This is a genomic window from Streptomyces sp. NPDC006733 (assembly GCF_040636125.1).
In the GTDB taxonomy this organism is placed as follows: Bacteria; Actinomycetota; Actinomycetes; order Streptomycetales; family Streptomycetaceae; genus Actinacidiphila.
The window spans coordinates 113,779-171,449 of the sequence record NZ_JBEYJD010000013.1 but is presented as its reverse complement, the minus strand read 5'-3'; the positions used below and the strand labels follow the sequence as shown (position 1 = coordinate 171,449).

Here is a 57,671-nt window from a genome sequence, read left to right as displayed (position 1 = left end):
GACATCGTCAGGGCGACCAGCACGGTGCCGGCGCCGCCCACCGCCAGCGCCGCGATCATGACCGGCCGGATGCCGTACCTGGTGGCGAGCCGACCGGCGGTCTGCGCCCCGGCGGCGATGGCGACCATCGGGACGAGGAACGCGAGACCGGTGGTCATCGGGCCGTACCCTTGCACGCTCTGGAAGTAGACGGTGAGGAAGTACAGCAGGGTGCCGAAGGTGCCCATGTAGAGGAAGGTGATGACGCTGCCGGTGGCCAGGTTCCGGTTGCGGAACAGGCCGAGTGGCAGCAGCGGTTGCGTGCTCCGTACCTCGACCGCGACGAACGCGGTGAGCAGCAGGACGCCGGAGAGCGCGGCGCCGAGCACGAGGGGGGAGGTCCAGCCGGATTCGGGACCCTGGACGAGCGTGAAGACCAGCCCGGTGATACCGACCGTGGAGGTGAGCGCGCCCGTCAGGTCGAACGAGGGCCGGTCGCCGGTGCGCGGCGCGTCGGGGGCTATCAGCTGGAAGGACAGCAAGGCGGCCGCTCCGGCGAGGGGGACGTTGACGTAGAAGACCGCCTCCCAGCCGAACGCGTCGGTGAGCACGCCCCCGAGGAGGGAGCCGAGGATCATCCCGCTACCGCCCGCGGTGCCCCACACGGCGAACGCCCGGTTGCGCTCCTTGCCTTCGGTAAAGCTGGTGGACACCAGCGTCAGGGTCGCGGGGAAGAGGAACGCGCCGCCGATGCCCTGCGCGGCGCGCGCCGCGATGAGCGTCCCGGGGTCGGTGGCCATGCCGCCGAGCAACGAGGACCCGGCATAGAGGGCCAGGCCGAGTGCGAACATCCGGCGCGGCCCGAACAGGTCGCTCGCCCGGCCGCCGAGCAGCAGGAACCCGCCGAAGGCGACTGCGTAGGCGCTGATCACCCACTGCAGGCTCTGCGGGGAGAAGCCGAGTCCGGAGCCGATCTCCGGAAGTGCGACGTAGACGATGTTGTAGTCGATGGAGATGATCAGCTGGGCGAACGCCAGCAGGGCCAGGGTCAGCCCCAGACGGCGGCGCGGTGGTCTGGTGGTGCGCTTGGTGCGCTCGGACGTGATGTCGGGCAAAGCGGAAGCAACTCTCTCAGCGTCTGAAGGGCCTGTCGATGTGGGGAATCGGGGCTCGGCTCTTCAGAGTTCGCTGCCGAACGTGGCTGCTTCGGCCAGCGAGGCCTGCCACTCCGGGCTGTCGAAGTAGTGGTTGTCGTAGGTCTGCGAGCTGTCCTTGATCTCCTGGACGGTCGCCTCGCCGCGGTACACACGCTCCAGCAGTCGGTAGTAGTCGAACCGGTGCAGGCCCGGCGTGAAGACGACGAGCAACTCGGCCGTGCTGTCCGGCGCGGGCGCGAAGGCGTGCGGCACTGTGGGGGGCACGGTGAGGAAGTCGCCCTTCTCCAGCGTCAGCACCTCGTTCTCGACGAGGATGCGCATCGTGCCGTCGAGTACGAAGAACAGCTCCGTGGCCTTTGTGTGGAAGTGCGCGGGGGCGCCCGGCGAACCCTTCTCGAAGGTGGCCTTGTTGGCGGTGAGCGCGCCGCCCGTGTCGCCCGCGTCGGCCAGCAGGGTGATCAGGCTGGTGGCGCCGTCCTGCAGGGTCTCGGCCTGCTCGGCGCGGACCAGGACGGGACGCGGCGGCTGGGTGTGAAGGGTCATCGGAGTTCTCCTCAAGGTGTGCTTCTGGCGGGGTTTGTGCGTGGGAGTCAGGCGCCGGTTCTCCGCCACAGGACGGTGGTGTTCCGCATCGCGTGCTCCCTGTGCACGTAACGCCCGGGCCCGAAACCGGTCGCCGCTCACAAGCTCCCCGACACCGCTGACCGCCCACTTACCGGCCGCTGACCAGCCACGCACCGCAGGCCGGCCACGCACCGGATTCGGCAGCAGCCGGCGCACCGGACCGCAGCTCGACGCCGAACCGGTCCGCGAACTGCACGACCTCGACGCTCGATCCCGCGCTCGCGGCGAACAACCCTGCCGCGGCCGCGGGTTGCAGCCGGTTCGCGCTCTACCGCGCGTTCCGCGAGGAGTACGGCCTGCCGCCCAGCGCCTATCAGCGCCTGCTCCGCCTGCGCCACGCTCGCGGACTGCTCACCAGGGGACTGGCACCGGCGGACGCTGCCGCCTCCGCCGGACTCTCGGACCGGCGCACTTCAACCGCTGACGGAACAGGCCCCGCCCCGACCCCGCAGTCTTCACGCCTCCGTCGCGGAATCCGTGCTGCCCGGGGCGCTCGACGGATCCATCCACATGACCTGCCAGCCGTGGCCGTCCAGGTCGAAGAAGCTGCGCGAGTACATGAAGCCATGGTCCTCCGGCCCATCCGCCTCGGTGCCGCCCGCGGCAACCGCGGCCTCGGCGACCGTGTCGACCTCGTCGCGGGTCGACACGCTGAAACAGTAGAGCGCCAGCGTGTGCGTGGTCGGATCGGCCAGCGGCAGCTTGGAGAACTGCGCGAACTTCTCGTGACTGAGCAACATGACGGACGCCTGCTCGCCGACCTGCATGCAGGCCGCGGTCTCGTCGGTGAACATCGGGTTGAACCCGAACCCGAGCCGAGCGAAGAACCCCTTGCTGCGCTCGACGTCCGCCACGGGCAGGTTCACGAACAGCATGCGGCCGGCGTGTGCGGGAGTGGTCATGGTGTGTCTCCAGTTCAAAGGCCCGGGTCTGTACAGCGAGGTAGACCCGCCCTCCCCGCAGAACTCATCGGTGGTCGGCGCAGTTCACGTCGAGTGACGGCCCGAAGCTCCGCCGGTAGCGGCCGTTACCGGACAAAGTTCTCCGACCGCACCGCCGGTGACACCGGAAGGGCGTAGAACTCCGAGGTGGCCGAAACACAGCGGCCGCGTGCAGAGCGGGGGGGGAGAGCAGGAGTGCTGTCCGATGAGGCATGGCGAGAGCTTCGGGGCCAAGGGGCGACCCGCGCCTTCCGCGAACGCAGCGTGATGTTGCGGCAGGGGTCTGCGGGAACGCACCTGCTCGCCCTCACCGCGGGCCTGGCCAAGGTGGTGCGCCGGGAGCCGGACGGTGGGGTGAGCTGGCTGGCCTTCCGGGGACCTGGCGACCTGTTGGGCGAGGTATCGGTCTTTGACGGCACCCCGCGCACGGCGGAGGTGGTGGCCCTCACGCCCTGCACGGCTGTGGTGCTGGAGGCGGACCGGTTTCTGCGTTTCATCGAGGATCGCCGGCTCGTCATGGACCTGATGCGTCAGGCGCTGTCACGGCTGCGGGAGTCCGATACACACCGCACCGAATTGCTGACGCTGCCGTTGGTCGTTCGGCTGGCTCGGGCCCTGCTGCGACTGGCCGAACTCAATGCTTCCGGTCCGGAACGCGGCGACGTACGGCTGACCGGCCTGAGCCAGGAGGAGATCGCCCAAGCGACCGGAGTGACCCGCAACGCGGTCACCATCGGACTGCAGCGGCTGCGGGAGTCCGGCGCGGTGGAGACCGCCCGCAGGGTGATCGTCATCAAGGACATGAATGCGCTGCGGGACTGGGCGGCATCCGTGCAGTAGGTCGCTCGCCAACCCTCCCCACCCTGTGATGTGCGACACACGCCCAGTGCCCTGCGCTGTGCATTCGGACGGACGGGTCCGGCGGAACCTCGAATCAGTCGGTCGGCGACTCCGTCACCGCCCCACCGTCCACGAGGAGATCACGCATGTCCGCACCCGTTCCCACCCCCTACGCCAAGAGCCGGCCGCTTCCTCCCTACCGGGCTCTGTTCGCCGTCGACGCCAAGGACTTCACGGGCCTTCCCGCCGTGCAGCACGGTCCGGTGAGCCAGCTGATCCCGGAACTCGTCGACCAGGCCCTGGAACGAGCGGGGCTGCACGAACTGCGCGACTCCAAAAGGTTTCCGGCCAACACCGGGGACGGGATGGTGTTCGGGTTCGACCCGGCGCTGCTGCCCTTTGTCCTCTGGCCGTTCCTGGGCGTGCTGGACGACATCCTCGGCGCGTACAACAAGCAGTGCGTGGGCCCCCGTATCCGGCTGCGAGCCAGCGTGCACGTCGGACCGCTGCCGGACGGTGACCAGCCCGGCGACGGCAACGGTACGGCCCGCAACGACACGCACCGCCTGCTGGACTCCCGGCCGGTCAAGGCCATCCTGGCCGCGGCGAGCGAAGAGATCACGCATCTGGTGGCGATCATCTCCCAGCGCGTCTACGAGGACGCCGTGCTCGGCGGGTACACCGGACTGCACCCCGACCGCTGCGTGGAGGTCCCGGCCACCGTGGAGGGCAAGAACTTCGCGCAGCGGGCCTGGCTGTACGTCCCGTCGCCTTCCGGGAACCTCCTCCAGGCCGGTGTGCAACCGCGCGAGCAGTTCGCAGAGGAGGACGGCGCGTCGGCCGACCAGGATCAGGACCCGGTGGCTCGGCCTGGTACGCACTACGACGGCAACACCCAGCGCGTGGGGAAGGGAGCCGCTGTGATGGGGAACGTCGGCCATGACATGACGTACACCGACTCGTCGACCTCGTACCGCGGCACCAACCAGCACTGGGGTGGCGGCGACAACGTGGCAGGCGACAAGCGCGTCGGCGAGGCGCGGGACCAGTGATGAGCGCCGGCGCGGATACCGCACATGGCGCCGGTGCCCCGGACACCGGCGCCCGACCGGATCAGGGGAGCGTCTACCGCGACAACCAGCAGCGGGTGGACCAGGGCGTGGCGATCATGGGCGGCATCGGGCGTGACGCCATCGTGTACAACTTCAACGCCGGCCCCGACGACGTGGCGATGGACCGCATCATCAAGCCCCGTCTGCGGGAAGGCCCCTATCTCGTGGACGACATCCAGAATCGCTTGCTGGGATTTGTCGAACCACCCACCCACGCTCAGTGCAGAAAGACTCTGGACGGCCATGTCCTGATGATGAGGGCCGGCAGCGGCACAGGTGTGAGCACCGCTGCTTTCGCCCTGCTGGCGGAGCGGCACGGAGCCGACGGGATCACCGGGCTGGACGTTCGGGACGACCTCGGGCGCTGGCATCCCACGGAGGGACGCGGCTATCTCCTTCAGGGGCTGTCCCCACAGGCCGCCGCGATGCTCGGCGGAGTAATGCTCAGGGAACTGGCCGCGAAGCTGCGCGATCTGGGTGCCCATCTGGTCATCACGGTACGCATGGAGACTGCGCTTCCCAGCGGCACGACACCTTGGCAGGTCGTGCACCTGCCGCCGAACGCGACCGATGTAGCCGCCAAACGCCTGAGCATCATGACCGATGCCGGGGAGCTCACCCCTGACCAGTGCGCCGAAGCACGGGGACACCTCTTCGCCCCGAGCTTCACCGACCATCTGCGGGCTCACGCGCTGCCACAGGACGGTGTCGACGTGGCGGACGGACTGCGTGATCTCGTCGCGTCCGGAAAGCCCATCGCCTCCGTACTCCACGACCTGCAGACCGGCAGCCCTGCCGCAGCCCGCGAGGCGCTGGCGGCATCCTGCCACCAGGTCGACCACATCTCCCTCATGGCGTCGATCTCGCTGCTGGCCGACCAGGACCGCACGGTCATCGAGGAGTTCGGCGCGATCCTGCGCCCCCACCTCGACGAACGCGACGTCCCCGGGTCGAACGTCGAAGGACCGCAGCGGCGCGATGTTCTCGGACCGGCCTTCGAAGACCGGCTGGAGGCGGTGGGCGCACGTCTCCTACCGACCCGTTTCGGGATGGCGCAGCGCTACCCGGTCCAGCCGGTCGTCTTCACCGGTCGTCATCGGTCGGATGCACTGCTCCGGTGCCTGTGGCTGGACTACGAAGGCATGGCGTCGCTGCTGTGGCGAGCCCTGGGCGAAACCCCTCACCGCGCTGGCATCGAACTGGCGGCGGGCCAGGCGATCGGCAAGGTGCTGGCTCATGCGACTGGCCCGAACGCGCTGCTGCAACTGGTGTCCTTCGCCGGGTCGGAGAAGCGCTGGCACCGTCGGCTGGTGGCCTACGCGCTCGGAGAGATGGCCCAATACCCCGCCCTCACCGGCGTCGTACGGGAACAACTCCGGCAGTGGAGCCGGGCCGCCCCCATACCTCTGCGCTGCACTGTTGCCGAGACATGTGCGGGAAGTTTTGGTCTGGCCCGTCCCGTCACCGCACTGAAACTCCTGGACGCCCTGCTCAGCAAGACGGACACGGACCTGGACCAGAAGTTGCGCGCCGCCGTGTCCTTCGCGCTCAGCACGCTGCTCTCCGAGGACACCAACCACCCCCTCGTCCTCGACTGCCTGCGGGAGTGGCAGGGGGCGGGTCCGGGCACGCAGCGCCACGCCATGGCGGTGCACGCCATCGAGTCGATGAGTCTGGCGACCTTCCCGCTGCCCGGCGCGCCGGGCCCGCGCCGTCTGCGCCTCGCGGACCTGCTCGCGCAGTACCCGGAGAGATCCCTCGACCTCGTGGTCGCAGCCCTGGACGACCCCGTCACCCACGAATCGGCCTCCAGGGGCCTGTTGTTGATCGAAAGCGACCCGGAACCACGACAGCGAGCCGCTGTCTCCGACTTCCTTCTCGCACTGTCCGAGGTGGCCCGGAGCCACCGCGGTGTCCTGCGCTTCATCCTGCGCCGCCACCGCGCCCGTACATCCACACCAGCAGAAGGGCCCTTCTCATGACCGGTCCGGTCCTCACGCCTTTGAACTCCTCACCCACCTGGCAGCTGCTTCGACGTTATCTCGGCACCTCGGACGACCGGGCCCTGGTGTTCCTCGCGGCCGATGGAGACGACGCGATGGTGCCACCCGGCGACGACGACTACTGGGGCTATCCGCGCCCGACCCTGCGCGCGGTGCGCCAGGAGGAGTTCACCGACATCATGTGGGTCTCGCTCACGGAGCGGCACATCGCGATCGACATCCCGCGCCGCCCTCCGAAGCCTCCAGCCCGCTACGGAGTGGCATGGAAGGTCAGCGATCCGGTCATCGCTGCAAGGAACCAGATCACTGAGGAGCGGGCCCGGCACCTGGTGGCCGCTCACATCAGCGAGAACGCCACCCTCCCCGGTACCGCAGACCCCTTGCGCAAGCCGCCGCCGCACCTCGGTACGACCGAGGTCGCACCACCCGGGCGGGCACAGGCGGTCGACGGGTCCGGCCTCATCTACTGGTTCCTGGACCCACCGGCCGCGCTCCTGCCCACGCCTGGAACCGGTGCGCAACCCCTCCTGCCGGCGGGCTTCGGCGAGGCCCACCGCGAGGCGTACCGCTTCTACCGGGAGGTGGTTGCGGGCGGTCCCGTCGGCTTGGCGGCCCTCTGGTTGTTGCACCAGCCGGAACAGGCGAAAGAGGTGCTCGACTGGACGGTGACCCACCGTGATCTCCTCGCGGACCGGGACAGCTGGGAACGCACCCTTGCCGCGACTCTGCAGTCCCTCACGCCGGACGACCGGAGCTTCGTCGGTGTCAACCTGGCACGTCTTCTCAGCGACGTGGGAGTACCGCAGGGGGACGAGGTACTGCGCCGGATCACCGGCAACGAAGGCACGGTGAGCGACAACGGGCTATACGAGGACTTCCGATGACGGGAAGCCTGCACGCCCCGCGGAGTCGGCAGGCGGGGGCCGGTGCTGTCTGTCGGGATGTGTGCGCAGCGTTCTATCATCGTCACTCCGCGTGCGAGGGGGGCAGGTATGGCAGCGGGTGGGTCGGCGTCGCGCAGGGCTCAGGAGGCTCGGCGGCAGGAGCGTGAGCTGCGCGAGCAATGGCAGGCCGCGCGGCGGCAGGCCCGTTGTTGGGAGGCGGCGAGCGAAGGGGAGCGGCGGGTCGCCGCTCAGTTGCTGATACTGACCGAGCGTGGCTGGCGCCTGCTGGTGGACCGGCGGTGGCCCGGGACCCGGTCCGGCAACGTCGATATGCTGCTCGTCGGTCCTGGCGGGGTCTTCGTCATCGACGTGAAGAACTGGCGCTCCGCGCCCGAGGTCACGGGCGGTCATCTGGGTGCCGGCGGTGAATCCCGGGACAGCGACGCGGGCAAGCTGCTGGCCGTGACGCGGACGACCGAGAGCGCTGTGGCGCGGCTCGGTCTGTCACCGGTGGCGATACAGCCGCTGATGGTCTTCGCGGGCCATCGAGTCGACAGCACTCTGGGGCGGATCCGGCTGCTGGGTGAGCACGAGGTGGGGTCGGCGCTGCTGTCCGAGCGGCACCGGCTGCGTGCTGAGGTGATTCGCGCTGTCGCTGATTATCTCGAGGGCTATTTTCCCGCCTACGAGGGATCGGCCGTCGAAGCGGCCGCCCGATCCGGAACGGGCGCTGCGGCCGTTTCCCGGCAGTCCGTGCCACAGGGCGCTGCTCCCGACGGGCTGTTCGACGCCGACGGATTGCGTGACGCTGCCATCGAGGCGGCGCGGCGGGGGCCGATCGAGCAGTGGATGACGTTCCTGCACCCCGACCAGATCGCGCTCGTACGCCGCAGGTGGTCCGGGCCCGCCCGGATCAGCGGCCCCGCCGGTACGGGCAAGACGGTGGTGGCGCTGCACCGGGCCGCCTACCTCGCGCAGCGGACCACCGGGCAGATCCTGTACGTCACGTTCGCCAACAACCTGCCCCGGGTGCAGCGCACGTTCCTGAGAACCATGGCCCCGGCGGTGGCCGACCGCGTCCACTTCCACAGCCTCCACGCCTGGGCGCAGGACTTTCTCCACGAGCGGGGTGTCCCGACCCGCCTGCACGGCGACAAGGCGCAGACGGCCTTCAGCCACGCGTGGAAGAACGTCGGCCGCGACAGCTGCCTCACGGAGATCGACCCCGCGCCGCAGTACTGGCGCGAGGAGATCGACTACGTCATCAAAGGGCGGGGCATCACCGACTTCGATCAGTACGCGGTACTGCCCAGGCACCGCCGGCTTGCCGGGCTGCGGCGCGTCCACCGCGAGGCCGTGTGGGCGCTGTTCGAGGCGTACGAGCATCATCGCACCGAGCGCGGGGTCCATGACTTCAACGACATCCTCACCCTCGCCCACGCCGAGGTCCGCGCCCACCCCGACCGCTCACCGTACGCAGCGGTCATCGCCGACGAGGTCCAGGATCTGACCCTTGTCGGGGTACGACTGCTGCACGCCCTTGTCGGTGACGCCCCGAACGGTCTGCTCGTCGTCGGCGACGGCCAGCAGGCCGTCTATCCCGGCGGGTTCCGCCTGTCCGACGCCGGTGTCGACATCCGCGGCGATCGCGGTCAGGTGCTGAGGACCAACTACCGCAACGCCGAGGAGATTCTCGACGCTGCCCTGAGCATCGTCGCTGGGGACGCCTTCGAGGACATCGACGGCACGCGCGTTCCGGGGCGCCGGGATGTCGACCTCACCTACCACGACGGCCGGGTCATCCGCGTCGTGCAGCACACGATCGCCGACCACGACCAGGCCCTCCTCGACGCCCTCCGTCGCCGTGGCGATCCGCAGGATGCCGTGACGGCCGGCGAGTGGGGTGACACGGCACTGCTCTGTCCGTCCCTGCGCGATGTCTCCCACTACCAGCGGCTCCTCGAGCAGGCCGGGATTCCCGTCTGCCCGCTGGAACGCTACGACGGACACACGGTCGACGCCGTGAAGCTCGGAAGCTATCGGCGCGCCAAGGGGCTGGAGTTCAAGGACGTCTATCTCCCGCAACACGACGCCGCACTGCGCGTGTTCGAGGAGAAGAACGAGACCGCGCGCGAACGCGGAGAACTCGCCCGCAGACAGCTCTTCGTCGCGATGACCCGCGCCCGCGACACCCTCTGGCTCGGCAGCGTCTGCCCGGAAACACCGGAGTAGACGGGGTCGGAGACCGACGCGCACCCCTGCTCGCCCCTCCGTTCCCGGCGGGTGGAGGATGTGGCGCAGGGGGTGTGCGATGCCAGCGCAGCGAACGATGGTCACAACACACAGCACGGGGAAGACAGCGCAAGGCACAGTGAGGCGGTCGTCGCCCGGCCGGGCCCGGCTTCTGGGCGGGTTGCTGGTCCTGGGGTCGCTGGTCGCGGCGGCGCTCTGCGTTCTCGCCTTCGCGCGGTGGCTGCCCGCCGACGGGGAGCGCTACCGGGCCTACCAGGCGGCCGGGGCGTGCCCGGCGGCTGCGAGCGCGCAGGTCCGGGCCGAGACGGACTGCCGGAGCAGCTGGCAGTACACGGTCGAGAAGACCGTGGTCAAGGACAGCGGGAGGTCCACCACGTATCGCGCGGACCTGAAGGACGGGACCTCCTGGCGGGGTGCCGTGGAGTTCGGTGATCCGGGGCCGCTGCTGGAGACGCTGCATCAGGGCGACGAGGTGACCGGCACCGTCTGGCGCCGGACCATCGTCGCGCTCGCCAAGGACGGCGTCCGGCAGAACACGTCCGACGCGCCCCGTGACGAGCTCCAGATGAACGCCGCCATCGGGTTGGTCGCCGGGCTCCTCGCCGTCCTGACGTTCGTCTTCGGGGCGGTGCGACTGATCAACGGCCGTGCTGTCGCGCCCCTTACCTGGAACCCGTACGGCAGGCGGATGCTCATCACCATCGCCTCCGTCTGCCTCGGGGTGGGGCTCGTGGCCGTGTGGACGAGGATCCCTTGGATGACCGTGCCGGCCGTGGTCGTGCCCGTCGTGGCGTGCGTGGCGGTGGTGATGTACCGCAGCCTGGGGCGGGGTGGCGTGCGGGGGGCGTGACGGAGGCCGAGGCGGGTGGTCAGTCGCAGAACACCTTGTTCAGGAGCGCGTCGACGGCGTCGTCGGGGTCGCCGCGGAAGTCGGGCGTGAGCGCGATCGTGACCTGGCGGCGCCCGTCCCGCACCTCCATCAGCGCGCCTACGGCACTGGTGGCGGTGATGTCGTCCAGCCCTTCGTGCAACCCGACGCGGCCAGCGCGGCCGTCGGCGCCGCGAGCACCGCCACCGCAGTCGTCACCGTGACCGGCACCTGCCGCATGCGCTGCATCCCGACCTCATGAGGTGTCATTCGGCCGATCCGCAGAGCGGTCCGCCCCGTTGGCAAGAAGCTTGCTGGAGAGGGCGGGTGACGGCGACGGGGCTCATCGCCGTATCCGGCCGGGGGCTGCCCCCACCGTGGCCGTTGTGCGGGCCGCGTCGAGGCCCGACTCGCGCTCGACGCCGTCCCGGGGTCGGCCGACACCGGGGACATGGCCGCCGCCGGGCGGTAGTCCCGGTCAGCGGGGGGTGAGCAGTGGGGTGCAGAGGGCGGCGAGCGACGGTGCCATGTCGAAGCGGTCGCGCAGGTGCGGTGTCCGCACCTGGTTGTTGACCAGGGCGACGACGGCCGCCAGCCGGGCGCGGGCTTCGGACTCGGTGAGGTCGGGGGAGTTGGCGCGGACGACGGCGACCCATTCGGCCAGGTACTCGCGCTGGGCCTGGCGCAGCATGTTCCTGGAGTCCTCGGGGAGGTGGCGCGTCTCGGTCAGGATGAGGCTGACGATCTCCGGGTGGCGCACTCCCAGCCGCACATAGGAGTCGATCATGCCCCGCAGTGCCGTCCGGGTGTCGGGGGAGGAGGCCAGGACGTCGCCGAGGTCCATCTGCAGATAGGCCCAGCCGCGGGTCAGGGCCGTCACCAGGATGTCGGCCTTGGTGGCGAAGTGGTTGTAGACGCTGGGGCCCGCGATGCCGAGCGCGGCCCCGATGTCCTCGATGCCGACGTTGGGATAGCCGCGGGCGGCGAACAGGCGGACGGACTCGGTGAGCAGCCGCTCGCGCCGGGACCGCGGCTGCAGCCCGAGCGACGGGCCGACGGGCCGGTCCTGCGGCACCGGGGCGGGGGAGTGGACGACGGCGGAGACGATGGCGGCCATCAGCGCGGGGTCCACGGTGTCGCGCGAGCGCTGGAACCCGGGGCTCAGCAGGACGGTCAGCGTCCCCCACGCCAGGAAGTCGGCCTCGTCCGGCGACAGCTCCGGGCGGGTGCGCAGGATCAGGTCCGTCGTGAGCTGGCCGGTCGCGCTGATCGTGGTGTGGATCAGTGTGCGCTGCGCCTCGGACAGGTGGCCGGTCTCCCGCTGCCACAGGAGGCCCAGCCGGACGTCGGCGCCGGCGGCGACGAGGTCACGCGTCCAGTCGGGCCGGAAGGGTGAACTCATCGCCTCGAGCCGGGTGGTGATCAGGGCCAGGGACGACTTCATGACCTCGAACAGCAGCTCCTGCTTGCTGCTGAAGTGCCGGTAGAGCGCCGAGGGGCCGATGGCGACCGCCTCGGCGATGTCGCCCATGCTCACCTGGTCGTAGCCGCGGTCGTAGAACAGCTTCCCGGCCGCCGCCAGCACCAGTTCCCGCCGGTTCGCCGGCCGGGTCCCGGGCCGGGGCCTGCCGGCATCGGTCTGCGGTGCCGTCACGCGCGGCCCTCTCGATCGGGTGTGGTGCGTTCAGCCTAGCCGGAACGTCCGGCGTTCCGGCTCCCCAGCAGGCGTCCAGGCTCCCGTCCGGCGTCCCGGCCCCCACCAGGCGTTCCGGCGGCCGCTCAGTTGGTCCAGCCGCCCCCGCACACTAGGGTCTGCCCGCTGACGTAGTCGGACTCGGGCGCGCACAGCAGGTACACCGCCCCGGCCGCCTCGTCGACCGTCCCGGCGCGGCCGAGCGGGATCAGCTGCTCCGCCGCGGCGAGCAGCCCGGGGCTGACGCCGACCGCGATCCGGCGGCCCGAGATGTCGATCACGCTGTTGCCGTCGGCGGCGGCCTCGGTGAGCCGCGTGCTGATCAGGCCGAAGGCGACGGTGTTGACGGTGACGTTGTAGCGGCCCCACTCCTTGGCCAGGGTCTTGGTCAGGCCGGTCACGCCCGCCTTGGCCGCCGCGTAGTTGGCCTGCCCGGCGTTCCCGCCGAGCCCGGCGACGGAGGAGATGTTGACGACCTTGCGGACGGTCGGGGTCCCCGCCTCGGCGTCGCGCCGGGCCTGCTCCCGCAGGATCGGCTGGGCCGCGCGCAGGATGCGGAACGGGGCCTTCAGGTGGACGTCCAGGATGGTGTCCCACTGCTCGTCGTCCATCTTCTGGATGACGTTGTCCCAGGTGTAGCCGGCGTTGTTGACGATGATGTCGATGCCGCCGAACGCGTCCACCGCCGTCTTGACGAAGTCGTCGGCGAAGCCGGGATCCGTGACGCTGCCGACGCAGGCGACCGCGCGGGCGCCCAGCGCCTCGACGGCGGCGACCGTCTCGGCGGCCGGTTCCGCGTCGAGGTCGTTGACCACCACGTTCGCGCCCTCGGACGCGAGCTTGAGGGCGATCGCCCGGCCGATGCCGCGGCCGGAGCCGGTGACCAGCGCGGTCCTGTTGCTGAGCTTGCTCATGGGGATGCTGCCTTTCGACGGGGTGGTCATGCGGGGCGGTCATACGGCGTGCGAGGGAGTTGTCATGCGGCGCTTGCCGCGGTGGTCATGCGGCGCGCAGCGTGGCGGTGCCGGTCAGGGTGGTCGTGCCGTCGGCGAGCCGGACCTGGAGGTCGACGGTGGCGACTCCGTCGGCGACCGAGCGCACCGTTCCGTGGCAGACCGGCCGCGCGTACAGCGGGGTGATCGCCACGAAGCGGACCTTGAGGCTTAGCAGCCGGTCCTGCGGGGCCCAGGCGGTGAGCAGCCGCCCCAGGTAGGCCATCGAGAGCATGCCCTGGGCGAAGACGTCGTCCCGTCCGGCGGCACGGGCCGCGTCGAGGTCGATGTGGACGGGGTTGTGGTCGCCGGAGGCGCCCGCGAACAGGGCGAGCGTGGTGCGGCTGACGGCCGGCAGCTCCAGCGGTTCCAGGACGGTGCCGGATGTGATCACGCGAGGCCTCCCGCTCGGACGATGGTCAGGTTCTCCGCCTCCGCGACGAGTTCCGTGCCGCGCCGGAACGTGCTGCGGCGGACCAGGAAGTCCATCGCCGGGGTCTTCGCGGTGGCGCTCACGATCCGCTGCCGCACGGTGATCGTGTCGCCGGCGTGGACGGGCCGGTGGTAGGTGAACGACTGCTCGCCGTGCAGCACCGTGGCCAGGTCGATCCCGAGGTCCTCGAGGAAGGCGAAGGGCCGCGGGCCGTCGAGCTCCACCGAGAACAGGAAGGTCGGCGGCACCGGCAGGTCCGGGTGCCCGGCCGCGCGGGCGGCCTCGACGTCGGTGCAGGCCGGGTCGCTCTCGCCGATCGAGGCGGCGAACATCCGCAGCCGTCCGCGCTCGATCACCACCTCGAAGGGCGCGAGCTCCAGCTCCAGCGCACGGCGTTCATCGATCGCCATGGTCAGCCCACCTTCTGGAACAGGGTGACCACGGCGGCTCCGCCGAGCCCGATGTTGTGCTGGAGCCCGAGCGAGGCGCCGTCGACCTGGCGGTCGGCGGCCTCGCCGCGCAGCTGCCAGGTCAGCTCGGCGCACTGGGCCAGGCCGGTGGCGCCCAGCGGGTGGCCCTTGGACAGCAGCCCGCCGGAGGGGTTGGTGACCACCCGGCCGCCATAGGTGTGGTCGCCGTCGGACACGAACGTGTCCGCCGTGCCCTCGGGGGTCAGCCGCAGGGCCTCGTAGCTGAGCACCTCGTTGGTGGTGAAGCAGTCGTGCAGTTCCACGACCGGTATGTCCTCGGGGCCCACGCCCGCCCGCTCGTAGACCTGGTCGGCCGCGGCGCGGGTCATGTCGTAGCCGACCAGGCTCATCCGGTCGCCGGAGACGCTCGCGGGGGTGTCGGTGACCAGCGCCTGGGCGGCGATCGCCACGTCGGTCCGCAGCCCGTGCGCTCGGGCGAAGTCCTCGCTGACGAGGATCGCGGCGGCGGCGCCGCAGGTGGGCGGGCAGCACTGGAGCCGGGTGAGCGGATCGAAGATCATCGGGGACTGGAGCACCTCGTCCAGGGTGACCGGCGCGCGGAAGACCGCGTAGGGGTTGTGCGCCGCGTGCTGCCGGGCCTTGACCGCGATCTTCGCGAACAGCTCCGGCCCGGTGCCGTACCGCTCCATGTACTGCGCGCCGGCGCCCCCGAAGAGCTGGGCGGCGGTGGGGACGCCGGGGTGCTCGCCCTGGACGCCGGCCGCGATCGCTTCGAGGCGTCCCAGCGGGCTGGGGCGGTCGTCCCACTGGGAGCCGATCGCGCCGGGCCGCATCTGCTCGAATCCCAGGGCCAGGACGCAGTCGGCGGTGCCGCCGAGGATCGCCTGGCGCGCCAGCCACAGTGCCGACGATCCGGTGGAGCAGTTGTTGTTGACGTTGACCACCGGGATGCCGGACATCCCGACGCCGTACAGGGCGTTCTGCCCGCTCGTCGAGTCGCCGTACACATAGCCGGCGTACGCCTGCTGCACGGCGGCGTAGGTCAGCCCGGCGTCGGTGAGCGCGCGGGTGACCGCCTCTTGCGCCATCTGGTCGTAGGGGTTGCTGGTTCGCGGCGTCGCAAAGGGAATCATCCCGACGCCGGCGACGAACACTCGATCAGCCATGCGGCCCTCCTGAGTCTCGGTTGCTGGCACGGACCGTATCAGAAACATTAGTCAATCTTCACTTAGGGTCTTGTAATGCTGCTGTAACTGAATAACATCGCCGATATGACCCGTGGATCGAACTCATGATGATTCACATCGCTGGAGTGGAGACACCATGTACGTGACGCACTCGCTGCACCGCAGCGTGCAGCGCGACCCCGGCCGCCTCATGACGATCCACGGAGAGCGGTCGGTCACGGTGACGGAGTCCGTCCAGCGGATCGCCCGGCTGGCGGGTGCGCTGCGGGGGCTGGGGCTGGCCGCGGACGACCGGGTCGGCATCCTCGCCCTGAACTCCGACCGCTACCACGAGTACCTGCTGGCCTGCGCCTGGGGCGGCCTGGTCGCGGTGCCGCTCAACACCCGCTGGACGGTGTCCGAGAACGCGTTCGCCATCACCGACGCCGGCCTCGGGGTCCTGCTGGTGGACGACGAGTTCGCCCCGCTCACCGGCCCGCTCATGGAGCGCTGCCCGGCGCTGACGACCCTCGTCCACTGCGGCGAGGGCATGCCCGGACCGGGCCTGCTGTCGTACGAGGAGCTGCTGGCCGCCGCCGAGCCCGTCGAGGACCTGCGGCGCGGTGGCACGGACCTGTTCGGGATCTTCTACACCGGTGGGACGACCGGCCGCGCGAAGGGCGTGATGCTCAGCCACGACAACGTGCTCTGCAGCGCTCTGGGCGTGCTCGCCACCCACCCCGTGGTCACCGACCGGGGCCGGCTGCTGCACGCGGCGCCCATGTTCCACCTCGCGGACATCTTCGCCTGGTTCATGGGCCTGCTGCGGGAGAGCACCCACGTCATGGTGCCGGCGTTCGACCCCGCCGCCGTGATCCGCACCATCGAGCGGCACCGCGTCACCGAGTCCCTGCTCGTGCCCACCATGCTGCAGCTCCTGGCCGACCACCCCGACACGGCCGCCGCCGACCTGAGCAGCGTCCAGCACGTGATCTACGGTGCGTCGCCGATGCCGGACGCGGTCCTGGAGCGCTCCATGCGGCTCTTCCCGCAGGCCGGCTTCGCCCAGGGATACGGGATGACCGAACTGTCCCCCATCGCCACCGTGCTGCTGCCCGAGGACCACGCCGACCCGGTCCGCCGCCGCTCGGCCGGCCGGTCGACCGCGTCCAGCGAGGTCCGCGTGGTGGACCCCGACGACACCGAGGTGGACCGCGGGACCGTCGGCGAGGTCGTCGCCCGCGGCGGGAACGTCATGCTCGGCTACTGGAACCGCCCCGACGAGACCCGGGAGGCGCTGCGCGGCGGCTGGATGCACACCGGGGACATGGGCTACATGGACGACGCCGGGTACGTGTTCATCGTCGACCGCATCAAGGACATGATCGTCACCGGTGGTGAGAACGTGTACTCGGTCGAGGTCGAGAAGGCCGTCGCCCGGCATCCGTCCGTCGCCGCCGTCGCCGTGATCGGCGTCCCGGACCCGACCTACGGGGAGCGCGTGCACGCCGTGGTCGTGCTGCGCCCGGACGCCGCCGTCGCCGCCGGGGAACTGACGGACCTCTGCCGCGAGCACATCGCCAACTACAAGATCCCCCGCAGCTTCGAGTTCGTCGCCGCGCTGCCGGTCTCCGGCGCGGGCAAGGTACTCAAGCGCGACCTGCGCGCCGCGCACTGGGCGAACCAGGAACGCAAGGTCCACTGACATGAACGACCCGCACCGTGCGGGAGCGGGGGAGCCGCCGGTCCTCCTCCACGGTGCGGGACGACGCTCCTCCGGTCACGGCGACGAGACGACCGCGCCGCCACCGCCCGCGCGTGAACGCGGTGCCACTCCTCGAACGAAACGGACACACACCATGGAACGCAAGCACTACGACGACGAGCATCAGGCCTTCGGCAAGGCCTTCCGGGCCTTCACCGACAAGGTCGTCGTCCCGCACTTCGACGCCTGGGAGCGGGAGGGGCTGATGCCGCGTGAGGTGTTCGCCGTAGCCGGGCAGAGCGGCTTCGTCGGCATGGCGGTCCCGGAGGAGTACGGCGGGGGAGGGGTGCCGGACTTCCGCTTCAACCAGGTCATGGGCGAGCAGGTCGCCGCCGCCGGGATCGGCGGGGCCGGCCTGGGCCTGACCCTGCACAACGACGTGTGCCTGCCGTACTTCCTGAGCTACGCGACCGAGGAACAGAAGGGCCGGTGGCTCCCGGGGCTGGCGAGCGGCGAGCTGATCGCGGCGATCGCGATGACCGAGCCGGGCGCGGGATCGGACCTGTCCGGAATCCGCACCAGCGCGCGGCGCGACGGCGGCGACTACGTGGTCAACGGCGCCAAGACCTTCATCACCAACGGCATCAACGCCGATCTGGTGATCACCGCCGTCCGGACGTCCGACGACCGGCATCGGGGGCTGTCGCTGCTGGTCATCGAGCGGGGAATGCCGGGCTTCGAACGGGGCCGCAACCTGGACAAGCTCGGCCTGCACGCCCAGGACACCGCCGAACTGTCGTTCACCGACGTCCGCGTCCCGGCCGCGAACCTGCTCGGCACCGAGAACGAGGCGTTCGCGCACCTGACGGCCAAGCTGGCGCAGGAGCGGATGTCGATCGCCGTCGCCGGGCTGGCCGAAGCGCGGGCGGCGCTCGAGGAGACCATCGGATACGTCAAGGAGCGCCGGGCGTTCGGCACGACGATCAGCGCCTTCCAGAACACCAAGTTCGTCCTCGCCGAGATCGCCACCGAGGTCGACGTGACCCAGTCCTTCGTCGACCAGTGCGTCAACGCCCTCAACGACGGAACGCTGCTCGCCGCGGACGCGGCCAAGGCCAAGTGGTGGGCCACCGAGCTGCAGGGCCGAACCGTCGACCGCTGCCTGCAACTGCACGGCGGCTACGGCTTCATGTCCGAGTACGCCATCTCCCGCCGCTACGCCGACGCCCGCGTCTCCCGCATTTACGGCGGCACCACCGAGATCATGCGCGGGGTCGTGGCGAAGTCGCTGGGCCTGTAGGTTCCAGCGCCGCGCCAGGGGGCGTACAGGGAGCGGGGTAGGCGCACTTGGGTCGAAGATCAATTCGAGTGCGCCTCCGCGGGGTGATAGGACCGGTTTCAAGATCTTTCGGTTGCTAGCGTCCTTGCCGTGACACACCCCCAACCCTCCGGCGCAGAGCCGGACCACCTTGTGCTGCCCACGCCCCGCCAGGCGAGCGAATCGTTTCGTCCGATGGTGCTGGACCCGTCCCGTCCTGCCGAAGCGGCGGTGCTGGCCGAGCTGCGGGCGTCGGACCGGCTGCGTGAGGTCCATGACCGGATCGAGGACCAGGTCGAGGAACTGCTGCGGTGCCTGGCGCCGCAGGACCCGTTCGGGGGGCGTGCTCCGGCGCGCGCCGTCGCCGACGCCCTGGGCGGGCGGCCCGCCGCCTATGGCCGGTGGGTCTGGTACCCGTGGTCGGGGCGGCTGGTCCACCTGCTGCCCGAGGCCGAGTTCCGGCTGGTGCGTACCGACCGCAACCGCGACAAGATCACCCGTGAGCAGCAGCAGGCCCTGCTGGGGCGCCGGGTGGGCGTCATCGGCCTGTCGGTGGGCAGCAGCGCCGCGCTGACGTGCGCGATGGAGGGCGTGGGCGGGTCGTTCCGGCTGGCGGACCACGACCGGCTCGGCCTGTCGAACCTGAACCGGCTGCGGGCGGGCGTCCACGAACTCGGCGTGGAGAAAAGCGTGTTGTGCGCACGCCAGCTGTACGAACTCGACCCGTACCTGGACATCGAGATCCACCGGGGCGGCGTGACCGAGGAGACCATCGAGGACTTCTTCGGCGGGGGCGACCGCGGTCGCGGCCTGGACCTGCTGGTCGAGGAGTGCGACACCCCCTGGGTGAAGGTGGCCGCCCGCGAGGTCGCACGCCGTCGGCGCGTACCGGTCCTCATGGACACCAACGACCGGGGCATGCTCGATATCGAGCGCTTCGACCTCGAACCGGAGCGCCCGCTCTTCCACGGCCGCACCGGCGCGACGACCGCCGACGACGTACGCGGCCTCGACCGGGAGCAGGCCATCCGCCTGCTGCTCACCATCGTCGACGAGCAGCGCCTGAGCCCCGCCATGGCCGACGCCCTCACCCGGGTCGGCCGCTCCCTCTCCAGCTGGCCCCAACTCGCCGAAGGCGTCATGCTCGGCGCGGCGCTGGTCGCCGACGCCGCCCGGCGCATCCTGCTGGGCGAACCACTGCCCTCCGGCCGCCACTTCGTGGACCTGGAGACGCTCATCCCGGCGCTCTCCTCGATCCCGGCCCCGATCCACGCGCCGTCCCTGCCCGCACCGCACGGAGCCGCCCGGTGAACCACGTCCCCGAACTCCGCGGCGAGCATCTGCGGCTGCGCGAGCTGCACGCCGGCGACCACGACGCCTTCGCCCGCATCCTCACCCACCGCGTCCTGACCCGCTACCTCGGCATCGACCGCATGGACGACCGGCAGGCCCACGACGCCTTCGCGAAGAACCTCGCCCAGCCGCACACCCACCCCCGGCGCAAGTACACCCTGGCCGTCTGCTCGCCGGACGACGACACCCTCGTCGGCACCATGGGGCTGCTCGTCGAGGACTACGGCAGCAACGCGATGCTCAGCAGCCTGGTCCTGCTGCCCGGCGCCCCCATGCGCGGGCAGGGGCACGAGGCCGGGCGCCTGCTGATGGCCTACGGCTTCGGCCACCTGGGCCTGCACCGCATCTGGGCCGGCCACCGCAGCGACCACGAGCACATGCCGAAGGTTATGCACGCCGCCGGTCTGCGCCCCGAGGCCACCCTCCGCGAGCTCTTCCGGACCCAGGGCTGCTGGCACGACGTCACGACCTACGCGACCGTCGCCCCCGAGTGGAAACGCCAGGCCACCTCCTGGGAACTCGCCATCCTCGACGGCGCTCCCCGGCTCGACCGGGTCTGAACGCGGGCGGCGGCACCCCGGCCGGAGCAGGGCGGCCGGGGGCCACGCGCGCCGGTCACGTGGGCTGTCGCGCGTCGCCGTTCAGCACGGCCGGTAGGTCGACCCTCCGGCGGATGCCGAGTTTGCGGTAGGTGCTGGTCAGATGGGTCTCCACGGTCCGCAGTGCCAGGTGCAGCAGCTCGGAGATCTCGGCGTTCGTCCGGCCGTCGGCGGCCAGCGCGGCGATGCGGCGCTCACCGGCCGTCAGTGAACTCGGCCCCGTGAGCGCGACGTTCCAGCGGCGGGTGCCGCTGGCGCGCAGAGCCCGCTGCACGGTGCCCGACAGCCGGGCCGCGCCCAGCCGCTCGGCCATCGTCGCGGCCTCCCGGAGCAGCGGACGCGCGGGACGGGGCTGCCCGGCGGCCGTCAGTTGCAGGCCGTGGGCGATGAGCGCGGGGATCAGCTCGACGTCGAGCGAGGTGCCGCGCAGGAGGGCGACGGCCTCGGCGGTGAGTTCGAGCCCCCGCCGGCCGCCGGTGGCCGCGCCCAGGACGCGCAGCGCACGGCCCCGCACCCGGGGGGTGCCCCACACGGCGGCGTACCGGCTCTCCTCCTCGGCGAGCGCGAGCGCCTGCGGCTCCTCCCCCAGCAGCAGGTGGCATTCGGCGGCCGCCGAACGCCACGGGGTGACGACGGGGCTCTCCACGTCGCGGCCGCGCTGGCGCCGGCCGCACTCCAGGAAGTCGGCCAGGGCCCCCGCCGGATCGCCGACGGACGCCCGCAGGACGCCCCGCGCGTACAGGAAGCGGTGCAGCTCCCAACCGGGCTGCGCCTGCTCGGTGTTGATGCCGGCGACGAGCCGCTCGGCCTCGGCGGACCGATCGCATTCGACGAGCGCCATGACGCGCTGGGCCAGGAAGTTGCTCGCACCGGTACGGGCGGCCTCGTCCGGCGTCCGCAGCCGGTCGGCGGTCTCCCGCAGCACCCGCTGAAAGTCGCCGCGGGCAGCGGCGGTGTCCACCCGCACGTTGAGCAGCGCTCGGTGGACGGGGTGCAGCGGCGTCAGCCAGTGCTCGGTCAGCCCGGTCCTGACGAGCCGTTCGGCGTCGTCCGGCGCGTCGGCCCACTGGGTCACGGCGGCGGCCGTGGCCAGCAGGTACGGCACCAGCAGCGGATCCTCCGGGGCGGCCAGCAGCCGCTGGACCTCCCGTACGGCCGACTCCGCGGACAGCAGCCCGGCCGCCGCCCGGTACCGGATCAGCAGCCCGCGCTGGGCCGGGCTGAGCCGCTCCGGGGAGTGCTCGGCCCGCTCGTGGAGCCGGGTGTAGACGGCCCGCCGGATCTCCGGGTCGTGGTCGGAGAAGAACGCCGTCGCCGTCTGGACCGTACGGGCGAGGACGGGTTCCGCGTCCAGCGGGCCCAGATCCCGCATGACGTCGAGAGCGGCGTGCGGCTTGCCCCGGTTGGCCAGGGCGTTGCCCAGGTTGACCGCGGCCAGCACCCGTCCCCGGGGCCGTTCCTGGAGGCGCAGCGCCTCGGCCAGCCGGGGTATCCCTCCGTTCCGCAGGGTGGCGAACTCCAGCTCGCCGAGTTCGGTCAGCACCGCGGACCGCCGCTCGCGCGGCAGCGGTTCGTCCAGCGCGCGGCGCAGGTAGAGCGCGGCGGCGCCGGTCCTGCCGGCCCTGGACGCGTCGGCCGCCGCGTCCAGGAGCGCCTTGTCGACGGCCGCCGCGCCCCCGGCCGTGCCGGCGGGGGTGGTACGCAGCAGGTGCCCGGCCACCGCCTCGGCCCCGTCGCCCCGGCGTTGGCGCAGTTCGGCCGCGCGCTGGTGCAGGGCCTGCCGGTGCGAGCGGGGCCAGCCGTCGAGGACCGCCCCGCGCAGCAGCGGATGCGCGAAGCGCGGGACGCCGGCGCCGGAGGCGCTGCCGGAAACGGTTCCGGACGCGCGGCGCAGCAGCCCGAGCCGGACCATCGCGGTGATCCAGCCGTCGACGCGGTCGGGGTCGGAGCCGGTGAGTTCGGCGAGAAAGTCCCCGAAGTCCCCGAGGTCACCGAAGTCCCCGGAGTCACCGAAGTCCCCGGAGCCGCCGAACCCACCGGGGTCGTGGCCCGGGCCCGGTCCGTCGGGCGCGGCAGGTCCCGGGCGCAGGCCGAGCCCGACCTCGTCGTACCGCTCCGGCGCCGAGTCCTCCAGCTCCGCGAGCGCGCGGGCCACGCCGGTGCCCCCGAGGCCCGCGCCTCTCAGCCACCACGAGACCGCCGCCACGAACGCCCCCGGGTACAGCTCGGCGCAGTCCTCGGGCAGTCGGGGCTCCGGGCCGCCGATGTCCAGGCCACCGCTGCCTGATCCGCCGCTGCCTGATCCGCCGCTACCTGCTCCATCACTGCCCGATCCGCCACCGTCCTGTCCGCCGGCCGGGAAGACCGCCCGCAGGTCGTCGAGCAGCGAGCGCAGCAGCAGGGGGTTGCCGGCGCCCGCTCGTACGCAGCCGTCGACCCAGGTTCCGCTGGTGTCCGCGCCCAGGACGCGGCGCACCAGCTGCTCGGCGGCGGGACGGCTCAGCGGCGCCAGGGCATGGGACCGGACCACGCCGGGGGGCAGCGAGTACGCGAGGCCCGGCGTGGGCGGGGCGATGTCGTACTGCCCCCGCTCGGTGACCACCAGTAGGACCGGCATGCCGGCCAGCCGTCGGGCAGCCTCCGTCAGCCACGTCCGGGAGTCCCGGTCGGCGAGATGGGCGTCGTCCACAGCCACCAGCAGCGGCGATTCGGCCGCCAGCTCGCACAGTAATCGCCACAGCGCCGCGTACTTCAGGTGCAAGTGGTCCGGCTCGTCCGGGACGTTGCTCAGGCTGCGGGGACCGGAGGACGAGTTGAGGAGCTGCCGTATGAGAGCCAGCGGACGACCGGAGCACTCGGCGGAGGCATGGACCCGCAGGACCCGCATGCCGAGCTGCGCGCCCCGCTCCGCGGCGGCCTCCAGCAGCGCGCTGCGGCCCGTACCGGTGGGCCCGCGGAACAGCACCAGCCGCCCGGATCCGCGGACGGCCCGGTCCGCCTCCGTCGCCAGCAGATCGAGTGCGGCATCGCGTTCCAGGAGCTCGGAAGAGCCGGGTCCCGCGGTCGGACGTCCGGCCGACGGCAGGGCCGTGACCAGCCGACGGGCAGGTTGCTGATGCGAGCCCAGAGCCATCAGAAGCCGCCGCCGATCTCGTGGTCGGTCTCGTGGTTAGCCACGGTGGTGGTGGTCCTCACAGCGAGGGAAGGATGGATGGTTAATGCAGGCATAGCTGGTTCCGTCGAACAAGACGCGAGGACGTATGGCATGGTTCATCGAAACTCCCATCGAATTCCGGTCGAAGTCCACGCGTCCGACCCGCTGTCCCTCGACGGAGCGGTCAGCCAACTGCGCCGGCATTCCGAGGTCGAGCTGGTCGAGCTGGTCGAGGAGGGCACGAGCCGGCCGGGCACGGTCGCGGTGCTGCTCGCCGAGACGCTGGACGAACCCACGCTGTCCCGGCTGCGACGGCTGACCCGCGCGGACGGCGCCAAGGCCGTCCTCGTCACGAGCCTGATCCGCGAGGCGGAGCTGCTCCAGGTGATCGAGTACGGGGTCGGCGCGATCGTCTGGCGGCGCGAGGCCACCGGCCACCGCCTCCTCCAGGCGGTGCTCGCCGCCTCCCGGGGTGACGGGGACCTGCCGTCGGACCTGCTGGGACGGCTGATAGCCCAGGTCGGCACGTTGCAGCGCGGCACGACGAGCGTGTCCGCGGCCACGGCGTCCGGGCTGGCGCCACGCGAGGTCGATGTGCTCCGGCTGGTGGCCGAGGGGATGGACACCGGGGAGATCGCGGCCAAGCTCTCGTACTCCGAACGCACGGTCAAGAACGTGATGCACGGCCTGACGACCCGTCTGCACCTGCGCAACCGGGCCCATGCCGTGGCCTACGCGCTGCGCGAGGGCTACATCTGAGGCTACAGCTGACGGTCCGTGCGCTGGTGAGGGCCCCCGGACCGATGTGCAAGGCCCCCGCGGACAGAAGACGGGCGCCGCGGGGGCAGCGGGGTTGCCCCGTGATCGTCCCCCGGGTGCCTCGCGGGACAGGCGTCCCGGCGACCACGATGGACTGGGCTCTCCCATGCCCGGGCGCCGACAGCGAAGGGCAGCACGACCGTGATCCACGAGGTGGACGACATCCTGCGCGGGCTGCTCACCCGCGGCTCCTTCGCGGGGTCCGACGTCGAGGTCACCTTCGACGCCCCGACGCGCGACTGGGCGGCCCGGCGCAACGCCCCGACCATCGACGCGTATCTCTACGACATCCGCGAGGACACCAAGCGACGGCAGCGCGGCAGGGTGGCGCTCCGCGACGAGCAGGGGATCACGCTCAAGGAGCACCAGCCGCCGCGCTGGTTCCGGCTCTCGTACCTCGTCACCGCCTGGACCAAGCGCCCGCAGGACGAGCACCGGATGCTCTCCGCGGTCCTGCACACACTGCTGCCCAAGGAGATCCTCCCGCCGGAGGACCTGACCGGCACCCTCGCCGGACTCGGCCTCTCCATCCCGCTGACCGTCGCGGGCCTGCACACCGAGGCGCGCTCGCTCGCCGACATCTGGTCCGCGCTCGGCGGCGAACTCAAGCCCTCCCTCGACGTGGTCATCACCGCACCCTTCCTGGCGTCCCCCGACTACCGGGTCGGTCCGCCGGTCACGGAGGGGCTCGGCGTCGAGGTGCGGGGGGCGGACGGCGTACCCGGGGACGGACCCGTGCGCTTCCACAGCGCGGAGAGCGTCGACGCCGCCAAGGCGGAGTTCACGACGAAGCACGGCACGGCCGCCACCCTCCAGGAGCGGCGGAAGTGAGCGACTCCTCTTCGCCGCTGCTCGAACGGCTCGCCGAGCTGCGCCGGCGGGTGGCCCTCCTCGTCGATCGCCGCAGCGCCACGGACCCGACGGCCGCCGACCCGATGCGGGGCATGTACCTGACGGAGGACGCGGTACGGCACCTGCTGTCCGGGGCGGCGGAGAGGGCACTTGCGACAGGCGCGGGAGAGCCGGAGGAGGCAGACTCCCCGGCGGAGGCAGGAGGTGCGGACGAGTCCTGGGCGTCCGAGGACGACCGCCTGCACCGGCTCGCCCACTCGCTGCTCCTGAGCCCCCTCGACACCCGGATCCTGCTGATCGCGCTGGCACCCGACCTGGACCGCACCTTCGAGCCGCTGTACGGCTACCTCAACGACGACGTCACCCGCCGCCGGGCGACCGTCGCGCTCGCGCTCGACCTGTGCGGGGTGGCCACGCACTCCGCCGCCGGGCGGTCCCGGTTCCATCCGGGCGCGCGGCTGCTCGCACGGGGGCTGATCGAGGTGGAGGACCCGGAACGCCCCTTCCTCAGCCGCTCCTTGCGCGTTCCCGACCGCGTCGTGGCGCACCTGCTCGGCGACGACACCCCCGACCCGGCGCTCAGGGGAACCGTACGCCCGCTCCCGTACCGGCCCCTCGAAGCGGACGGTGGGAGCGCGCCGGCCCCCGGCACCCCGGACGGCGTCGACCCGCTGACCCGGACGCTGGCCGGGCAGCTTGCGGCGCGCCCGCTCACGGTCTACCTGCGGGAGCACCGCGACGGCGACGGGCTCGCCTGCGCCACCGCCGCCCTGGGCGCGGCCGGTCTCCCGGCCCTGCACTTCGCGCCGGGGGGACGCCCGGCGGACCACCGCCCCGACGAGCACGCCCCGGTGGAACGGGCGCCGGGGGAGCCCACGACGGGGCAGCGCCCCCCGTACCGGGAGCTGCTGCGCGAGGCGCGGCTGACGGGGCGCGCGATCGTGGTGACCTCGCTGCCAGAGAAGCCCGAGGAGCTGATCCGGGCGCTCTCGGTGAACGACATCCCCGTCGTGTTCGCGGACCCGCGCCCCTACGACCCGCAGTGGTGCGACAGCGGACGCGACCCGATCGTGCTGGACGCGCCCCGGCAGCGGGCCGGCGACCTCGACGCCTGGCGGGCGGCGCTCGGCCCCGGGGAGCCGGGGTTCGACCTGGCGCCGGTCGTCGCGGCGTACCGGCTCGGGCCCGGCGGGATCGACCGCGCGTCCCGCGCGGCCCTGAACCTCGCCGCGTTCGAGGGCACGGAGCTGTCCGCCGCGCACCTGCGGTTCGCGGCCCGGCAGCAGTCCGCGTCGGGCCTCGAGCGGCACGCCCGCCGCATCCGGCCCGACGTCGGCTGGAACGATCTCGTGCTGCCCCCGGGCCCGCTGGCGCAGCTGCGGGAACTGGTGCTGCGCGCCCGGCACCGCGACCGGGTGCTCGGCGACTGGCGGCTGAGCGCGGGCGGCGGGCGCGGGCGGGGCGTGGTGGGGCTGTTCGCGGGCGACTCCGGCACCGGCAAGACGCTCTCCGCCGAGGTCGTCGCGGGGGAACTCGGCCTCGACCTCTACGTCGTGCAGCTGCCGTCCGTCGTGGACAAGTACGTCGGCGAGACGGAGAAGAACCTGGAGCGGATCTTCACCGAGGCCGACCGAACGGACGCGGTGCTGCTCTTCGACGAGGCGGACGCCGTCTTCGGCAAGCGCTCCGAGGTCAGCAGCTCCAACGACCGCCACGCGAACATGGAGAGCGCCTACCTCCTGCAGCGTCTGGAATCGTTCGACGGCATCGCCCTGCTGACCACCAACCTGCGCTCCAACATCGACGACGCCTTCACACGGCGGCTGGACCTGGTGGTCGACTTCCCCTTCCCCGACGCGGAGCAGCGCCTGGCGCTCTGGCGGCACGGCCTCGCCCACGTCCCCTGCGCCGACGACGTCGATCCGGCCGCCTGCGCGCGGGACTTCGAGCTGGCGGGCGGCTCGATCCGCAGCGCGGTCGTCACGGCCGCGTACGCGGCGGCGGGCCGGGGCGACGGGGTGTCGACGGCGGACCTGCTGGCGGGCGCCCGGCGCGAGTACCGCAAGGCGGGGCGGCTGGTCCTGGACGGCGCCTCCTGGTAGGAGGCCGCAGAGGGCGCCGTCCAGGATCCGGGTCGACTACCTTTTCGGCGCCGGCTGCTTCACCGATGCCGGCGGCTTCTCAGGTACCGACTACTTCATCGGGGCCGGCAGCCAGCCCTTGGCCGTCACCGTGCCCGGCGTGTCCTGCGTGTGGACCCAGCCCAGCTTCGTCTTCGTGAGGGTCGTCTCGTCGAGCACCCCGGTCTGCTCGGCCCCGAACTGGGCCTGGTACTCCCTGATCCGGTCCGTGTCGGCCTGAGTCGGCTTCTCCTGGAGCTGGATGTGCTTGCGCAGATAGTCGATGTTGGCCTTCGTGTACTTGACGGTCGTGACCAGGTCGCCGTCGTCGAACTCGCCCTGCGTGCCCCAGAGCAGGATGTTCCGCACCCACGGCACCTCCGGGCTGGCCTGGTTCTGGTCCAGCGGTACCGACTTGGCGGCGGCGAAGTGCGAGGCCAGGAGCGCGGTCATCGTGGTGCGGCCCAGGTTTCCGAGCCCGTCGGTCTTCGCCAGCTGGCTGAACTGGCCGAACCGTGAGTCGCTGGACTGCTGGAAGCACGTCAGCGCCAGCGCGGTCGCGGCGTCCAGCTTGCCCACCGTGTAGGGGGCCGTCAGTTTGCAGCCGCCCGCTCCCTCGACCAGCCGTACCTGTGCGAACTGCACGAACAGGTTCGGCTTGTCCTGCGACGTGATGGGCAGCGGTGGCCGCGCGGGCTTCTCCGGCGGGGGCTTCTTCTTCCCGCCCCCGCCACCGCCTCCGGCCGGGGACGCCTTGGGCTGTTCGGTGGGCGAGGCGGCCGGTGTGGGCTGCGCGGTGGGCGGCTGGGGCAGGGTGGTGGCTGCCACCTTCTCCAGTTTCTCCTGCGCGAGCGTGCGGACCGGTGCCTTGTAGGTGAACCAGAGGATGAGTCCCGTGACGGTGAGGGCGAGCAGCAGGCTCAGCGCGGTCATCATCCAGACGGGCAGCAGCGTGCGCTGCACGTAGGTCCCGTTCACCGTCAGGGGTTCGAATCCCGAGCGCCGCACCGACAGCTCGTACGGCCGCTGCTGCTTCTGCCCCACCCAGGTGATCTGCCGGGGCTTGAGCGTCGCCTTCACGAAGGCGGCGCGCCCCGGCTGGATCTGCACGTTGGACGGGACGATCTCGTACGAGAGGTCGTCGCTGTTCTTGTCGCCCCCGCCGATCGACGCCGTGAGCACGGTGTTGCCGAGGTTGTCGACGGCCAGCTTGGGCCGCCCCCTGAAGCGCCCCTTGACGGTCTGCGGGACCAGCTCGGCCCGTACCTCCGTGAACGTGGTGAAGGTGATGTTCCCCTCGGCGACCGTGGCGGCCCCGGGATGCTCGGTGGGCAGGACGCGCACGCCGTACGGGTGCGGCCCGGCGGTCGCGTCCGGGGTGCGGGGCGGGGCGACGGTCAGCTCCACGACGCCGGAGGTACCCGGAAAGAGCCTGATGGACGGCGGTTCCACCGAGACGTACGGGGCGATGTCGCCGACCGCCTCGAAGCGGTACTCGTCGACGACGTCGCTGGTGTTGCGCAGGCGCAGTCGTACGGTCGTGCTGCTGCCCGGGTCGACCGTGGTCGAGGCGGGCTCCAGGGATGTCCAGGTCGTCACCCGATGGACGCTACTGCCCGCGGCGGAGACGGCATCAGAGGCCGCCGGGTAGCGCCGTTGCCCGAAAGGCGGCACCCGTTGCCCTCGAACACCCCTGCGGACAGAGCCTGTTGCCGGTACGGGGTCCGGCCCGGGACAGGACCGGAAGGCGCGCAGCCCGGTACCGCCTCGGTGCGGCCCCGCCGGGCGTTCCCGGCGACGGAACCGGCCTCGCGGCCCCCGCACGTTGCCCTTGGGGGCACAGTCCGTGCCCCGCACGAGGCACCGGAGGACGTATACCCGGTCGCGCACGGGCCGCGAGGGTGAAGGTGGTCTTGTCTTGGTACCCCGAGGAGAGCAGAGCATGCCGTCTTACCTGTCGCCGGGCGTGTACGTGGAAGAGGTGGCCAGCGGCTCTCGTCCGATCGAGGGGGTCGGCACCTCGGTGGCCGCATTCGTCGGGCTGGCGCCCGAAGGCCCACTGAACGAACCGACGCTGGTCACCAACTGGACCCAGTACGTCGCCGCGTTCGGCGAGTTCACCGACGGCTACTTCCTGGCGCACTCGGTGTACGGCTTCTTCAACAACGGCGGGTCCGCGGCCTACGTGGTCCGCGTGGGCGGGACACCCGGCGGAGTGACGGGCGCGCCGGGCGAAGGCGCCGACCCGGTCGGCGGACGGCGCGGCCGGCAGGCCGTCAACGGCGGCGCACCCGCGCCGGCCGCACTCACGGCCGGGGAGCCGCAGGCCCTGGGGACGTTCAAGGTGTCGGCCGTCGCGCCCGGCGAGAGCGGCACGCTCAGCGTCGAGGTCACGGACGCCGAGGGCGAGGGCCCGGCCGAACGGTTCCGGCTGATCGTCAAGGACGGCGCCAAGGCCGCCGAGACCTTCGACGTCTCGGCGAAGAAGGGCGCCCGCAACTACGTGGTCACCCAGGTCAGGGAACACTCCAAGCTGATCTCCGTGCAGGAGGCGGCAGCGGCCTCGCAGCTCGCCCGCCCCGACAACCAGACGGTCGCCCTCGACGCGCCGGTCCCGGCCGCGCAGACCCCCGTGCACACCCCGGCGGTCCCGGACGCGGTGGAGAGTGAGTCGGTCGGCATCGCCGAGTACCTGGGCGACTCCGCGGACCGCACCGGCTTCGGCGGCCTCGAAGCCGTCGACGAGGTGTCCATGGTTGCCGTCCCCGACCTGATGGCCGCCTACCAGCGCGGAGCGATCGACCTGGAGGCCGTCAAGGCCGTCCAGCTCGGTCTGATCGCCCACTGCGAACTGATGGGTGACCGGCTCGCGATCATCGACCCGCCGCCCGGCCTCAACGCCCGGCAGATCCGGGTCTGGCGCCAGGAGACGTCCAACTACGACTCCAAGTACGCCGCGCTCTACTACCCGTGGATCAAGGTCTTCGACCCGGCCGGCGGCCAGACCCGGCTGATCCCGCCCAGCGGCCACATCGCCGGCATCTGGGCCCGCAACGACTCCGAGCGCGGTGTGCACAAGGCCCCCGCCAACGAGGTCGTACGCGGCGCCGTCGACCTGGAGCTGCAGATCACCCGGGGCGAGCAGGACCTGCTCAACCCGGTCGGCATCAACTGCATCCGCACCTTCCCCGGCCGCGGCATCCGCGTCTGGGGTGCGCGCACCCTCTCCTCCGACCCGGCCTGGCGCTACCTCAACGTCCGCAGGTACTTCAACTACCTGGAGGAGTCGATCCTCAACGGCACCCAGTGGGTGGTGTTCGAGCCCAACGACCAGGCGCTGTGGGCCCGGATCCGGCGCAACATCTCCGCGTTCCTCGTGACGGAATGGCGCAGCGGCGCACTGTTCGGCGCCACGCCGGAGGACGCCTACTACGTGAAGTGCGACGCCGAGACGAATCCGGTGGAGTCGGTCGACCTCGGCCGCGTCATCTGCCAGATCGGTGTCTCGCCGGTGAAGCCGGCCGAGTTCGTCATCTTCCGGCTGGCGCAGTTCTCCGGAGGCAGCGGCGAGCTGGAGGAGTGACGCGCCCCACTGGAGGGGTAACTCGCCACGCGCCTCCGGCTTCTCGACTCCGGTTTCCCGACTCCGGTTTCCGACCATCAGTAGTCAGTAGAAGGAACGGCTTTCATGAGTCTCTCTCAGGGTGACGCCCTCACAACCCACAACTTCGGCCTCCAGATCGACGGCGTCATGGTCGAGTACCTGCACGCCGTGGGCGAGGTGGGGATGGAGCAGGACGTCATCGAGTACCAGCAGGTCTCGGCGAACGGCCAGCCGATCACCAAGAAGATGCCCGGCGTGAAGAAGGCCGGCGAGACCACCGTCACGCGCGGCATGGAGCAGTCCACCGCCTTCACCGAGTGGATCGCGGCCTCGCTGCGCGGCGACATGGGCTCCGCCCGCAAGAACGCGAGCATCATCTACATGGACTACCAGTTCAACCCCGTCCGGCGGCAGCACCTGCGCAACGCCTGGTGCAGCAAGGTGGTCGGCGCGGCGGCGACGGCCGGCGAGGCCTCCGTGATGACCGAGACCGTCACGATCGTCTACGAAGAGCTGGTCACCGAGTAATGCGTCGCGGACCCGCAAGGCCCGCCACCGACGCCGCTGCCGCCACCTCCGCTCCCGCGGACGTGGCGGCCCCGGCCGTCGCACCGGCGGAAGCACCGCCCGCACGGCAGCAGTTGCGAACCGAGTTCGCCTTCGAGCTGCCGCGCGGGTACGTGGACGACATGGGAACCGTGCACCGCGAGGGCGTGATGCGACTGGCGACCGCCCGGGACGAACTGATCCCGCTGCGCGACATGCGGGTGCGGGAGAACCCCGCGTATCTCTCGGTGGTTCTGCTCGGCCGGGTCATCACCCAACTGGGCACCGTGGCCCACATGCACGACGGCGTGGTGGAGAACATGTTCGCCTCCGACCTCGCCTTTCTGCAGGACTTCTACCGGCAGGTCAACGCCGAGGGCCACACCAGGGCCGGCGTCTCCTGCCCGCACTGCGAGCAGCCGTTCGAGGTCGAGCTCGGCGGGAGCCGCCTGGGGGAATCGTGACGTACGCGACCGACCGGATCCACGAGGAGATCGCGTACATCGCCTACCACTTCCACTGGCACCTGGACGACATCCTGGACCTCGAACACCGTGAGCGGCGGCGGTACGCCGAGCAGATCGCCACGCTGGTGACGCGCGCTGCGACGGAGCGGTGATGGGCATATTCGACCGTTTCAAGGACCGGGGCCGGGAGGCCGGAGCGGAGCCGGTCTCCGCACCCGAGATTTCCGCCGGTGAGAGTGCTGCTGCCCCTGCTGCCCCTGCTGCTGCGGGTGGACGCGGCTGGGCCGGTCTGCCGCCGATCCAGCGCGCGTTGCTGGCGCCGGGGCGGCAGACGGTCGCGTCCGCGGACTTCAGCGGCTCGCTGACCACCTGGCAGAACCACTCCTTCTCCGGGACGCTCTCGCATGCCGTCCTGGACGGTGCTCCGGGCGGTCTCATCAAGGACACGCTGTCGGTCGCCGGGGGGCCCAGCGAGGGCAGGCTCTTCCCGACGGCCGTTGTCGTCGACGACGGTGGCGGTGAGGGCGGGGACAGGCATACGGCGGAATCTGCTCCGGCGCCGACGGTTCAGCGTGCCCTGGGCCCGCGGGTCACGCCCGTTCCCGTACGGCCCCGGCCTCGGCCGGGGCCCGCGCCTGCGGCGCTGACGCGGGCTGCCGCCCCGAGCACGGGGCACCGCAGGGTGCTTCCGGCGGTGGCGCCGAGCCGGGTGACGCCTGCTGCGGCGGCTGCCGGGACGGGCGCTCGGGCGCCCGAGTCCACGTCCACGACCGCTCCGACGCCTGTCCAGTCGCCTTCGCCCGCGTCCGGGCCTTCCGCTGCCGGGTCACCCCCGGCTGCGTCCCCGACTGTGCTCCCAGCGACCGCGCCCACCGTTGTGCGCGTCCAGCGCTCCGAAGGAGAACAGGACGGCCCGCGCGGCGGCTCGGCGCGGATCGACCCGCCGGGCCCCCGGCGACCGGGTCCGACGGACGGGTCCACGGCAGCGCCCGCCGCAGAGCGGACGCCTCCGGCTCAGTCCTCGTCGCCCCCCGTGCAGCGGCGGGTGGCGAGCGCTCCCGGTCCGACGGCCGGACCGGCGGCGTCCCCGCAACCTCGGCGTTCGCTGCTCGGGCCGCCGCTGTCCAGGCCGGTGGCCGCACCGACCCCGCCGACCTTGCCGACATCACCGACGTCACCGGTGCAGCGGCGTGCCGCCGACCCCGTCGTGCGTTCGTCGCCAGCCGCTCCGCCGCAGGGCGCCCCCGGGGGCAACGTGCCGTCGGACGGCGTGCGGCCGTCTGACAGCACGCCGCCAGTACCGAGGACGTCGACGGCGGGGTGGGACGTTTCGGCGCGCCCTTTCGGGAGTGATGCGTCCAAAACGCCTGCACCTGGAACACCTCCGCCCGGTCCCCGTCCGGCCGTCCGGCCGCGACTGGGCGCTCCGGTGAGCGGTCCGTCCGCGAACCCGGTCGCGCCCCCGCAGACCGCTGCCCCGGCTCCCGGCCGTGCACCCCTCGTGCAGCGTTCACCGGCGGTCGGCGGGCCGCCGAGCACCCCGGCACCGCCGTCCATACGACCGGCCGCCCGACCGGCGCCGGGCCCCGTGGCGCCCGCTCCCGTACCGGCGGTGCCCGTCCAACGACGTGACCAGACCGGCGGCGCGCCCTCGACCGGGCAGCGCCCGGCCGCCCCCGGTACCGGCTCGGCCCGGTCCACCGCCATCCCCGACACCACCCCCACCGCCTCCCTCCCGTCCGGTTCCGGTACGGGGGCAGGCGGCGCGACACCCGTGGCGTCGGGGCCCGGCAGCGTCACCGTGCCCCCCGCCGTTCCGCCGCGTGCGCACGCTGCGGTGCGACCCGACGTGGCTGCGGAGCGGACCGGCGGCCCGCTGCCGGTGCAGCGGCTCGTCGCGCCGAGCAGTCCGGCGGGCGGGGCCGGTCCCGCGGGGCAGCCGCCCCTGGGGCGACTGCCGGCTCCCGCATCCGGTCCCCGGGCGAGCGCCCCTTCGGCGGCGACGTCTCCGGCCGCGATCCGCAGCCCCGGTCCGGCCGCCGTCAGTCCGGCAGCCACCGGCCCGGCAGCCGGTGGTGGCGCGCCGATCCCCGGCGCTCCTGTTCGCCCGTCGAGCGGCTCCGGCGGAGGCGACGCCAGCCCGGCGACGCCGGCGCCACCTGCGGTACGACCCGCTGGGGCGGGTGGTCTTGGAGCCGCCGGGCTGCCCGCCGCGCCTCCGGTGCAGCGGGCCACCCGGCCCACCACGCCCGTACGGCAGTTGGGCACGGTCTCGAACGCCCCGACGGTCTCGAACGTCCCGCCGGTAGGTCAGCCACGATCGGCGCCAGCACCCGTACCCGTACCCCTCGCTTCGAACGTCCCGCCGGTGAGTCGGCCAGGTTCGGTGCCAGCAGCCGAACCCCTACCGCTACCCGTCGCCTCGAACGTTCCTCCGGTCAGTCAGCCACGATTGGCGCCAGGACTCGCACCCCTACCCGAGGGCGGTGCCCGTCCCGCTGCCGCAGAGCCACTACGCCCCGCCGTGAACCACCCACCGGCTTCCGGCCGTTCGGGCGGCGTGCCGCACGTACAGCGGTCGTTGCTCGCCCCCACCTCGCCCCAACTCCCGACCTCGGCCCGGATCCCCGCTTCCGGCGTTGCCCCGGCCACTCCGTCCGCTCCGGCCACCCACCCGCCCGTGACCCGGACCTCCGCCGTACGCCCGGCGTCAGCCGAAGTTCCTCCGGCGCCGCGACCCCTCCCGGTCGCTCCGCTCCTCGGTGCCTCGAAGCCGGTCACGGCCGCCGGGTTCGCGCCGTCGGCGATGGAAGCGCGGTCCGCAGCCCCTGCCGCACTCACGAACAGCGCCCCGGCGGTGACCAGTGCCTCGCCGACTGCCGTGCAGCGAGTGGCGGCTCCCGGAGCGCCCCCGCTCCCCGGCGTCCGCAGTGCCGTAGGACCGTCCTCGCCGTCGCCCGCCCCCGCGCCGACGGTGAACAGCGCTCCGGCCCCCGTTCGGCTGCACCGCGTTGCGCCAGCGGCGCCCGCCCCCTCCGTCTCCCGCCGGACTGCCGTACAGCGATCCGTGGCATCGTCGTCCGCCGCCCTGCCGCCCGCCGCCGTCCGTCCGCTACCGCGGACCGACGCCCCAGCCCCCGCCCCAGCCCCCGCCCTCACCCCCGCATACGCCCCTGCCCCAGCCGCTCCCACCACGGCGCCCGCTCACCCGGTCGTCCAGCGCTCCGCGCCGGCGCCCTCCGTCCCGGGCGGCACCGGGCGCCCCCCGGTGAGGGACGCTCCCGGCGGCTCCGGAACCTCCCCCGTCCACGCCCACGTCCCCGGAGTTGCCGCGGCCCAGCCGTCCCGGAGCTCCGTGGTGTCCTTGGCGCCCGTCCGGTCCGTTCCGGTCGCGGAGCTGCCGGTGCAGCGGGCCGCGGCCGCGGTCCCGGCCGCGCCGCCTTCGCTGCCGCCGGTCGTGGCACGGACGCCGGTCCGCACACCTCCATCCGCCCCCGTGCGGGTCTCCGCCCCGCGCGGCTCCACCTCCGTCGAAGTGCAGCGCAAGAACGGCGGCGGAGGCTCCTCGGACCGGACGGCGTCCGCGCCCGCGCCCTCCGCGACCAGCCAGTTCAGACCGCGCGAGTTGAAGGAGGACCAGGTGGCCGAGCTGGTCCACCGGCTGATCGGGCCGATGACGCGGCTGCTCCGCACCGAGCTGCGGCTCGACCGCGAGCGGATCGGCAGACTGCGCGACCCACGCCACTGACAGCCCGGTGCGCGAGCCGAGCCGCCCGATCCGCCACCGTCGGCCCCGCAGGCCCGACTCCGCCCCTCCTCCCCATCGCCCCACCCCCGTGGAACCGCAGGAAGGCCCCACCCGATGCCCCAGGAACTCGACGCAGGCTCCACCATCTTCTTCAACCTCACCATCGACGGTGAGAGCCTGGGCAACTTCAACGGTTGCGAAGGGCTCTCCTCCCAGGTCGAGATCGAGCAGCGGCAGGAGGGCGGCAACAACGGGTTCGTCTGGCAGCTGCCCTCCCGCGTCACGTTCTCCAACATCACGCTGACCCGGCCCCTCACCCAGGAGACCGCGAAGGTGGCGGAGTGGATCTCCTCCGTGACCACCGGGGTGACCCGGCCCACCGGGCAGATCGCCGCGCTGCGCGCCGACGGCTCGATGGTCGCGCAGTGGGGGCTGATCGACGTGCTTCCGGTCAGCTGGCGCGGTCCGTCCTTCGACCCGGCGAGCCCCGCCGTGGCCACCGAGGTGCTGGAGATCGCCCATCACGGGTTCACGGACGCGGGGGAGGCGTAGCCGATGAAACTCTCCAGCTTCGGCATCGGCGACAGCCTGGTACGGGCCACGCTCGCCATCCATCAGCCGCCGATCGGCAGCAGCACCAGCCCCGGCGCGCTCATGAAGACGTTCCACTTCGACTTCAACCCGTCCCAGCTGTCGCTCACCCGCCGGGCCCAGTGGAAGACGACGCCCACCGCCGCGGTGCGGGACGGCGCGGTACCGGAGTTCATGGGGCCCGAGCCCCGGGAGATGTCGGTGGAGATCTTCCTCGACCGCTCCGACGACCCGGACAGCAACGACGTGCGCAAGAAGGTCGAGGCGCTCTTCTCCTGCTGCGAGACGACGACCGCCAGCATCGCGGCGAAGCAGCCGTCGACCCCGTGGGTGGTCTTCGAGTGGGGCGCCTTCTCCACCGCCCGCTTCAACGCGTACGTCAGCTCCGTGGAGGCCCAGTACACCCTCTTCAACACCAACGGGATGCCGATCCGGGCCGTCTGCCAGGTGAGCCTGCACGAGATCCCCAGCAGCACGCTCGGGCAGAACCCCACCTCGGGCGCGCTCACCACCCGCCGGGTGCACCGGGTCGTGGCCGGTGACTCGCTCCAACTGCTCGCCTGGCGCGAGTACGGGGACGCCACCGTGTGGCGGACGATCGCCGAGGCCAACGACATCGACGACCCGAAGGTGCTGACGCCCGGTGTCGAACTGATGCTGCCCGCGGCGGAAGAGGTCGGTGCCTGATGTCCGACATCGGCTTCTCCAACATCCTCACGGTGCAGATCGCCGGCGCCAAGCTCAAGTCCCCGGAGGACAAGAAGCTGGTCGCGGGCCGGGTCGACTTCGGCGCGGGGGTGCCCGGCGCGTTCCAGCTCACCTTCCGTGACGACAAGAAGGACATCCTCGCCAAGCTGAACGTCGAGATCGGCGTGCCCGTGGTCATCGCGCCCCTCGCCGACGGCAAGGGCACCCCGATGATCACCGGTGAGGTCACGGCGCTGGAGACCGACTACGACCGGACCGGCACCTTCACCGTCATCCGCGGCTACGACAAGGGCCACCGCATGCTGCGCCAGCGCAGGGTCGCGGCGTACCGGAACAAGACCGCCACCGAGATCGCCGTCGAACTGGCGCGCAAGAGCGGCATTCCGGTGGGCCGGACCACCCGGACCAAGGGGCAGTACGAGTTCATCAGCCAGGCCAACGTCACCGACTGGGACTTCGTCCAGCGACTCGCGGACGAGAGCGAGATGGTGATGTCCATCAGCTCCCAGGGCAAGTTCCAGTTCGTCAAGCGGCAGCAGGCCGCGTCGGCACCCTCGGAGAGCCTGCCGGGCCGGCAGAGCGCGCTCCTGCTGACGGGGGGCGAGGACATCCTGCGCTGCCGTGCGGCGGTCACCTCGGCCGACCAGGTGACCGCGGTCGAGGCGCGGGGGTGGAACGTCACCACCAAGCAGCCGCTGGTCTCCAAGGCGCCCGCGGTGGACAACCCGGGCTTCGCCATCGGGACGCGGCCCTCCGCGGCGTCCAAGAAGTTCGGCAAGGCCGAACTCGTCGAGACCGGCACGCCCTACGACAAGCTCGACGAGGTCAAGCACGCCGCCGACGCCCTGGCGGACGACGTGACCTCCGCCTTCGCCGAGGTGGAGATCACGGCGCGCGGCAACACCGAACTGCGTCCGGGCGTCGCCGTCACCCTCAAGGACGTCGGCAAGCCCTTCCAGGGCAAGTACACGATCACGGCCGCCCGCCACACCTTCGGCGACCAGGAGCACTACCAGACGTTCCTGCACGTCAGCGGGCGGCAGTGGCGCTCGCTGTACGGGCTCACCTCCGGTGGCGGCGGGACCGGCCCGGCCCGGCTGCCGAGCGTCGCCAACGCCCTGGTCACCGACATCAAGGACCCGTTGCGGCAGGGCCGGGTCAAGCTGACGTTCCCGTGGCTGGACGACATGTACGTCAGCGACTGGACGCGGACCGTGCAGCTCGGCGGCACCAAGGGCGGCAGCATGATCTCCCCGGACGTCGACGACGAGGTGCTGGTGGCGTTCGACCGCGGCGCCCTGGACCACCCGTACGTCATCGGCGGCCTCTACAACGGCGTCGACAAGCCGGACCCCGTCGACGTGCCGGTCTACGACCCGACGCGCGGCAAGGTCACCCGGCGCACCCTGTCCGACCGCAGCAACAACCGGATCGACCTGCTCGACCAGAGCGTCGGCCTCAAGCGCGGGGTGCGGCTGTCGACCGGGGACGACCGGCTCACCATCAACCTGGACCGGACGAAGACCGAGATCGTCGTGGACAGCAAGGGCAAGGTCTCCATCCGGGGGACCGGTGCCGTGGCCATCAACGCGGGCGGCAACCTCTCGCTGAACGCGGTGGGTTCCCTGACGATCCGCAGCGGCGGGCCGATGAACATCAACGCGGCGTCCGTCCTGTCCGTGAAGGCGGGCGGCGCCGCGTCCGTGACCGCCACCGGGGCGCTGTCGATGACGAGCGTCGCGGCCATGTCGCTGACCGCGGGGGTCTCCCTGCAGATGACCGCCGCCATCAACATCGGGCTGCAGGCGGCCACCATCAAGTCCTCCGGCATCCTCACCTCCAACCTGAAGCCGGTGCTGACCGTGGGAGGCGTCTGATGGCGGAACAGTTCGTCGGCTCCGGCTGGGCGTTCCCGCTGCGCATCAGCCCCACCGGCGGTATCGCGCTGGTCAGCGGGGAGCGCGAGGTGGAGGAAGCCATCAGGCTGGTCCTGTCGACCGCGCCCGGGGAACGGCCGATGCGCCCGGAGTTCGGCTGCGCCATCCACGACATGGTCTTCGCGCCCGTCAACGAGGCGACCGCGGGCCGCATCCAGCACGAGGTGCACAGCTGTCTGGACCGCTGGGAGCCGCGCATCGAGGTGGACGACGTCGCGGTGACGGCCGGCGCGGAGGACGGCGTCCTCTTCATCGACGTCCGCTACTCGATCACGGGCACCAACAACCCGCGCAGCCTGGTCTTCCCGTTCTACGTGATCCCCTCACACGACGGACCCGAGGGGTCCGGCACGCCCGACGAGCACCTTGGAAGCGACCGCTGATGGCCCTGCCCTCCCCGAACCTCGACGACCGGCGCTTCCAGCAGTTCGTGGACGATGCCAAGCGCTACATCCAGCAGCGCGCCCCCGAGTGGACCGACCACAACGTCTCCGACCCGGGGGTGACGCTCGTCGAGACGGTCGCGCACATGGCCGACCAGTTGGTGTACCGGCTCAACCGGGTGCCGGAGAAGAACCACCTCGCGTTCCTGGACCTCATCGGGATCACGCTCTTCCCGCCGTCCGCGGCGCGCGCCGACGTCACGTTCTGGCTGTCGGCGCCGCAGAGGCAGCCCGTCGTGCTGGCGACGGGCACCGAGGTCGCCACGGTCCGTACCCAGACCGAGGACGCGGTGGTGTTCGCCACCGAGCGCGAACTGACCGTGGTGCCGTGCGAGTTGTCGTACCTCGTGGTGCACTGGGCCGACCAGGAGCCGACCGACCGCACCTCGGACCTCGCCGGGTCCAAGGACGTGCACTGCTTCACGGAGGCTCCGCGCCCCGGCGACCGCATGCTGTTCGGGCTCAGCGCCGCCGTGCCGGAGTGCGTGGTCGTGCTGGAACTCGACAGCCAGGTGGACGGTGTCGGGGTCGATCCCCGGCAGCCGCCGCTCGTCTGGGAGGCGTGGACCGCTGACGGGTGGGTGGGCTGCGACGTCGACCGGGACACCACCGGCGGCCTCAACCGCCCCGGCGAGGTCGTGCTGCACGTCCCCGGCGGCCACGCGCTGTCCCGTACCGGGCGGCGCGAGGCGGGCTGGCTGCGCTGCCGGGTCACCGAGCCGGAGCAGGGCCAGCCGTTCTACACCGCCTCGCCCACCATCCGCTCCGCCGAGGCGTTCAGCATCGGCGGCACCACCGGTGTCGTGCACGCCGAGACGGTCCGGGACGAGGCGCTGGGGGAGGCCACCGGGCTGCCCGGCCACCGGCTGCGGCTGGCCAACAGCCCCGTCGTCGGCGACGCGCAGCCGCTGCTCCTCCAGGTCGCCGAGCGCGACGGCTGGGTCGACTGGGAGACCGTCGGCCACTTCGCCGCCTCGGGCCCCGCCGACCGGCACATCACCCTCGACGCGACCACCGGTGAGATCGCCTTCGGCCCGTCCGTCCGCGAACCGGACGGCGCTCTGCGCCAGTACGGGGCCGTCCCGCCCAAGGGCGCGCCCATCCGGGCCCGCCGCTACCGCACCGGCGGCGGAAAGGGCGGCAACGTCGCCCGGGGCGCCATCCAGGTGCTGCGCGACTCCATCCCGTACGTCTCCGACGTCGTCAACCGGGAGGCCGCACGGGGCGGGGTCGACGGCGAGACCGTCGCGGAGGCCAAGCTCAGGGCGCCCATCACGCTCGGTGGGCAGGACCGTGCCGTGACCCTGCGGGACTACGAGGAGCTCGCGCGCCGCGCGGCGCCCGAGACCGCGCGCATCACCTGCCTCGCCGCCGAGCCGGACGAGCACGGCGCGCACGCCGTACGGGTGCTGGTCGTGCCGCAGGCCGTGTCCGACCCGGGCGGCCGGCTGCGCTTCGAGCAACTCGTGCCCGGGGACGCCCTGCTGGGGCGCATCACCGAGTACCTCGACGAGCGACGCCTGATCGGCACCCGGCTGGCGGTCGGGCCGCCCTTCTACCAGGGGGTGACGGTCGTCGCGACGGTGCACGCCTTCCGCGGCACCGACACCGACCGGGTCAGACGGCAGGCCCACGACGCCCTGTACCGCCACCTCGACCCGCTGACCGGGGGAGCACACGGCACGGGCTGGCCCTTCGGCCGCCCGGTGCAGGCGGGCGAGGTGTTCGCGGTGCTGCAGCGGGTGCCCGGCGTCGAGCTGGTGGACGAGGTGCTGCTGCACCCAGCCGACCCGCTCAGCGGCAGGCGCGGCGACCCCACGGACCGGATCGATCTCGAACCGTCCGCGCTCGCCTTCTCGTTCGACCACCGCGTCCGGGTGATCGGAGACGCGTCGTGAGCCCCGGCGGGAGCGCGCGCGGCGCCGTCGACGGGCTCGGCTCCTCGGCGCCGCTGGGCGTGATGCTGCCGGCGGTGTTCGCCGAAGACGACCTCGCCCAGCGGTTCGTCGCGGGTATCGACGAGGCGCTCGCGCCGCTCCACAACGTGCTCGACTGCCTGGACGCCTACTTCACGCCGTCGCTCGCGCCCGTGGACTTCACCCGCTGGCTCGGCAGCTGGGTGGGCGCGGAGATGGACGGGCCGGCGGACGGCGAGCCGGACGAGCCGGACACGGCCGCGTCGTCCACCGCACCCGCCCCCGGCCGCCCGCAGGACACGGAGGCGACGGCCGCGCTGCGCGCCGCGGTGAGCGCCGCCGTCCGGCTGCACCGCGTCCGCGGCACCCGTCGCGGACTGTCCGAGGTGATCCGGCTCGCCTTCGGCGTGGAGCCGGAGATCACCGAGAGCGGCGCGGCCGCCTGGGACGCCCGGCCCCTGGGCCCGGTCCCCGGCGAGCGTCGCCCGCATCTGCACGTCACCGTACGGCTGCCGGAGCCCGGCCCCGCCGCCGAGCACCGGCTGGAGCGGCTCGTAGCGGCCGCCCGCCCCGCCCACATGCCCTACACGGTCCAGGTGACCGCAGCCGAAAGGACTTCCGACCGGTGACCAGTCAGCAGGGTTCCCCGTCCACGCCGACCACGGGGAACGACGCACGCCTCTGTGCCGAATGCGGCACACGGCCGACGCCCGGGCAGTCCTTCTGCGACGGGTGCGGCGCGGTCCTGAGCTGGACCCCGGAGCGGAGGGAGCGGGCCGCGGAGGCCGAGGAGGGCTGTGCGGGCACGGTGCGCGAACCCGTACGGGAGCCTGTGCGCGCCGATCCGCCGGCGGCGGTGCGCGAGGAGGACGAGACCCGGCCGATCGCGGCCACCCCCGCCGCGACGGCAGAGAGCACGACCCCGACCCCGACTCCGACCGTGACCCCGGACCCGACCCCGGACCCGGAACCGATCCCGACGCCTTCCCCGTCCCCGGCCCCGTCCCCAGAGCCTGACGCCAGCGCGCGGGCCCGGGCGCTGCTCGTTCCGGTCGCGGACCAGCGCGCCGCCGCACCGGCCCCGCACGTCGCGCCGGTCCTGCCGGGCGTGCCCGCCGCGGCCCGCCCCCTGGTCCAGGGCCCCACCGGCGAACCGGCCGACGAGACCGGGCCCCCGTGCCCCTGGTGCGAGGTCGGCAACCGACCCGACCGGCACTTCTGCCGGCGCTGCGGCATGTCCCTCGCGGAGCGCCCCGGCGTCCCGGACGCCAGGCGCCCCTGGTGGCGGCGGATGGGGAACTTCGGCAACCGGCCGGCGCCGTGGGCGGGCGAGCGCCCGCGGCTGCGCCGGGGCTTCGGCCGTGTCTTCCCCTGGATCGCGTACGGCCTGGTGCTCGCGCTGGTGATCTACGCGGCGCTCAACGTGGGTACGGCGTGGAACGCGGCACGCGACCACTTCTCCAAGCGCGCCCAGGTCTCCCCGGACTCCGTCGCGGCGTCCCGCTCCTTCAGCGGCCATCCGCCGAAGGCCGTCTTCGACAAGCTCAACAACACGTGGTGGGGCCCCGGCATCTCGCAGTCGGCCGAGGGCGAGTGGATCGAGGCGCGCTTCCAGGAGCCCACCCGGCTGCTGGACATCCTGATCACGTCCGGCATCTCCGTCAAGGCGTCCGACCTCTCCGCGGCCGCGCTGCCGCGCCGGATGGACGCGATCATCACCACGGCCGACGGGAAGACGTCCACACTCGCCGTCAACCTCGACCAGGTGAGCGGCCCCCAGCGGCGCAAGTTCCGGGCGGAGAACGTCGTCAGCGTCCGGTTCGTCATCCGGTCCGCGTTCAACGCGGCCGCGGACAAGCAGGTCTCGATAGCCGAGATCGAGTTCTTCACCCGCGCCACCACCAGCGGCACCTAGGCCCGGCCCCGACGCTCCCGCCCCCGACCCTCCCGCCCCGACCGATCCATGCCCGGCCACCCCGGCCGGGCATCGGCTTTGCCGACAGCCAATCGGACTCCGCGATGGTTCGGGGATGAGCGACACACTGATCCAAGCCGCGCCTGCGGACCGCACGGCGCGGGCCCGCCTCCTCGACCTCCTCAACTACCACAGCGCCCGTTTCCGACAGATCGAGCACGCACCCGAGGGCAGGACCGACCTGGCCAGCGCGCTGCGCGGCCACCCGGTGGGGCAGGCCGCGAAGTGCATCGTCGTGCGGGTCAAGGTGACCAAGAAGAGCTCCCGTTACGTCCTGGCCGTGGTGCCCGGCGACCGCCGGGTCGACCTGGGCAGGATCCGGGAGCTCTGGGAGGCGCGGGACGCGTCCTTCGCCGACCGCGCCACCGCCGAGCGGCTGTCCGGCTGCGTCAGCGGCGCCATCGTGCCCTTCGCCTTCGACCCGGCGCTGGAACTCGTCGTCGACCCCGACCTGCTGGAACACGACGAGATCTTCTTCAACGCAGCCGACCTGAACCTGTCCGTGGCCCTGGACGTGCGCGACTACCTGCGCATCGCGGACCCCCGCACCGAGTCCATCGCGGAGAAGGCCGCCGCTCTGGCCGGCTGAACCCCCCTGCCGTTGTGCCCCGCCCACCGGGGCACAACGGCAGGCCCCGTACCGGCCGCGGGACCCTCAGCGCCGTCCGGGCTTGTAGTGGAACTCGATCCCGCACAGCAGCACCCTGCTGTCGGGCTGGCAGGTGGCCTCGCGGGGAGGACGGCCCTGCACCTCGCAGAGCAGCCGCAGCGGCGGGTGCGAGCCGCGCTGGCCGGGGAGGCTCTTCACCCGGACCTTGGCGCTGCCTTCGGGGAAGAGCCGCGACAGGTCACCGCCGGTCTCGCGACGCCCGCGCAGCGGGATGCTGACCTCGCTGTCCACGGCCTCCGCGACGAGCACCCCCTCCACGTACCGGTGGGCGCGCAGCCAGGCCCCGATGCCGAGGGTCAGTGCCAGCACGATCGCGCCGAACAGCAGCGCCCATGAGGCGACGTCGACGGTCGTCCGAACGCTGCCGGCGACGGGGAGCGAGTCCCCGGTCGGCCCGGCGGCCAGCTGGGTGGCCTGGCCGGCGAGGTACGTCCTGACGTCATCGGCCAGCGGCGAGGTGACGGTGCCGTCGAGCCGGAGGCGCCAGGTCGCGGCGTCGTGGGAGGACAGGAAGCCGTACCGGTGGCTCTCCGCCGTGGTGAAGCGGATGACGTAGTCCCGGTACTCGCCCGCCTTCAGGTCCGCCTGCTCGGGCAGGTTGTGCGTCGCGATCACGTCGTCGGGCAGGCCGCGCAGCAGGATCCCGGTGATGTGCACCGGGAGTGAGGTGGTGGTCGCCGTCAGGCGCACGTGCACCTCGCTGCCCTGGCTCAGCGCGACGCCGGGGCCTGCGCCGGGCCACGTGACGGCCACCCCCTTGCCGTCGTCGGCCGTCACCGCCGTCCTGGCCTCCCGGATCCGGGTGTCGTCGCGGGCCTCGTCCAGCGCCGCGCTCAGGTCCTTGCCGACCGGGTCGAGCATGCGGACATGCGGGAGAACGGTGCCCAGCACGGTCGCCACGTCGCCGCCCTTGCCGAACGGGATGCCGTAGCCCGTCACACTCGGCGACCCCGGCAGCGAGGTGGCCTCCTGGCGGAGCTGCGACCAGCCGGAGCTGTCGAGGGCCTTGTAGCTCGTGTCGTCGGGCGCGTTGAGCTCCGCGTCCGACAGGAGCAGCACACCGGCGGTGTCCGCACCGGCCCGGCGCAGACCGTCGAGCGCCGACTTGAAGGCGCGCCCGAAGTTGGAGCCCACACCGGTGGCGTGCTGGGGCAGGTTGCGCAGTTGCTGCTCCGCCTCGGACTTGGAGACCAGCGAGCAGTCACCGGCGCCGGAGCTGAAGGTGATGAGGCAGACCTGGTCGCGGACGGTCAGGGAGCCGATGAACTGCGGCAGGACCTGCAGGACGCGCTGGTAGTAGCCGTTGCTCTCCATGGAGCCGGACGTGTCGATCAGCACGGCGTAGTGCGCGGTCTGACGCGCCGTGATCTTGTTCAGCAGCGACTCGAGGCCGTTGGAGTCGGTCGCGTTGGCGCTGCTCCCCGTCGACAGCAGGGCGCAGGTGAGACCGGCCACGGTCAGGGCCGCAGCACGGCCGAGACGCCGGACGAGCCGGGTACGACCGGGGGGACCGGAACGGGGACGCGAGGGTGACGCGGCGTCGGCGTCGCAGGGAACGGGCATGACCATCGTGGCCTTTCCTGGGTGCGGGTGCGGAGGTGCGCGCCCGGCGCCGAGGGGCGTTCGGCCGCGCGGCGGGGGCGGTGAGGGCGGCGGGCCGCCTCATCCTTTGCCGCCCTTCTTGCGGGATCTGCGGGAGGGCTTCTTCTCGGCCGGCGGCTGCTTCGGCTGCGCGGACTGCTTCGGCTGCTTCGCCTGCGCCGCCTGGTGCGCGAGCCGGAGGACCGAGCGCAGCCGGGCCATCCGCAGTTGCCGCAGGCGCCGCGCCGATCGCTTGTGGGCGTGCTTCTCACCGGTGAGGAACCGGTCGGCCTCCCAGCCCGGGTTGGTCTCCCAGATCGACGTCAGCTCGCCGCCGGCGATGCGCAGGGCGAGGCGCCGCACGTAGGCGCCCGCGGCGGCCGGGGAGCAGCCGGTCCGTACGGTCAGCGCGCGTTCCAGCTCCTGGAGGATCGGCTGGCGCCGGTACTCCGGGATGCGGTTCCACCACCACCCCACGGTGATGGCGGCCTGTTCCTCATAGGGGGTGAAGACCAGCGGGGCCCAGGCGTCGACCACGGCCGCCAGGGGCTGGGTGATGTCGGCGGCGATCCCCTCCAGGCGTTCGAGGGCCTCGTCGGTCTCCGGCAGCGCCGCGGGAAGCGGCTGGTGCTCGGGGGGCGCCGGGAGAACAGTGACGCCGTCGGGCTGCTGCGGCCCGTCATGGGTGAGCACCGGGCTGGGCCGGGCCGCCTCCTCGAAACCCCTGATCCGTTCGGCGACGGCCGGGTAGGGGTGGAAAGCGTCCAGGAGGTCGTCGGGGCGGTCCCGTCCCTGCATGGTGTGCAGGATCACCTCGGCCATCGCGTGCACGATGGCGTCGCAGTGGTGGGCGAGGGCCAGGTGCCCACCCAGGAACTTGACGGTGTCCCGGTACTCCGCCTGCCCCTGGGCGTCCCACACGGGGCCCAGGAGCGGGCGGCCGACCACGGCGCGCAGGGCGTCCGACAGGCCCCGGCACTCGTCCCAGTGCCCCCGGCGGTCCAGGATCTCGGCGAGCGCGGGGGCGGCGGGATCGAGGAGCGATGTGGCCGGCCGCAGTCCGGCACCGGGGCGGTGCGCCACCTGGTCGTAGACGTCCCACAGCGGGTCCTGCGCCGAGCCGCTGCTGCCGGTCGTCGCCGCCTCCTGGATCGCTGTCCGGACCAGAGCGGCCCACAGCCGGCGGATGGTCTCGGTGGCCTTGCTCGGGGGGCCCATGCGCACCGCCGCGTCGAGGACGAGCACGGCCACTCCGGCGTCGTCCGGCGGGAGGATCACCCGTCCGGACTCCAGCGACGGGATCAGCGGTCCCCACGCGCGCAGCCACGCCGGGCTGTTCATACTGGTCAGCCGCAACGACGTGAGCCACGCCTCCAGCGTCGCCCGGTCGTCCGCTTCCGCGGAGAGCAAGGTCAGGGTGAAGGGCCGGACCTTGCGGAAGGTCCGGATCACCCGGGTGCCGGCAGCGAAGACCGCGGCGGGGCCGAGCGAGCGCACCCGGTCCACCGCCGGCCAGTGCCCGGAGTGCCGGCCGTTCAGGTCCGGGCTCCGGGTCAGCTCGGTCAGCAGCTCCACCGTTCGGCCGCTGGCGACCGCCAACTGCCACAGGGCCCGCGACCGTTCCCCGGTACGGAACGCGTCGCCGTCGTCGTCGGCCAGCACGCGTTCGGCCACGAGCCTCGTCATCGTCTCGGTCTGCAGCGGGTGGCTCCACTGGCGGCGCAGCTCCTCGCCGAGGTCGCGGTCCTCCTGGCGCAGGGCCGCCCGCACGACCTCCTGCTGCTCCGCGGAGACCGGCCCGCTGCGGCGCAGGCCGACGAGCGCCTCCAGAAGCCCCGGAGCGGTCGACCGCTGCTCCGGGACCGTGTGGGTCGTGCCGTGGTGGACGTCCAACTCGCCCAGGGAGGCCTGGATGGCCCGGTGATCGGAGAAACCCAGGGTCGTGCGCTGCTCCCACAGGTGCTCGACGATGGCGAACGGGCCCAGCTTGTCGATGAGCCAGTGCAGCCGGGCGCGGTACTCGTGGGCGGGTCCCGCGCTGTGCTGCGGCAGTTCGCCGAGCGTGATCGGGCGGGTGCCCGGGGGGTTCTGCGCGCAGAACGCGAGCCGGGCCACCGGGGTGCGCAGGCTGTCGAGGCAGGTACTGACGGTCAGGTCGCTGCGCAGGCCGTACGGCAGGAACGCGACGACCGCGTCCAGCACGCTGAGCCGGTCCTGCCGTCCCAGGTGCCCCGCCTGCTGAATGATCACGTGCTCGTGCGCGAGCAACTCGGCTGCCACGGCGGCCGCCCAGTGCGCGGCGGCGATCTGCCGCTGATGGGTCTCCTCGGAGTGGACCCTGACCACGCTGCCGATGTGCGAGAGGCCGATGCTGCACGACGCCTGCGGACCGGCGGACATCAGGGGAACGTGCAGGGTGCTGTCGGGCGAGTCGGGCGGCAGGGCGATGTTCTGCACCGCCTGGTAGAGGGAGCAGTAGGGGTAGGTGTACAGCGCCGGTCGTTCCTGGCGGAGGAGGAAGTACCGGGTGGGGACCACGGCACGCCCGCTGTGGTCCCGCAGGTCGGACATCTCCATGATGGACACGCCGATCCACTGGCTGGTCTCCTGCGTCCAGCCCCTGATGCTGACCCAGGGAAGGCCGTCGGCGCCCTTGTGCTCCTCGGGCGGCGGGTTCCCCGGGGACGCGTCGCGGATGTAGTCCTCGAACAACTGGCGTTTGTCGCGCCCGCCGCTGTTGGCCAACACCCCGTAGTCGCTCAGCGAGCGGTTCTCCTTCCCGAACCACGCCCACAGGACGTCCGCGATCTGCTGGTCGGTCACGGTCAGCCTCGATTCCGGATGCCGAGGAGCAGCGAGATCACGGGCTCCATCACGTTGTGCGGGATCACCGGGCCGATGATCTGCTGCGCGCCGTCGACCTCGTCCACGTTGCCGAACCGGTGGAGGTCGACGGCTCCCGCGGGCGAGGTCCCGAATCCGATCGACGACGTCACGAAGAAGCGGATCCGGGACGGGTGGAAGCTGGCGCGGAGGGCCTCGGCGACCAGGGCCATGGTGCCGCCGTGCATGTCCTTGGCCAGCCAGTCGAAGAACTGCTCGGCCTCCGGGACCACGGGCGTTCCGTTCGGGCCGGTGTCCGTCCACCCCCCTCGGCGCGCCCGCTCGAACACCTCCGGGTCGTCGAACTTGGTGAGGCAGACGGAGATGTGGTGCGGCAGGTAGGGGCCGTCGAGACGACCTTCGGCGAGGCACTTGCGGCTGAGCCGGGCCAGGGTCCCGTTGAGGTACCCGAAGGACCTGCCGTCGGCTGCCTCACGGGTCGGGTCGAACAGGTAGATCAGTCCGGAGGAGTCGGCGAGGTGCTCGATGCTCTCCTTGGCCGCCAGGTTGTCGTTGAGGTCCTCGTACGTGTCGCCCGACACGTCGAGCAGGCTGAGCAGGAACTGCACCTCGTTGGAGGCGCCGCGGCCGCGGAACCGGCGTCGACGGGCGTACGGGGAGTCGGTGAGGTCGCCCAGGAACCGCCAGCTGAACTTCCGTGAGCTCTGCGTCGCCTCCGGGAACCGGCGCTCGATCGAGAGCCGGCGGGACGTCTCGATGAGGAAGGACTCGGAGACGTCGTCCGACGCGATGACCTGCCAGTGGCCGTAGGCGATGGGGGAGCTGAGCGCCGCGAGCCGCAGCGCCCCGAGGAAGGTGGTCTTGCCCGCCGCCGGCGACCCCCACAGGCCGATCCGCACCCCTTTCTGCCGCTGCACGGGAAGGTCCGGCAGGGGGCCGAGCACGATCGGCTCGTGCGTCTTGTGCGGTTCGCCCTCGGCCAGCAGGGGCGGGCTGGGAAGTTCCCGCCGGCGGCGGGGCAAGGGGTCCGGGAACTGGGTGTGTTCAGCCTCGTCTGGGCTCATGATTCCTCGTTCTCGTGCCAGGTCCGGGTGTCGAAGGGTGAGTCGTCGCCGAGCGCGCCGACCATCAGGCCCGGAGCCGTTCCGCGCACTCCGGCGGCGGCACGGATACCGGCGGCCACCACTTCGGGCCCGTGCATGCCCAGTTCGAAGGAGTGCTGCCGCCCCAGTTCGGTCCAGGCGTGGCGCAGCCGGTCCACGCTCTGCCGGCGCCAGCGCCCCAGGGGCGGATGCGGGTCGTACACGGAGATCACCTGCAGCTCCAGCCGTTGCCGCAGCTCCCCGAGGATCACCTCCCAGTCGAGCCCCTTCGGGCAGGGCAGCGCCAGGTCCTTGCCCTGCTGCGGCGGGTGGGGAGGCCGGGACCCGACGATCAGCAGCACGCGGTGGGCGTGCGGCCGCCAGATGTCCCGGCGTGCCGCCGCGTCCAGCGCGTCCTCCAGCGGGGTCGCGAAGGTGTGGCTCGCCGGTGACGGCGTCCAGGCCTTCAGTTCGCGGCCGGCCTCGAGGGCCGGCCCGGGGCCCCAGTACCTGAGCGGGTCCTGTTCGACGGAGGAGCGCATCGGGCGGAACGCGTGCCCCCCGTAGCCGATGGCGCCCACCGTCAGTTGGCCGGACGCGGACCAGTCGGCGTCCAGCCGTTCCAGGACGGCGCACAGCAGCCCCACCCGCCGGTCCAGATCCGCCGGGGTCCCGCCCAGTTCGAGCAGCAGCAGCAGGTCCACGTCGGGTGCGGCCACCGGGCCGGGACGGGCCAGCAGCAGATCCTCGTCGAAGGGGGAGTCGATCACGTTTCCGGAGAACCGCGGCTGCCCCGCGTGCCGGAGCACGACGGTCACCTCCGTCAGTTCACCCGGCCGGATGGTCGTCCGGCCGGTGCGCAGGACCTCCCAGTCCGCCGGCTCGGGACCCTTGGTGAGGACCAGGGGCAGGGCGAACGTGGACGCGGAATCGCCCGGTGCGGCGCTGAGTTGTACCTTCACCGACAGCGCGTCCTCCTCCGGCAGCAGGGTGCCGCCCGGGAAGAGCAGCAGCGGTCTGATCTGGCGCTGCGCCAGCGCGCCGGCGGTCTTCGGGCGGGTGAGCAGCGCGTAGCCGTGGCGCAGCGGAACCCGGTGGCAGGCTGCCGAGACGGCGGCGGCCATGGCCCGGCCGTCGTCGGTGGCGATGCGGGCCGCGGGCGGCGCGCTGCGCTCGACCGCCCGGAGGGCCGCGTCCAGCCAGCGCCAGCCCGGTGCCCAGTGGACGACCACCAGGGGCACCGCCCGGCCGTTGCTCCGCACGGCGTGCAGCGCGGCCAGGGCGAGGTCCGTCGACTGGCTGATAGCCGCTTCCCACGCGCGATCGGTGGCGGGCGGAAGGCCGGGGCCGCCGTACGGCGGCGCCTGCCCGATCCCGCCGGCCAGCAGGAAGTACCGCTCCGGCGTCGAGCGGGGCAGCCAGGGCGCCACCTCGGTCCACAGGACCTCCGAGCTGCGGCTCTGATGGGCCGCCGGGGGCTCGTCGGTGTGCCGCGGCAGGATCTCGGTGGTCAGGCCGGTGGCCGAGATCCCGAGGAAGAGCACGGCGTCGACCGCGCCGGCCGACAGAGCGGTGAGCACCGACACCGCGCCGGCCCAGGTTTCCGGGCCCTTCGGGAGGGGGCGGTACGTCTCGTCGGCGGGCGCCGGCACCTCGTCCCACATCGGTGGGGGGAGGCGCAACAGGGGCCGCAGCCCCGGCAGCACCCGGTCGGCGGAACGGCCCTGCCGCCCGGCCGCGTTGGCCCGCTCCCACACGGCACGCGACGCACGTGACGCAGCGTGCAGATCCCACTTCGCCGCCGCGGACCGCAGCTGGGTGGCACCGTCCGTGACGTCATGGCCGCAGACACGGCACAGCGGGACGTCCGTGCCCGACCAGCAGACCGGACACACGCCGGGGTCGGGCTCCCGGCGTACCCCTGGGTTCCGGGGCGGTCGGGCCCGGTGCGGCCGCTTCGATCCGGGGCCGTCCATCAGGTGGCCCCGACGACGGCCGCACCATAACGCCCAGCTCCGGTGCGGTACGACGGCACGCGTAAGTTACCCCTCATTGCACTCCCCCCTCGGCCCGGGCCCATCGGGCCGGACACGAGTGCGGTTGGCGCTGCATCGAGCGCGAACCGTCGGTCTGGCGTTGCCGCACAGCCCTGTCCCCCGAGAAGCGGACTGTCCTCGTCGGTGACGCATGGTGGTGTCGCCACGCGCCGGCCCCGCAGGATCGGCTGCAATTCCGACCTGACTTGTCACTGATGGTAGTGACCCGATAGGGAGGATGTCTGGCGATGAATGTAATTCAATCCGCCTTTTTTCGGATCCGTGCCGTCTGGTTTCCGGCGGCGGTGGATTCCCGGACGGAAGCCCAGTCGGCGGACCTGAGGATGCCGTCCAGCCCCCCGGCCACCAGCCCGTCGCGGTCCACCCGCAGACCCGACACCGCGCCGACCTCCCACCGCCACAGCTCGGCGCCGTCAGCGCCGGACAGCGCGGAGACCCCGCGCGGATCCGTGCCGTAGACGGTGTCCCCATCGGCCTCCAGAGCGCACAGCCCGCCCCGGGCGGCCGGCCGCGCGGTCCACCGCACGGTGCCGTCGGCGGAACGCAGCGCGCTCACCTCGCCCTCGACCGTGCCGATCAGCAGCCGGGCGCCCGACATCACCGGCGAGTGATGGATCGTGCCGCCCAGCCGCCGGGACCACCGGGTCCGCCCGGTCTCCGCCGAGACAGCGACGACGTCTCCGTCGGCCGTGCCGGCGTGGACGGCCCCGTCGGGGCCGACGACCGGCCCGGAGAAGGCCGCGCCCCCGAGCGCCACCCGCCACCGCAGGGTGCCGTCGGCCAGTCCCCAGGCGCCCAGCGTCCCGTCGTCCGTACAGCAGTAGACGCTGTCGGCGTCGACCGCCGGCATGCCCACGACGACCCCCGCCTCCGCGGCGCTCCAGCGGAGCGCGGGGCCCGCCGGCTCGAACAGGTGCAGGTCGCGCCGGCTGCAGACCACCAGCGCCGGGGGCGGTTTGCCGGGCCCCTCGTCGCGGGTGAAGGCCACCGCGTGCACGGGGGCGCGGAAGGGCCGCCGCGCGTACACGGGGCCGCCGGACCCGAAGCGCACCACGTGGGCCGAGCCGTCCACGGTGCCCAGCGCGATCGAGTCACCGGCCCGGGCGATGCCGCCGCGGGCCGGCCGGCCCAGGGCCAGCTTCCACCGTTCCTGGCCGCCGGACCGGTCCAGCGCGTGCAGCGAGCCGCTCGCGGTGACGGCCAGGACGAGATCGCGGTGCAGCACGGGGGCGCCGCGCAGCCAGTCGTGGCACCGCCAGCTCCACCGGACGTGGACGGGAGCCGTGCCGCGGTCCACCCGCGTGCCGGAAGGGCCCGCGGATCGGACCGACGTCGGCCCGTCGTACGCGCTGAAGTCGTCCCGCACACCCGTCAGTGACCTCAGGTGGAGGCGGTGGCGGTCCAGGACGGCGAGGGCGGGGTCGGGCAGCGGCAGGCCTTCCGGCTTCCGGGCGCCGGTCGCGGAGCCGGCCCTGGCCAGGACCGCTCCGGGCGTGGGGCGCTGCTCGGGAGTGGCTTCCATGCAGTCGGCGAGCAGGTCCCGCAGCGCGCCGCGCGCCAGCCCCCGCAGATCCGGAGGCTCCGTCAGCGCCCGGAGCTGGATGTCGAGTTGGTTGTGGCCGTCGCGGGGCGGATGGCCGGTGGCGGCGAACAGCAGCGAGGCGCCGAGGGCGAAGACGTCGGCCTCGCCCTGCGCGCGTCCGAGCCCGTCGACCTGTTCCGGCGCCGCGTACTGGAAGCTGCCCATGGTGTCCGAGGCCGACGTCAGCCGGGGATCGCCGACCAGCCTGACGAGGCTGAAGTCGATGACCCACGGCCGCGAGCGGGTGACGAGGATGTTGCTGGGCTTGAGATCCCGGTGGTAGAGGCCGTCGGCGTGCAGCACCCGGAAGATGTCGGCGAGTGCGGCCGCGAGCGCCCAGACCGCCGGGTCCGGCAGCGGGCCGGCCTCGTCCACGAGCTGCTGGAGCGACGGGCCGGGGATGTACCGGGTGGCGAGCCAGGGCCGACGGCCGCCCGCGTCGGCCCCCAGCAGTTCGGGTATGCCCCGGCCGCCCGCCCGGGTGATGGCCTCCACCTCGCTGGCGAACCGCGGCCGCAGCCGCTCGGAGTCCGCGATGTCCTGCCGCAGCACCTTGAGGGCCGCCAGCCCGCTCCGGCCGGTCGCCGGCCGGGCGAGGAACACCTCGCCGAAGCCGCCGGCCCCGATACGGCAGAGGAGCTTGAAGTCGCCTATCTCGCGCGGGTCCTGAGGCGTCAAGGGTTCCATGCGTCACCCTTCTCCCGTCCGGCCGAACCGTGCGCGCGGGCCGTCGGAACCGCCGCCGAACGGCAGCGACGCGGGTTCCACGACGGAGGCGAGCTCCTGGAGGCAGCCGAGGGTGCCGACCCGGTCCCGCAGCATCAGCAGCCGCGCCAGGTGGGCGCGGGCCGTCTCGCTGGGCGGCTTCGGAGCGGTGCCCTCCCGCACGGTGAGCCGGGCGGAGGATCCCGAGGCGGAGGTGTAGCACAGCCGCGGGTGGGCCGCCCGCGGCTCCGGCGCCCAGGTGGCGGCGGTCAGTTGCGCCCGGTAGCCGTAGGGGAGCAGCGCGAGCACGGCGTCCATCGTCTCGATGCGGGTCAGCGCGTACCGGCTGGTGCGCGCGACCAGGTCGATCGGGACCGTGAGCGCCGCGGCGGCCGTCGCCGCCGCCCAGCCGAAGTCCACCTCCTCGTCCAGCAGCCCGGCCAGGCGGGGCAGCGGCTCCGTGTCGAACCGCAGGGCCACCTGCTCCGGCGCTGCCGCGGGTTCTTCGGCCGCGGCCGCGGCGTCTTCTCCGACCGCCGCGGATCCCGGCGGCAGCACCACGGGGCGCACCGCCCGCCACAACGTGGTCAGGCCGGCCCGGTGGCGCGCGAGATCCTCGAAGCGGACGTCGAAGTACCGGGTCACCACGGGGCGCCGGCCCGCGGAGTCCCAGGTCGCCGGTCCGCCCACCGACCAGTCGGTGACCGCGATGCTCACCCACCGGTGCGACCGGCGGCCGTCCCCCGAGAACCCGTAGGAGATCCACGGCAGGTTCTCGCCCGGCTCGCCCGCGACGGACCACTGCAGGGGCGTGCCGAACATCATCGGCCTGACGAACCCCTCGAACTCGCGGAACCCGGCCGGGCCCGCACTGCACGCGAGGACCCGGTAGTCCCCGCCGTCGGCGGGCGGTTTGGACAGCACGGCCCACCGGGCCCGGACGGTGGCAGGCTCGGGCATCCCCTCAGTCCTCACCCGAGAGCCCCAGCGCCGCCAGCGGTTCGAGAACGTTCACCGGCCGGGCGGGCTCCCGCAGGATGGGGGCGCCGTTGTCGTCCTCCGTCACGTTGTAGCAGTCCTCCAGATCGACCGAACCGTCCCGGCGATGACGGAACCCGATCGCGGACAGCACGAACCACGAGACCCGCTCGGGCAGGAAGCTCTCGGCGACCAGGGACCGCAGCTCGGCCACGCTCGGCGAACTCCTCGCCAGCCAGGCGGTGAAGCGCTCCGCGTCCTCCTGCGGTACGCAGGGGTCACCGTCCGCGTTCTGGTTCACCCAGCCGCCCCGCCGGGCGCTGCGGAACAGGTCCGGCTGGTCGAACTTGCTGACGCACAGCGCGACATGGTGCGGCAGCCGGCCGCGCACGAGCTGACCGCGCTCGCCGTGCTCGCGCAGCAGCCGGCGCAGCGGCGGCGCCACGTTCGCCTCCTGCGCGCCGGTGTCGGTGGTGAGCGGGTCGACGAGGATCAGGATGCGCTGCGCCCGGGCCAGATGGCGATCGACCTGGGGGTGCTTCCCGTAGCCCTCGGTGAACTCCGCACCGCCCGTGTCGAAGAAGTTGACTCCGAAGTCGACCTCCTGGCTGGTCGCGGAGGACGGGCCCGGGTCCGGGAGGCGCGCCCGGAAGCGGTAGGTGAAGCCCCGGGGCGACAGCGTGATGTCCGGGAAGCGCCGCTCGACGGCGAGGTAGTGGGTGAGCTGCACGATGAACTTCTCGGCCGCTCCGTCGTGGGCGACGACGTTCCACCGGGCGGGCCCCTTGCGCGCCGTGACGGCCGCCAGCCAGGCGGCACCGAGCAGCGAGGTCTTGCCGCTCCCGGGGGCGCCCAGGACCGCGATCGTCCTGCCGGTCGCGGTCGGGTCGGGTGCTGCCCCCGGCTCTTCGCCGGGGCCCGGAACGTCCGGAGCGGCGGGCGGCACGGCGCCGCCGGCCGGGCGGCTCGGGGCGAACGGCGGGGGAGGGGGCAGCGGGACGGCGGGGGCGGCCGCATCGGGTGCGGGAGTGCCGCTGTGCCCGCCCGGAGCGGTGTCGGGCGCGGGGGTGGCCGGGGCGGCTGCCCGCAGCCCCTGCTCGATGGTCTCCACTGCCTGCCGGTAGGCCGGTCCGAGTCCCTTCAGCAGCACCGCGGCGATCTCCGCCAACGGCCGTACCTCGGAGTCGATCCCGTTCGCCGTCTCGCGCTGGTCGGAGGAGGCGAGGAAGGCGGGGAAGGTCAGCGGGGTCAGCCCCAGCCGGCCCGTCACGTACTCGGAGACGACGGCGAAGAGCCGGATCGCCTCCTCGCTCTCCATGCTCTCGACGAGCAGCTGCCGCAGACCGTCGGAGAACTGGTAGTCGCTGCCGCCGCGCGACGTGCCCGCCTCGCCGGGTCGCTTGTGCAGCAGTCCGCTGAGGAACACCTCGGCCAGCGGCGAGGGGTCGCACGTCTCCCCGGCGGCGAGGCTGGTCGCCCGGTGCACCAGCCACATGGTCGCCAGGTTCAGCGGGGCCACGGACAGGGACCGCAGCAGCCGACGGGCCCGGACGGAGGCCCAGGCGTCGAACTCCCGCAGCCGGACGGTGGCGCTCGCCCCGCCCACCCGGGCCGTCCCAAGGCTCTCGCCCCGGGGGCGGCCGCCCCCGGCCGTGGTCGCCTTCGCGCTCACGATCCACGCGAAGCCGGACACGGTCCTGCCGCGGTGCCCGGCGACCAGGGACGCCCAGCGCGTCAGGGGCGTCGCCGCCAGCGGCACCACCGGCACGGCACGGGGCGGCCCGCCGCCCGGCGGCCCGCCCCCCGGCCACAGATCGCCGAACGACCACCCGGCCGGGCGAAAACCATGGGTCCCGCCCGCTCCGCCGGGCCCCGCCCCGGTGTCGGGGTCCGGACGGAAGTAGACGGGCAGCGGGTCGACACCGGTGCGGGGCCACATCTGCTGGGGCAGCAGGTGGATCACCACCACGGGCCCGTAGCCGGCCAACCGGTGCGCGTGTTCCGACATCCGGCCGTCGTTCCAGCCGCGACTGACGCCGTCGGTGAAGAACGCGACGATCCGGCGGCCGTTGGGTTCGATGAGTTCTCCCAGACCGGCATCCCCGTCCGGTCGGTTCAGGACGATCCGATCGGTGTCCGAGCACAGTTTGCGGACCGTCACCGACCGGAACGAACCGTTTCGCTCGGCGCCCCGGGCCGCCTCCCGCAGCAACTGGTCCCACAGCCTCATGGACGGACCGGTGTCGCACACCATGGTCAACTCGTAGTAGGGCTCGGGTGCCGCCCGGCAGACCGGCAGGACCAGGCCGGTGGCGGCGGCCCACTCGGCGGACAGCGCCTCGTCGACCTCCTGGGCCACCGGCGAGGGTCTGGTGCGGCGCAGCGCGCGCAGGGCCCGCGCCAGCCCGATCGGGTCCGGGAGCGCCCGGGACACGGCGGGGCCGCGCACCTCGCCGACCACACTCCCGGCGGCGGCGAGCACCCCGGCCGCCTCGCGGGGATACAGGTCGACCCCGGTCAGCGTCGGGCCCGCCGCCCCGGCCGGCCCGGCGCCCGCGGCCTGGCGGACGCCCTCGGCGGGATCGTCGGCCGGCCATCCCGCGGCGTCGAGCACCTCCCCGCGCGCATGCCCGGCACGGCCCGACATCCGGCGGGCCAGCCAGGCGATGTCCAGGACCTCGGACAGGCCGATATCGGCCTTCGACTGCAGCAGCGCCTCCGCGACGGCCGGATCCACGCGGTCACGACCCGGAGAGCGAGTGCAGGACCGCGTTCCGGATGACGTCGAGGTCCTGCGGACCCATGTGCGTGGTCAGCCGCAGCCGCACGGCGTTGATCAGCTGGTCGGGGGAGAGCTGGCGCCCCTCCGCGCGGAGCTTCTCGTACGCCTGCACAAGGTCCGCGACCTGGTCGGCATCGGTGAGCTCCGGCACATGGGTGC

General features: G+C 72.6%; 45 protein-coding genes and 1 pseudogene (2 of these 46 only partly in view). 27 read left to right on the top strand and 19 right to left on the bottom strand.

Going from position 1 to position 57,671, the window contains the following annotated elements:
* Together ABZ721_RS14470 and ABZ721_RS14465 are read right to left on the bottom strand one after the other, a co-directional pair.
* A protein-coding gene (locus ABZ721_RS14470) for an MFS transporter (RefSeq protein WP_358788945.1) crosses the window boundary here: on the bottom strand, positions 1 to 1,094 show its 5' portion. 388 nt of this gene lie to the left of the window's left edge; the window shows 1,094 of its 1,482 coding nt (coding positions 1-1,094); the start codon lies at positions 1,092 to 1,094; the stop codon falls past the left edge of the window.
* 63 nt (positions 1,095 to 1,157) lie between these two features.
* Positions 1,158 to 1,679, bottom strand: coding sequence for a cupin domain-containing protein (locus ABZ721_RS14465; protein WP_358788944.1), 522 nt, complete (start codon positions 1,677 to 1,679; stop codon positions 1,158 to 1,160).
* Positions 1,680 to 1,996: 317 nt separating this feature from the next.
* Here ABZ721_RS14465 and ABZ721_RS14460 point away from each other — a divergent pair.
* Positions 1,997 to 2,164 (top strand): annotated as a pseudogene (locus tag ABZ721_RS14460) (helix-turn-helix domain-containing protein); the annotation flags it as partial.
* A gap of 51 nt (positions 2,165 to 2,215) precedes the next feature.
* Here the strand turns inward: ABZ721_RS14460 and ABZ721_RS14455 are convergent.
* Positions 2,216 to 2,662: a VOC family protein gene (locus ABZ721_RS14455; RefSeq protein ID WP_358788943.1), complete on the bottom strand. Its 447-nt coding sequence runs from the start codon at positions 2,660 to 2,662 to the stop codon at positions 2,216 to 2,218.
* A gap of 234 nt (positions 2,663 to 2,896) precedes the next feature.
* Here ABZ721_RS14455 and ABZ721_RS14450 point away from each other — a divergent pair, with 234 nt between their 5' ends.
* From ABZ721_RS14450 to ABZ721_RS14425, 6 genes are all read left to right on the top strand, one after another.
* Complete coding sequence (locus ABZ721_RS14450) at positions 2,897 to 3,541, top strand: Crp/Fnr family transcriptional regulator (protein ID WP_358788942.1); 645 nt, start codon at positions 2,897 to 2,899, stop codon at positions 3,539 to 3,541.
* Positions 3,542 to 3,687: 146 nt separating this feature from the next.
* Positions 3,688 to 4,593, top strand: a complete 906-nt coding sequence (locus ABZ721_RS14445; RefSeq protein WP_358788941.1) for a hypothetical protein — start codon at positions 3,688 to 3,690, stop codon at positions 4,591 to 4,593.
* A complete protein-coding gene (locus tag ABZ721_RS14440) occupies positions 4,593 to 6,635 on the top strand; it encodes a hypothetical protein (RefSeq protein WP_358788940.1) in 2,043 nt (680 codons plus the stop codon). Before ABZ721_RS14445 ends, ABZ721_RS14440 begins: the two co-directional genes overlap by 1 nt.
* Positions 6,632 to 7,540 (top strand): hypothetical protein, encoded by a 909-nt coding sequence (locus ABZ721_RS14435; RefSeq protein WP_358788939.1) that lies wholly within the window; start codon positions 6,632 to 6,634, stop codon positions 7,538 to 7,540. The genes ABZ721_RS14440 and ABZ721_RS14435 overlap by 4 nt, the downstream gene beginning before the upstream one ends.
* Before the next feature lie 108 nt (positions 7,541 to 7,648).
* Positions 7,649 to 9,772: a UvrD-helicase domain-containing protein gene (locus ABZ721_RS14430; protein WP_358788938.1), complete on the top strand. Its 2,124-nt coding sequence runs from the start codon at positions 7,649 to 7,651 to the stop codon at positions 9,770 to 9,772.
* Between the two features lie 181 nt (positions 9,773 to 9,953).
* The gene (locus ABZ721_RS14425) at positions 9,954 to 10,643 is read left to right on the top strand and encodes a hypothetical protein (protein ID WP_358788937.1); all 690 of its coding nucleotides are present in this window, start codon (positions 9,954 to 9,956) and stop codon (positions 10,641 to 10,643) included.
* A 19-nt stretch (positions 10,644 to 10,662) separates the two neighbouring features.
* On the opposite strand, the gene ABZ721_RS14420 is transcribed toward ABZ721_RS14425, so the two are convergent.
* The 6 genes from ABZ721_RS14420 to ABZ721_RS14395 all read right to left on the bottom strand — a co-directional run bounded on the left by ABZ721_RS14420 (position 10,663) and on the right by ABZ721_RS14395 (position 15,376).
* Positions 10,663 to 10,824, bottom strand: a complete 162-nt coding sequence (locus ABZ721_RS14420) for a hypothetical protein (RefSeq protein ID WP_358788936.1) — start codon at positions 10,822 to 10,824, stop codon at positions 10,663 to 10,665.
* Between the two features lie 315 nt (positions 10,825 to 11,139).
* On the bottom strand, positions 11,140 to 12,315 hold the full coding sequence (locus ABZ721_RS14415) for a TetR/AcrR family transcriptional regulator (RefSeq protein ID WP_358788935.1): 1,176 nt from the start codon (positions 12,313 to 12,315) through the stop codon (positions 11,140 to 11,142).
* A gap of 125 nt (positions 12,316 to 12,440) precedes the next feature.
* Positions 12,441 to 13,298: an SDR family oxidoreductase gene (locus ABZ721_RS14410; RefSeq protein ID WP_358788934.1), complete on the bottom strand. Its 858-nt coding sequence runs from the start codon at positions 13,296 to 13,298 to the stop codon at positions 12,441 to 12,443.
* A gap of 55 nt (positions 13,299 to 13,353) precedes the next feature.
* Entirely contained in the window at positions 13,354 to 13,740 is a 387-nt protein-coding gene (locus ABZ721_RS14405; protein WP_358788933.1) for a MaoC/PaaZ C-terminal domain-containing protein, read from the bottom strand.
* On the bottom strand, positions 13,737 to 14,189 hold the full coding sequence (locus ABZ721_RS14400) for a MaoC family dehydratase N-terminal domain-containing protein (RefSeq protein ID WP_358788932.1): 453 nt from the start codon (positions 14,187 to 14,189) through the stop codon (positions 13,737 to 13,739). The genes ABZ721_RS14405 and ABZ721_RS14400 overlap by 4 nt, the downstream gene beginning before the upstream one ends.
* Before the next feature lie 2 nt (positions 14,190 to 14,191).
* Positions 14,192 to 15,376, bottom strand: coding sequence for a lipid-transfer protein (locus ABZ721_RS14395; protein ID WP_358788931.1), 1,185 nt, complete (start codon positions 15,374 to 15,376; stop codon positions 14,192 to 14,194).
* A 157-nt stretch (positions 15,377 to 15,533) separates the two neighbouring features.
* Here ABZ721_RS14395 and ABZ721_RS14390 point away from each other — a divergent pair, with 157 nt between their 5' ends.
* The 4 genes from ABZ721_RS14390 (at position 15,534) to ABZ721_RS14375 (ending at position 20,312) form a co-directional block, all read left to right on the top strand.
* Positions 15,534 to 17,081, top strand: a complete 1,548-nt coding sequence (locus ABZ721_RS14390; RefSeq protein ID WP_358788930.1) for a long-chain fatty acid--CoA ligase — start codon at positions 15,534 to 15,536, stop codon at positions 17,079 to 17,081.
* A gap of 154 nt (positions 17,082 to 17,235) precedes the next feature.
* Positions 17,236 to 18,381 carry an acyl-CoA dehydrogenase family protein gene (locus ABZ721_RS14385; RefSeq protein WP_358788929.1) on the top strand — a complete coding sequence of 382 codons (1,146 nt, stop codon included), beginning with the start codon at positions 17,236 to 17,238 and terminating at the stop codon, positions 18,379 to 18,381.
* A gap of 213 nt (positions 18,382 to 18,594) precedes the next feature.
* A complete protein-coding gene (locus ABZ721_RS14380) occupies positions 18,595 to 19,710 on the top strand; it encodes a ThiF family adenylyltransferase (protein WP_358788928.1) in 1,116 nt (371 codons plus the stop codon).
* Complete coding sequence (locus tag ABZ721_RS14375; protein WP_358788927.1) at positions 19,707 to 20,312, top strand: GNAT family protein; 606 nt, start codon at positions 19,707 to 19,709, stop codon at positions 20,310 to 20,312. The genes ABZ721_RS14380 and ABZ721_RS14375 overlap by 4 nt, the downstream gene beginning before the upstream one ends.
* 55 nt (positions 20,313 to 20,367) lie before the next feature.
* Here the strand turns inward: ABZ721_RS14375 and ABZ721_RS14370 are convergent, their stop codons facing one another.
* Positions 20,368 to 23,484 (bottom strand): AAA family ATPase, encoded by a 3,117-nt coding sequence (locus ABZ721_RS14370; protein ID WP_358788926.1) that lies wholly within the window; start codon positions 23,482 to 23,484, stop codon positions 20,368 to 20,370.
* 132 nt (positions 23,485 to 23,616) lie between these two features.
* Here ABZ721_RS14370 and ABZ721_RS14365 point away from each other — a divergent pair, with 132 nt between their 5' ends.
* From ABZ721_RS14365 to ABZ721_RS14355, 3 genes are all read left to right on the top strand, one after another.
* Positions 23,617 to 24,264 carry a response regulator transcription factor gene (locus tag ABZ721_RS14365; protein ID WP_358788925.1) on the top strand — a complete coding sequence of 216 codons (648 nt, stop codon included), beginning with the start codon at positions 23,617 to 23,619 and terminating at the stop codon, positions 24,262 to 24,264.
* A gap of 201 nt (positions 24,265 to 24,465) precedes the next feature.
* Positions 24,466 to 25,155, top strand: a complete 690-nt coding sequence (locus ABZ721_RS14360; protein ID WP_358788924.1) for a DUF4255 domain-containing protein — start codon at positions 24,466 to 24,468, stop codon at positions 25,153 to 25,155.
* A complete protein-coding gene (locus ABZ721_RS14355) occupies positions 25,152 to 27,278 on the top strand; it encodes an ATP-binding protein (protein ID WP_358788923.1) in 2,127 nt (708 codons plus the stop codon). The genes ABZ721_RS14360 and ABZ721_RS14355 overlap by 4 nt, the downstream gene beginning before the upstream one ends.
* A gap of 90 nt (positions 27,279 to 27,368) precedes the next feature.
* On the opposite strand, the gene ABZ721_RS14350 is transcribed toward ABZ721_RS14355, so the two are convergent.
* Positions 27,369 to 28,895 (bottom strand): hypothetical protein, encoded by a 1,527-nt coding sequence (locus ABZ721_RS14350; protein WP_358788922.1) that lies wholly within the window; start codon positions 28,893 to 28,895, stop codon positions 27,369 to 27,371.
* Positions 28,896 to 29,238: 343 nt separating this feature from the next.
* Between ABZ721_RS14350 and ABZ721_RS14345 the strand changes: the two genes are divergently transcribed.
* The 13 genes from ABZ721_RS14345 to ABZ721_RS14285 all read left to right on the top strand — a co-directional run bounded on the left by ABZ721_RS14345 (position 29,239) and on the right by ABZ721_RS14285 (position 43,820).
* Positions 29,239 to 30,879 (top strand): phage tail sheath subtilisin-like domain-containing protein, encoded by a 1,641-nt coding sequence (locus tag ABZ721_RS14345; RefSeq protein ID WP_358788921.1) that lies wholly within the window; start codon positions 29,239 to 29,241, stop codon positions 30,877 to 30,879.
* 105 nt (positions 30,880 to 30,984) lie between these two features.
* Complete coding sequence (locus ABZ721_RS14340; protein ID WP_250989216.1) at positions 30,985 to 31,428, top strand: phage tail protein; 444 nt, start codon at positions 30,985 to 30,987, stop codon at positions 31,426 to 31,428.
* Entirely contained in the window at positions 31,428 to 31,910 is a 483-nt protein-coding gene (locus tag ABZ721_RS14335) for a hypothetical protein (RefSeq protein ID WP_358788920.1), read from the top strand. The genes ABZ721_RS14340 and ABZ721_RS14335 overlap by 1 nt, the downstream gene beginning before the upstream one ends.
* Positions 31,907 to 32,065, top strand: coding sequence for a DUF6760 family protein (locus tag ABZ721_RS14330; RefSeq protein ID WP_358788919.1), 159 nt, complete (start codon positions 31,907 to 31,909; stop codon positions 32,063 to 32,065). The genes ABZ721_RS14335 and ABZ721_RS14330 overlap by 4 nt, the downstream gene beginning before the upstream one ends.
* 3,206 nt (positions 32,066 to 35,271) lie before the next feature.
* Entirely contained in the window at positions 35,272 to 35,661 is a 390-nt protein-coding gene (locus tag ABZ721_RS14325) for a hypothetical protein (RefSeq protein WP_358788918.1), read from the top strand.
* Between the two features lie 114 nt (positions 35,662 to 35,775).
* The gene (locus ABZ721_RS14320; protein WP_358788917.1) at positions 35,776 to 36,213 is read left to right on the top strand and encodes a phage tail protein; all 438 of its coding nucleotides are present in this window, start codon (positions 35,776 to 35,778) and stop codon (positions 36,211 to 36,213) included.
* A 3-nt stretch (positions 36,214 to 36,216) separates the two neighbouring features.
* A complete protein-coding gene (locus ABZ721_RS14315) occupies positions 36,217 to 36,939 on the top strand; it encodes a peptidase M23 (protein ID WP_358788916.1) in 723 nt (240 codons plus the stop codon).
* Positions 36,939 to 38,837: a VgrG-related protein gene (locus ABZ721_RS14310; protein WP_358788915.1), complete on the top strand. Its 1,899-nt coding sequence runs from the start codon at positions 36,939 to 36,941 to the stop codon at positions 38,835 to 38,837. The genes ABZ721_RS14315 and ABZ721_RS14310 overlap by 1 nt, the downstream gene beginning before the upstream one ends.
* Positions 38,837 to 39,280: a GPW/gp25 family protein gene (locus ABZ721_RS14305; protein ID WP_269273461.1), complete on the top strand. Its 444-nt coding sequence runs from the start codon at positions 38,837 to 38,839 to the stop codon at positions 39,278 to 39,280. Before ABZ721_RS14310 ends, ABZ721_RS14305 begins: the two co-directional genes overlap by 1 nt.
* Positions 39,280 to 41,238, top strand: a complete 1,959-nt coding sequence (locus ABZ721_RS14300) for a putative baseplate assembly protein (protein ID WP_358788914.1) — start codon at positions 39,280 to 39,282, stop codon at positions 41,236 to 41,238. Before ABZ721_RS14305 ends, ABZ721_RS14300 begins: the two co-directional genes overlap by 1 nt.
* Before the next feature lie 62 nt (positions 41,239 to 41,300).
* Positions 41,301 to 41,885, top strand: a complete 585-nt coding sequence (locus ABZ721_RS14295) for a phage tail protein (protein ID WP_358788950.1) — start codon at positions 41,301 to 41,303, stop codon at positions 41,883 to 41,885.
* Positions 41,886 to 42,064: 179 nt separating this feature from the next.
* Positions 42,065 to 43,171 (top strand): zinc ribbon domain-containing protein, encoded by a 1,107-nt coding sequence (locus ABZ721_RS14290; protein ID WP_358788913.1) that lies wholly within the window; start codon positions 42,065 to 42,067, stop codon positions 43,169 to 43,171.
* A 115-nt stretch (positions 43,172 to 43,286) separates the two neighbouring features.
* A complete protein-coding gene (locus ABZ721_RS14285) occupies positions 43,287 to 43,820 on the top strand; it encodes a YbaK/EbsC family protein (protein ID WP_358788912.1) in 534 nt (177 codons plus the stop codon).
* 66 nt (positions 43,821 to 43,886) lie between these two features.
* Here ABZ721_RS14285 and ABZ721_RS14280 read toward each other — a convergent pair whose 3' ends face one another.
* The 8 genes from ABZ721_RS14280 to ABZ721_RS14245 all read right to left on the bottom strand — a co-directional run.
* A complete protein-coding gene (locus ABZ721_RS14280; protein ID WP_358788911.1) occupies positions 43,887 to 45,356 on the bottom strand; it encodes a vWA domain-containing protein in 1,470 nt (489 codons plus the stop codon).
* 207 nt (positions 45,357 to 45,563) lie between these two features.
* Entirely contained in the window at positions 45,564 to 48,305 is a 2,742-nt protein-coding gene (locus tag ABZ721_RS14275) for a hypothetical protein (RefSeq protein ID WP_358788910.1), read from the bottom strand.
* 2 nt (positions 48,306 to 48,307) lie between these two features.
* Positions 48,308 to 49,390: a hypothetical protein gene (locus tag ABZ721_RS14270; protein ID WP_358788909.1), complete on the bottom strand. Its 1,083-nt coding sequence runs from the start codon at positions 49,388 to 49,390 to the stop codon at positions 48,308 to 48,310.
* Entirely contained in the window at positions 49,387 to 51,303 is a 1,917-nt protein-coding gene (locus ABZ721_RS14265; RefSeq protein ID WP_358788908.1) for a hypothetical protein, read from the bottom strand. Before ABZ721_RS14265 ends, ABZ721_RS14270 begins: the two co-directional genes overlap by 4 nt.
* 400 nt (positions 51,304 to 51,703) lie before the next feature.
* Positions 51,704 to 53,734: a serine/threonine-protein kinase gene (locus ABZ721_RS14260; RefSeq protein ID WP_358788907.1), complete on the bottom strand. Its 2,031-nt coding sequence runs from the start codon at positions 53,732 to 53,734 to the stop codon at positions 51,704 to 51,706.
* Positions 53,735 to 53,737: 3 nt separating this feature from the next.
* Positions 53,738 to 54,712, bottom strand: coding sequence for a hypothetical protein (locus tag ABZ721_RS14255; protein WP_358788906.1), 975 nt, complete (start codon positions 54,710 to 54,712; stop codon positions 53,738 to 53,740).
* A gap of 4 nt (positions 54,713 to 54,716) precedes the next feature.
* The gene (locus ABZ721_RS14250; protein ID WP_358788905.1) at positions 54,717 to 57,467 is read right to left on the bottom strand and encodes an SAV_2336 N-terminal domain-related protein; all 2,751 of its coding nucleotides are present in this window, start codon (positions 57,465 to 57,467) and stop codon (positions 54,717 to 54,719) included.
* A 4-nt stretch (positions 57,468 to 57,471) separates the two neighbouring features.
* Positions 57,472 to 57,671, bottom strand: the end of a protein-coding gene (locus ABZ721_RS14245) for a MoxR family ATPase (protein WP_358788904.1). The gene runs 1,009 nt beyond the window's last position; the window shows 200 of its 1,209 coding nt (coding positions 1,010-1,209); its start codon lies off the right edge, out of view — the gene reads right to left on this strand; its stop codon occupies positions 57,472 to 57,474.

What these genes read in the sequence shown, in the direction of transcription:
- ABZ721_RS14465 (WP_358788944.1), bottom strand. Translation starts at nt 1,679, where the DNA reads ATGACCCTTCACACCCAGCCGCCGCGTCCCGTCCTGGTCCGCGCCGAG.
- ABZ721_RS14455 (WP_358788943.1), bottom strand. Translation starts at nt 2,662, where the DNA reads ATGACCACTCCCGCACACGCCGGCCGCATGCTGTTCGTGAACCTGCCC.
- ABZ721_RS14445 (WP_358788941.1), top strand. Translation starts at nt 3,688, where the DNA reads ATGTCCGCACCCGTTCCCACCCCCTACGCCAAGAGCCGGCCGCTTCCT.
- ABZ721_RS14440 (WP_358788940.1), top strand. Translation starts at nt 4,593, where the DNA reads ATGAGCGCCGGCGCGGATACCGCACATGGCGCCGGTGCCCCGGACACC.
- ABZ721_RS14435 (WP_358788939.1), top strand. Translation starts at nt 6,632, where the DNA reads ATGACCGGTCCGGTCCTCACGCCTTTGAACTCCTCACCCACCTGGCAG.
- ABZ721_RS14430 (WP_358788938.1), top strand. Translation starts at nt 7,649, where the DNA reads ATGGCAGCGGGTGGGTCGGCGTCGCGCAGGGCTCAGGAGGCTCGGCGG.
- ABZ721_RS14410 (WP_358788934.1), bottom strand. Translation starts at nt 13,298, where the DNA reads ATGACCACCCCGTCGAAAGGCAGCATCCCCATGAGCAAGCTCAGCAAC.
- ABZ721_RS14400 (WP_358788932.1), bottom strand. Translation starts at nt 14,189, where the DNA reads ATGGCGATCGATGAACGCCGTGCGCTGGAGCTGGAGCTCGCGCCCTTC.
- ABZ721_RS14395 (WP_358788931.1), bottom strand. Translation starts at nt 15,376, where the DNA reads ATGGCTGATCGAGTGTTCGTCGCCGGCGTCGGGATGATTCCCTTTGCG.
- ABZ721_RS14390 (WP_358788930.1), top strand. Translation starts at nt 15,534, where the DNA reads ATGTACGTGACGCACTCGCTGCACCGCAGCGTGCAGCGCGACCCCGGC.
- ABZ721_RS14385 (WP_358788929.1), top strand. Translation starts at nt 17,236, where the DNA reads ATGGAACGCAAGCACTACGACGACGAGCATCAGGCCTTCGGCAAGGCC.
- ABZ721_RS14380 (WP_358788928.1), top strand. Translation starts at nt 18,595, where the DNA reads ATGGTGCTGGACCCGTCCCGTCCTGCCGAAGCGGCGGTGCTGGCCGAG.
- ABZ721_RS14370 (WP_358788926.1), bottom strand. Translation starts at nt 23,484, where the DNA reads ATGGCTCTGGGCTCGCATCAGCAACCTGCCCGTCGGCTGGTCACGGCC.
- ABZ721_RS14365 (WP_358788925.1), top strand. Translation starts at nt 23,617, where the DNA reads ATGGTTCATCGAAACTCCCATCGAATTCCGGTCGAAGTCCACGCGTCC.
- ABZ721_RS14345 (WP_358788921.1), top strand. Translation starts at nt 29,239, where the DNA reads ATGCCGTCTTACCTGTCGCCGGGCGTGTACGTGGAAGAGGTGGCCAGC.
- ABZ721_RS14340 (WP_250989216.1), top strand. Translation starts at nt 30,985, where the DNA reads ATGAGTCTCTCTCAGGGTGACGCCCTCACAACCCACAACTTCGGCCTC.
- ABZ721_RS14335 (WP_358788920.1), top strand. Translation starts at nt 31,428, where the DNA reads ATGCGTCGCGGACCCGCAAGGCCCGCCACCGACGCCGCTGCCGCCACC.
- ABZ721_RS14320 (WP_358788917.1), top strand. Translation starts at nt 35,776, where the DNA reads ATGCCCCAGGAACTCGACGCAGGCTCCACCATCTTCTTCAACCTCACC.
- ABZ721_RS14315 (WP_358788916.1), top strand. Translation starts at nt 36,217, where the DNA reads ATGAAACTCTCCAGCTTCGGCATCGGCGACAGCCTGGTACGGGCCACG.
- ABZ721_RS14310 (WP_358788915.1), top strand. Translation starts at nt 36,939, where the DNA reads ATGTCCGACATCGGCTTCTCCAACATCCTCACGGTGCAGATCGCCGGC.
- ABZ721_RS14305 (WP_269273461.1), top strand. Translation starts at nt 38,837, where the DNA reads ATGGCGGAACAGTTCGTCGGCTCCGGCTGGGCGTTCCCGCTGCGCATC.
- ABZ721_RS14300 (WP_358788914.1), top strand. Translation starts at nt 39,280, where the DNA reads ATGGCCCTGCCCTCCCCGAACCTCGACGACCGGCGCTTCCAGCAGTTC.
- ABZ721_RS14295 (WP_358788950.1), top strand. Translation starts at nt 41,301, where the DNA reads ATGCTGCCGGCGGTGTTCGCCGAAGACGACCTCGCCCAGCGGTTCGTC.
- ABZ721_RS14285 (WP_358788912.1), top strand. Translation starts at nt 43,287, where the DNA reads ATGAGCGACACACTGATCCAAGCCGCGCCTGCGGACCGCACGGCGCGG.
- ABZ721_RS14270 (WP_358788909.1), bottom strand. Translation starts at nt 49,390, where the DNA reads ATGAGCCCAGACGAGGCTGAACACACCCAGTTCCCGGACCCCTTGCCC.
- ABZ721_RS14260 (WP_358788907.1), bottom strand. Translation starts at nt 53,734, where the DNA reads ATGGAACCCTTGACGCCTCAGGACCCGCGCGAGATAGGCGACTTCAAG.
- ABZ721_RS14255 (WP_358788906.1), bottom strand. Translation starts at nt 54,712, where the DNA reads ATGCCCGAGCCTGCCACCGTCCGGGCCCGGTGGGCCGTGCTGTCCAAA.